Genomic DNA, 56,378 nt, shown 5'->3' with positions numbered 1-56,378 from the left:
GCTTGGTCAGGCGTCCGGCCAGGTCGTTCTCTGTCTCCCGATAGCGCAGGTAGAAGCGCGTTTCCAGGTTGGGATTGAAGCGATAGCCGACGTTGGCGGCAAACCCCTTGGCACTGCCACTGCTGTGTTCCTGATAGCCATCGTATTCGGCGTCGGTCAGGGCCACGTAGTAATCCAGATCGCCCAATACCTGCCCGGAGCTGATGTGGCGATGGGCGTATCCGCGACTGCCCACTTCGTAGCGCATTTGCAGCGGCGCGGCGTCGTAGCCGGTGTGGGTCACGTAATTGATCGCACCGCCTAGGGCCAATGCTCCTTGATCGAAGCCATTGGCTCCACGCAGCACTTCGGCACGGCTCAGCCACAGGGGTTCGAACAGCTCGTAGGGCGTGCCACCCGGGCCAGTCAACGGCAGGCCGTCGAACATTGTGTAGACACCAGAGCCATGGGCACCGGGCGCGCGATTGATGCCTGAGCCGCGGATCGACAGCTTGATGCCATCGTTGCCGGCCGACTGGGCGAAGACACCCGGTTGGTAGGCCAGCACGTCCTGGTTGCTGGCGACGCGCCCTTGCTCGGCATGTTGCATGTCGATGAGGTTGGTGGCCCCAGGGACCTCCCTTAGGCGCTGCGCGGCGGCCTCCAGCTCACTCTGTTCCTGGCCTTCGATCACGACCTGGTCCAACTCCAAAGGCGTAGCGGCCATTGCCGGGTTGCCGGCGGCAACGACCCACAGGCCGACAGCGCAAGGGATAGGTGAAACGGGACGCATCGTGCAACTCCAGGCAGTAGGTCGGGCAACAGGTGTCAGACGCACGCCAAATCCTTCAGAGCACTTCCCATTTCTTTCAAAAACGCGCTTCGGCACATGTAGGACGTTTTATGTAGGACGCCGTTCTACAACCCAGAGCGCTGGAGTGAAGGGGTCATGGATTCGTAAGGTGCAAGCACATCAAATGTGAATGCCTTTGGGCTCTTATGACCGTAGGGAGTGTGTCCCATGAACCTTCAACGCCGCCTGGCGCCTGACGTCGACGTCGATCAGTCCATCCACCTTACCCCCAGGGAACGGGAAGTGCTGCTGTGGTGTGCCTACGGCAAGACCTCCTGGGAAATCGGCCAGATCGTGGGCTGCAAGGAGTCAACGGTCAATTTCCACGTCAGCAATATCTTGCGAAAGTTCGCGGTGAACACCCGGGTAGCGGCGGTGATCAAGGCGATACGTTACGGCATGCTGAACAACCAGTGAGTGGGGATCGATCTGTGAATCGAGATTCGAGTGCCTCACCTGATCGCCCGCATAACCGTTATCTGGTCTATCACGACCCGTTCTGGCCACGCATAGCACTTGGGCGGTTGCGTGAGCGTCTGGGGTTGTCATCGGGTATCAGCGATACCCAACTGGAGGTGGCCGCCAGGGCCTCGATGGAGCTGGCGGCGCGAGAGTTCGCCGATTGGCGCCGCTGCCTGCGCGCACATGGCTATCGACGGTTGAGCGATATCGATGGTCATGAGCAGGGGCGGGCACTTTCGATTTGCTATATGCGCCTGGTGGAGGCCCAGACCCGCTGGAGCCTGGCTCAACAGGTCAGGGAAACGACAGTGAGTGGGGACGGCCGCGAAGCGCGGAAGGGTCATTGGCTGGCTGGGCAATGGGTCAATTCTTCGAGGCGGCGCTCCAGCTGAGAAATGCGCAACTTGTCCTGAACGCTTGCGCGGATGGCTTGAAGGTCGAGCGCCGACAGCGCCCGCAACTGCTCGAGCAGGTCCGCCTCCCAAGCCTGTTGATGCTCGTGAGAGAGGGGGGCAGAAGATGTTCGGTTCTGTTGTCCGTCACCGAGGAGCAGCCAATCGAGGGACAGACCGTGTTCCTGCGCAAATTCCATGCACAACGCATATGGAATGCTCTCGCGTATCTTCCAACTGCTCAAGGTCTGCGGGCTTATCCCCAATGCTTTGGAAAGTTCGGCATCGGTTGTGGCACCGGTGAGGGACTTCATTCGATGCAATATCGCGGAGAGGGAAGGTGTACTCATTATGAATGCCAAGAAAGAAGCCTGTATGAGTTTTGTAGGCAAAAATATGCGATAAGAATATATTGAGAGCATCACACTCAGCGGCAACGGTATAAATGATGATCGCAGCGAAAATGCCTACATTTTGTCAGCTATATACGCACAGCAACAATCAATCAAGATTATGGACAAATCTCAGGCAAAAGATAGTCAGGCAGGACGCTTGGTTCGGCTATCGCAACACGGAGAAAGTACTCAATACGAGTAAACATTTCTGTAAGCCCATGAGCCGTACTCATCTGGATGGATGGGTGAAGCTCCACTCAGCGTCGGATGGTAAGTGATATGAATCAATCGAGAAGTCTTATATCTGTGCGGGCGGACACTGACCGCGATCGTCACAGTGTCTTACACGCCTCGCGGGTGCCCCATAGGAGGTGCCTGTGAGCAGCTACAAGTTGGTCTGCCCTCATTGCACCGGCAAGATGCGAATTCGCACCAGTGAAGGGCGTCATATCTTCCTTCGGATCGCCTACCTGCAATGCGTCAACGAGGCCTGCGGTTGGTCGGTACGTGCCCAGTTCGAGATGACCCATGAACTTTCCCCGAGCGGGATGCCGAATCCAGACGTCCACCTGCCAAGCGCCTATGGTGAGCTGCGGCGTGCGGCGCACAACCCGGGCCGTTCACGAAAGCCGGCGCGCAGTGACAAAAGCGCACCCGGCGCAGCATGAGTCCATCACGTCCAGCCTGGGCACAAAACAAAACACCCCGCATGAGCGGGGTGTTTTGTTTTTGCGGGCGGATCAGCCGATCAGTTGCAGGCCGGCTTGCTGGACCAGCTCCAGCAGAGGCTGCGGGTACACGCCCAGGACGAAGGCGAGGATAGCGATGGCCAGCAGCATGACGCCGCCAGTGCGCTGTTCCCACTTCAGCGGGGCGTCGTGACGACGCAGGTTAGGCTCGACCAGATACAGGGTGACCATGACGCGCAGGTAGTAGTACACGCCGATGGCGCTACCGATCACCAGCGCACCGACCAGCCACCACAGGTGCGACTCGACGCCAGTGGCGATGATGTAGAACTTGCCGATGAAGCCGGCGGTCAGTGGGATACCGGCTAACGACAGCATCATCACGGTCAGTACCGCAGTCAGGTACGGACGGCGCCAGAACAGGCCGCGGTACTCGTACAGGGCATCGGCGTCACGACCGGCATAAGGCGAGGACATCAGGGTGATCACACCGAAGGCACCCAGGCTGGTGATCACGTAGGTCACCAGGTACACGCCCATGGCTTCCAGGGCCAGGCCCTTGCTGGCGACCAAGGCGATGACCAGGTAGCCGAAGTGGGCGATGGACGAGTAACCGAGCAGACGCTTGAGGTTGCTCTGGGTCAGCGCCAGCAGGTTGCCGATCAGGATCGAGGCGACGGCGATCACGGCCAGTACGGTGCTCAGCACGCCGCTGCTGGCGGCAGGGGAGAGCATGAACAGGCGCACGACCACGGCGAACACCGCAACCTTGCTGGCGGTGGCCAGGAAGGCGGCGACCGGGGCTGGAGCACCTTCGTACACGTCTGGGGTCCACAGGTGGAACGGTACCAGCGACAGCTTGAAGGCCAGGCCTACCAGCATCATGCCCAGACCCAGTTGGGCCAGCAGGCTCGGCATGCTGGTGGCGGCCAGCGCCTTGCCGATCTGGTCGAAGGTCAGGCTGCCGGCGTCGGCGTACAGCAGGGCCATGCCGAACAGCAGGAAGGCCGAACCTGCAGCCGAAAGCACCATGTACTTGATACCGGCTTCCAGCGAACGCTTGTTGAAGAACGCGTACGCCACCAGGCCGTAGACCGGTACCGACAGCAGCTCCAGGCCAATGAACAGGCCAGCCAGATGGTTGGCGCTGACCAGCACCAGGCCGCCCAGAGCGGACATCAGCAGCAGCAAGTACAGTTCTTCACGGTTGCCCGGATAGCCCTTGGACCCTTCGCCCAGGTAGGCATGGGCGAGGGTGACGCAGGCCAGCGTCGCCACCAGGATGATCGCCATGTACAGGCAGGCGAACTTGTCGATGGTCACCAGCGAGGTGACCGCCAGCGGCGCGACCTTCAGGGCCGGCAGGATCGACAGCAGGGCCAGGTTCAGGCCCACGGTGGACAGCAGGAAGGTCTGCGAGTGATTGCGCTTCCAGGCGATCGCGAGCATCACCACCACCGTCGTGACGGTGGTGATGAGCATCGGCGCCAATGCGATGAAGTGTTGAGTGGTGAATTCCATAGCGCTCTTACCGGGCCGAAGCGAGTTGAGTGAAAGCGGAACCGATCCACTGCTGCACACCGCTCATGGTGGCGGCAGAGGTGTCCAGGAACGGCTGCGGGTACACGCCGAGCAGGATCAGCAGGCCGGCCAGGCCCAGGACCATGATCAGCTCGCGACCGTCCATACCGGCCAGCACGGTGTCGGACTTGGCCGGACCGAAGTAGGCGCGATGGATCATGATCAGCGAGTAGACCGAGCCGAAGACCAGGCCAGTGGTGGCGATCACGGTGATCCATGGAACATGGACGAAGCTGCCGATCAGGATCAGGAACTCGCCGACGAAGTTGCCGGTACCTGGCAGGCCCAGGGAGGCGGCGGCGAAGAACAGGCTGATGGCTGGCAGGTAGGCGATGCGGTGCCACAGGCCGCCCATCTCGCGCATGTCACGGGTGTGCATGCGCTCGTACAGCTGGCCGGCCAGGATGAACAGCGCCGCAGCCGACAGGCCGTGGGCCAGCATCTGGATTACCGCGCCCTGCAGGGCTTGCTGGCTGCCGGAGTAAATGCCGATCAGCACGAAGCCCATGTGCGAGACGCTGGAGAAGGCCACCAGGCGCTTGATGTCGGTCTGTGCGAAGGCCAGGAAGGCGCCGTAGAAGATGCCGATCAGGCCCAGGGTCATGGCGATCGGCGCGAACTCGGCCGAGGCATTCGGGAACAGCGGCAGGGCGAAACGCAGCAGGCCGTAGGCCGCAGTCTTCAGCAAGATACCGGCCAGGTCCACGGAACCTGCGGTCGGCGCCTGGGCGTGAGCATCAGGCAGCCAGGAGTGGAACGGCACCACCGGCAGCTTCACCGCGAAGGCAATGAAGAAGCCCAGCATCAGCAGGTACTCGGTACCGGCTGGCAGCTCGGCCTTGAGCAGGTCGCTGTAGTTGAAGGTGATGACACCGGTGCTGTTGTAGTTCACCAGCACCAGGCCCAGGATCGCCACCAGCATGATCAGGCCGCTGGCCTGGGTGAAGATGAAGAACTTGGTGGCGGCGTAGATCCGGGTCTTCTTGCCATCGGAGGAGCTGTGACCCCAGAGCGCGATGAGGAAGTACATCGGCACCAGCATCATTTCCCAGAAGAAGAAGAACAGGAACAGGTCCAGCGCCAGGAATACACCGACCACGCCGCCCAGGATCCACATCAGGTTGAGGTGGAAGAAGCCGACGTGGCGCTGGATCTCTTTCCAGGAGCACAGGACCGAAAGCACACCCAACAGACCGGTGAGCAGGATCATCAGCAGCGACAGGCCGTCGAGGGCCAGGTGGATGCTGATGCCGAAGCGCTTGATCCACTCGACTTTGTATTCAAGGGTCCAGGCAGGTTCCGCGCCCGGGGCAGGGGCCAGGGTGTAGTCGCCGTTAGCCCACAGCCACAGGCCGATGCCGAGCAGCAGGGACATGGTCAGCAGCGCGATCCAGCGGGGCAGGGTGGCGCCGAAGCGCTCACCCAGCCAGCACAGGAGGCCGCCGATGAAGGGGATCAGGATCAGCCAAGGCAGAATCATGACGGGTTCGTTTCCTTTCGCAAAGTCGCAAGGTTCATAGTCATACCGCGGCCACTACCACGGCGCCGAGCACCAGAACGGCACCCACGGCGATCGAGGCGGTGTACCAGCGCAGCTGGCCGGTTTCGGTCTTGCTCATGGCGACGTGACCGCCGCGAGCCATCCGAGGAATCAGGCCGATGCTGCGGTCAACCGGATCCTTGCGCAGGATGTGGCTGATCAGCAGATAAGGTTTGACGAACAGCTTGTCGTAGATCCAGTCGAAGCCCCAGGCGGCGAACCACCAGGCCGACAGGACGCGACCGATGCCGCTGTTGGCGATTGCACTGACCAGGGTGCGTTTACCCAGGAACAGCACCGCTGCCAGCAGGATACCGGCGATGGCGATGGCGCCCGAGACGATTTCCAGCGAGTGCTGGGCTTCGCCGCCGGCGTGGCCGACGCTCTGTGGCAGAACACCAGCCAGAGGCGGGTGGATCCAGGCGCCGACGAAGGTCGACAGCACGATCAGCACGCCCAGTGGCAGCCAGTGGGAAATGCCATGGCCGGCGTGGGCTTCGGTCTTCGCTTCGCCGTGGAAGGCGATGAAGATCAGGCGGAAGGTGTACAGCGAGGTCATGAACGCACCGACCAGGCCCGCATACAGCAGGCCGGTGTGGCCGCTGGCGAAGGCTTCCCAGAGGATCTCGTCCTTGGAGTAGAAGCCGGCGGTCAGGATCGGCAGGGCAGCCAGGGCGGCACCACCGACCACGAAGCTGGCGTAGGCCAGTGGCAGTTTCTTCCACAGGCCGCCCATCTTGAAGATGTTCTGCTCGTGGTGGCAGGCAACGATCACCGCACCGGAGGCAAGGAACAGCAGGGCCTTGAAGAAGGCGTGGGTCATCAGGTGGAAGATCGCGCCTTCCCAAGCGCCGACGCCCAGGGCCAGGAACATGTAGCCGATCTGGCTCATGGTCGAGTAGGCGAGGATACGCTTGATGTCGGTCTGGACCAGCGCGGCGAAGCCGGCCAGGACCAGGGTCACGCCACCGACGATACCCACCAGGTGCAGGATGTCCGGCGCCAGCAGGAACAGGCCGTGGGTACGGGCGATCAGGTACACGCCCGCGGTCACCATGGTTGCGGCGTGGATCAGCGCGGAGACCGGCGTCGGGCCGGCCATCGCGTCGGCAAGCCAGGTCTGCAGCGGCAGCTGGGCCGATTTACCGACGGCACCGCCGAGCAGCATCAGGGTCGCCAGTACCATCCAGGTATCACCTGCCTGGAACTTCTGCGGTGCCAGCACCAGCAGTTCCTGGACGTTCAGGGTACCCAGCTGGGCGAACAGGATGAACAGGCCGATGGCCATGAACACGTCGCCGATACGGGTGACGATGAAGGCCTTCAGTGCGGCGTTACCGTTGTTGCGGTTGCTGTAGTAGAAACCGATCAACAGGTACGAGCACAGGCCCACGCCTTCCCAGCCGAAGTAGATGAACAGCAGGTTGTCGCCCAGCACCAGGAACAGCATGCTGGCGATGAACAGGTTGGTGTACGAGAAGAAGCGCGAGTAACCGGCTTCGCCACGCATGTACCAGGACGCGAACAGGTGGATCAGGAAGCCCACGCCGGTGACCACGCCGAGCATGGTGATCGACAGACCATCCACGTACAGGGTGAAGTTCGGCGCGAAGCCGTCCACCGACATCCACTGCCACAGCAGCTGGCTGTACGCACCGCCTTCAGGCGGCGCGACATTGAATTGCCAGATCACGTAGGCGGCCACGGCGGCCGACAGGCCGACGGAGCCGACGCCGATCAGCGCGGACAGGTTCTCCGAGAACCGCCCGCGCGAGAACGACAGCAGCAGGAAGCCGATCAGGGGGAAGACGAAAGTCAGGAAGATAAGGTTCATCCGCGCATCTCACTGGCAGCATCGATGTCGAGAGTGTGGAAGCGGCGATACAGCTGCAGCAGGATCGCCAGGCCAATGCTGGCCTCGGCGGCTGCCAGGCTGATCACCAGAATGAACATCACCTGACCGTCGGGTTGGACCCAACGGGCACCGGCGACGATGAACGCCAGGGCAGCGGCGTTCATCATGACTTCCAGGCTCATGAGCACGAAGAGGATGTTGCGGCGGACCATCAGGCCAACCAGACCTAAGCAGAACAGGATGCCGGCGACCGCCAGACCATGCTCGAGAGGGATAGCACCCATGATTTACTCCTTCGCCTCGTTGCGGCCCAGGTGGAAGGCGGTGACGGCCGCGGCCAGCAGCAGCATCGAGGCCAGTTCGACCACCAGCAGGTAAGGACCGAACAGGCTGATACCCACGGCCTTGGCGTCCACGGTGGTACCGCTGATGGCCGCGCCGCTAGGCTCGGCGAACAGCACATACAGCAGCTCCAGCAGCAGCAGGGCGGCCAGGAACACGGGCCCGGCCCAGATACCTGGCTTGAGCCAACCACGCTCCTGGGCGACCGAGGCCGGCCCAAGGTTGAGCATCATCACCACGAAGACGAACAGCACCATGATGGCGCCGGCATAGGCGATCACTTCCAGGGCGCCAGCGAACGGCGCACCCAGGGAGAAGAAGATCATCGCCACGGAGATCAGGGAAATGATCAGGTAGAGCAGGGCGTGCACGGGGTTGGTGCCGGTCACCACCCGAAGGGTGGAGACCACGGCGATCCCGGATGCGAAGTAGAAAGCGAATTCCATCTTTCTGTCCTTATGGGAGCAAGCTCTTCACGTTGATCGGCTCGGCTTCGTTCTGTGCAGAGCCCTTCGGCTTGCCAGCGATTGCCATACCCGCAACACGGTAGAAGTTGTAGTCAGGGTTCTTGCCGGGGCCGGAGATCAGGAGGTCTTCCTTCTCGTACACCAGGTCCTGACGCTTGAACTCGGCCATTTCGAAATCCGGAGTCAGCTGGATCGCGGTGGTCGGGCACGCTTCCTCGCACAGGCCACAGAAGATGCAGCGCGAGAAGTTGATGCGGAAGAACTCCGGATACCAGCGGCCGTCCTCGGTCTCGGCCTTCTGCAGCGAGATGCAGCCAACCGGGCAGGCCACCGCGCAGAGGTTGCACGCCACGCAGCGCTCCTCGCCATCGGGGTCACGGGTCAGGACGATGCGACCGCGGTAGCGCGGTGGCAGGTACACGGGCTCTTCGGGGTATTGCAGGGTGTCGCGCTTGCGGAACCCGTGGGAGAACACCATCACCAGGCTGCGCAGCTGGGTGCCGGTGCCTTTAACGATGTCGCCGATATATTTGAACATGGGTCAAATCCTCACTGGGCCGCGACGGCTGGCGTGTTGTAGAGCACGATCGCAGCGGTCACCAGCAAATTGATCAAGGTCAGCGGCAGGCAGAACTTCCAGCTGAAGTCCATCACCTGGTCATAACGTGGGCGCGGAATCGACGCGCGCAGCAGGATGAACAGCATGATGAAGAACGCGGTCTTCAGGGCGAACCACAGGAACGGAACCTGTGGCAGCAGGCCGAACGGGCCGTGCCAGCCGCCGAAGAACAGGGTCACCAGCAGCGCCGAGATCAGGATGATGCCGATGTATTCACCCACGAAGAACATGCCCCATTTCATGCCGGCATATTCAATGTGGTAACCGTCGGCCAGTTCCTGTTCCGCTTCCGGCTGGTCGAACGGGTGACGGTGAGTCACGGCGACGCCAGCGATGAAGAAGGTGCAGAAGCCAAAGAACTGCGGAATGATGAACCACAGGTTCTGTGCCTGATAGTCGACGATGTCGCGCATGTTGAACGAACCGACCTGAACTACCACGCCCATCAGCGCCAGGCCCAGGAACACTTCGTACGACACGGTCTGGGCCGAAGCACGCAGGCTGCCGAGCAGGGCGTACTTGTTGTTCGACGACCAGCCGGCGAACAGCACCGCATACACCGACAGACCGGCCATGGCGAAGAAGAACAGCAGACCGATGTTCAGGTCAGCCACGCCCCAGACCGGGGTGATCGGGATGACCACGAAGGCGATCAGCAAGGCGCTCATGGCCACGACCGGGGCCAGGGTGAAGATCATGCGATCGACGAAGGGCGGGTTCCAGTCTTCCTTGAAGAACATCTTCAGCATGTCGGCTGCGATCTGGAACATACCGAACGGGCCGACACGGTTCGGACCGTAACGGTCCTGCCACCAGCCCAGCAGGCGACGCTCGACGAAGCTGAGCAGCGCGCCGCAGACCACCACCGCCAGCAGGACCACGATGGCCCGGACGACCGTGAGGATCACATCGATCACTTCGGGGGTGAACCAGCTCATTGTGCTGCCTCCTGCAGACCTTCGACGGATGCACCGAAGATGGCAGGCGGAATGCCGGCCAGGCCTTTCGGCAACGCGACCAGGCCAGCGCCCAGCTCTTCATTGACACGCAGCGGCAGGCGCAGAGAGACACCCGCCACGTTCAGGCTCAGCAGGGCACCGTCGTTGACGCCCAGGCGGTCGGCCTCGGACTTGGCCAGGGCCACGTAGGCGGCCGGGATGCGCTCCTGCACTGGTGCGGCGCGGGAAGAGGACTCTTCGCTGCCGAACAGGTGGTAGAACGGCACGGCAGTCCAGGTGCCACGGGCCGGGTTGAAGGCACCCGGGATGACAGTGAACCAGTGCAGGCGATCGCCTTGCGACTCGATCAGGCGCACGCCTGGATCGCCAGCGCGCAGGTGGCCACCGACTTCGTCCTGGAATTTGTTCCAGGCCTGCGGGGAGTTCCATCCCGGCGACCAGGCGAACGGCACCTGCTGGCGCGGTTCGGCCGAGCCCGAGTAGCCTTCCATGGAGAAGGCGAACGCGGTGTCTTTGTCTTGCGGGGTACGCGGCTCGTGCACGCTGATGTTGGCGCGCATGGCGGTGCGGCCGGAGTAGCGCAGCGGCTCACGGGCCAGCTTCATGCCCTTGATTCGGAACGCGGCGGAAGGCGCTGCGTTGACGATGCCGGCCAGTTGCGGGGCGGCTTCGGCGCAGGCGCTGGTGACGTGATCCAACTGGGTCCAGTCGACCGGCTTGTTCAGCAGGGTCGCACGCAGGGCGTGCATCCAGCGCCAGCCTTCGTGAACCAGGATGCTGCTGTCCAGGTATTGCGGGTCGAACACCTGGAAGAAGCGCTGGGCACGGCCTTCCTGGCTGACCAGGGTACCGTCGCCTTCGGCGAAGGTGGCCGCCGGCAGCACCAGGTGGGCGCGGTCGGTGGTCGGGGTCTTGGAGTGGTCGGCGACGATCACAACCTTGGCCGCGGCCAGGGCGGCGTCGACCTTGGCGGCCGGTACGCGGGCGTACAGGTCGTTCTCCAGCACCACGATGGCGTCGGCCTTGCCGCTGATGACGGCGTCCAGCGCGGCGTCGACGGACTCACCGCCCATCATGGCCATGCCGAGGCTGTTGGCTTCAGGCACCACCAGGCTCAGCGAGCCATTCTTCTCACGCAGCTTCAGGGCCTTGGCGATGTTGGCGGCGGCTTCGATCAGTGCGGCGTCGGCCAGGGAGGTACCGGCGACCACCAGCGGACGCTGGGCGGCGACCAGGGCATCGGCGATGCGCTGGGCCAGTGCCTTGGCGTCGGCGTCCAGGCCTTCGACGGCCGGTGCGCTCGGGTCGATGGCGTGGGCCACGGCGAAGCCCAGGCGAGCCAGGTCCGCTGGCGCTGCGTGGACGCACTCTTCGGCGACGTCGTCGAGCTTGGTTTCAGCCAGCGAGGCGATGAACAGTGGGTACAGCGCGTGCTGGCCGATGTTCTTGACCGCCGCGTCGAGCCACGGCTGTACGCGCATGGCGTCGGCCATGGCTTCGGCCTTGCCCTTGGTGGCCTGGCGCACGGCCAGGGCGACACGGGCTGCGGTCTGGGTCAGGTCTTCGCCGAGGACGAACACGGCGTCGTGGTCTTCGATGTCGCGCAGGGTCGGCACCGGCAGTGGGCTGTTGTTCAGCACCTCGAGGGCCAGGCGCACGCGTGCCAGCTCACCGGCCTCCATGCCCGAGTAGAAGTAGTCGGCGCCGACCAGCTCGCGCAGGCCGTAGTTGCTTTCGAGGCTGGCGCGTGGCGAGCCGATACCGACGATGGTGCGACCGCGCAGCAGGTCCGCAGCTTTGTCCAGGGCAGCATCCAGGCCCAGCTTGGTGCCGTCGGCCAGGTGGGGCTGGCGTGGGCGGTCGCTGCGGTTGACGTAGCCATAGCCGAAGCGGCCACGGTCGCACAGGAAGTACTGGTTGACCGAACCGTTGAAGCGGTTCTCGATACGGCGCAGTTCACCGTAGCGCTCACCGGGGCTGATGTTGCAGCCGCTGGAGCAGCCGTGGCAGATGCTCGGGGCGAACTGCATGTCCCACTTGCGGTTGTAGCGCTCGGAGTGGGTCTTGTCGGTGAACACGCCGGTCGGGCAGACCTCGGTCAGGTTGCCGGAGAACTCGCTCTCCAGTACGCCGTCCTCGACGCGACCGAAGTACACGTTATCGTGGGCGCCGTAGACACCCAGGTCGGTGCCGCCTGCGTAGTCCTTGTAGTAGCGCACGCAACGGTAGCAGGCGATGCAGCGGTTCATCTCATGGGCGATGAACGGGCCGAGGTCCTGGTTCTGGTGGGTACGCTTGGTGAAACGGTAGCGGCGCTCATTGTGGCCGGTCATTACCGTCATGTCCTGCAGGTGGCAGTGACCGCCTTCCTCGCACACCGGGCAGTCGTGCGGGTGGTTGGTCATCAGCCATTCGACGACGCTGGCGCGGAACGCCTTGGATTCTTCATCGTCGATGGAGATCCAGGTGCCGTCGGAGGCAGGAGTCATGCAGGACATGACGATACGACCGCGGGTGTCGTTCTCGTCGGTGTACTGCTTGACCGCGCACTGCCGGCAGGCGCCGACGCTACCGAGCGCCGGGTGCCAGCAGAAATAGGGGATGTCGAGGCCGAGCGACAGACAGGCCTGTAACAGGTTGTCCGCACCATTGACTTCGAGCGCTTTGCCGTCTACGTGGATAGTGGCCATGGTTCAAAGTTCTTCGTTGGCCCGCGTGAGCGGGCGTGGCTAATGGAAATCGGTGAGCCTGCGGCCAGCCACGAATCGTTCGGGCCGGCCTGCAGGCTGGCGGATGGCACGGACCATCCGCGATTCATCTTGTTATGCGCCGACCACGACCGGCCCGGTCGGGATCGGTTTGGCCAGGTTCGGGCGCAGGGCGTCGCCAGCGTTGGCTGGGGCGACACCGGCCTCGAACTCGGACCGGAAATACTTGATGGCGCTGCCCAAAGGCTCGACGGCACCCGGTGCGTGAGCACAGAAGGTACGGCCTGGGCCGAGGAAGTTGACCAGCCCCAGCAGCGTCTCGATGTCCTCGGCGCGGCCTTGGCCTTTCTCCAGGGCGCGCAGCATCTTCACGCTCCATGGCAGGCCGTCACGGCACGGGGTACACCAGCCGCACGACTCACGGGCGAAGAACTCTTCCATGTTGCGCAGCAGCGAGACCATGTTGATGCTGTCGTCGACCGCCATGGCCAGGCCTGTCCCCATACGGGTGCCGACCTTGGCGATGCCACCGGCGTACATCTGAGCGTCGAGGTGCTCGGGCAGCAGGAAGCCGGTACCGGCGCCGCCAGGCTGCCAGCACTTGAGCTTGTAGCCGTCGCGCATGCCGCCGGCATAGTCCTCGAACAGCTCGCGGGCGGTCACGCCGAAGGGCAGTTCCCACAGGCCAGGGTTCTTCACCTTGCCGGAGAAGCCCATCAGCTTGGTGCCATGGTCTTCGCTGCCTTCGCGTGCCAGCGACTTGTACCAGTCGTTGCCGTTGGCGACGATGGCCGGGACGTTGCACAGGGTCTCGACGTTGTTCACGCAGGTCGGCTTGCCCCACACGCCAACGGCGGCAGGGAAGGGCGGCTTGGAGCGTGGGTTGGCGCGGCGGCCTTCCAGGGAGTTGATCAGTGCGGTTTCTTCACCGCAGATGTAGCGGCCGGCACCGGTGTGCACGAACAGCTCGAAGTCAAAACCGCTGCCGAGGATGTTCTTGCCCAGAAGGCCTGCGGCCTTGGCTTCCTCGATGGCGCGGTTGAGGTTCTTCGCCGCGGTGGTGTACTCGCCGCGCAGGAAGATGTAGCCACGGTAGGCCTTCAGGGCGCGGGCGCTGATCAGCATGCCCTCGACCAGCAGATGGGGCTGTTGCTCCATCAGCATGCGGTCCTTCCAGGTGTTGGGCTCCATTTCGTCCGCGTTGCACAGCAGGTAGCGGATGTTCATGGATTCGTCTTTGGGCATCAGGCCCCACTTCACGCCAGTGGGGAAGCCTGCGCCGCCACGGCCTTTGAGGCCGGAGTCCTTGACGCTCTGGACGATGTCGTCCGCGGACATCTGCGCCAGCGCCTTGCGGGCGGCGGCGTAGCCGTTCTTGGCCTGGTACTCTTCGAGCCAGATCGGCTCGCCGTCGTCGCGCAGGCGCCAGGTCAGCGGGTGGGTTTCAGCCGAACGCGCAATGCGGTTGGCCGGGCCGAAGGAAGTGATGGTCATACGTAACCCTCCAGCAGTTTGGCAACGCCGGCAGGTTGCACGTCGCCAAAGGTGTCGTCGTCGATCATCAGCGCCGGGGCCTTGTCGCAGTTGCCCAGGCAGCAGACCGGCAGCAGGGTGAAGCGACCGTCCGCGGTGGTCTGGCCCAGGCCGATGCCCAGCTCGCTCTGGATCTGGCTGACCACCGATTCATGGCCACCGATGTAGCAGACCATGCTGTCGCAGACGCGAATGATGTGGCGACCGACCGGCTGGCGGAAGATCTGGCTGTAGAAGGTGGCCACGCCCTCGACGTCACTGGCCGGAATGCCCAGTACTTCGCCGATGGCATAGATGGCGCCGTCCGGCACCCAGCCGCGTTCTTTCTGGACGATCTTCAGGGCTTCGATGGACGCCGCGCGCGGGTCCTCGTAGTGGTGCATCTCATGCTCGATGGCCGAGCGCTCGGTTTCACTCAGGGCGAAACGGTCGGTTTGGATAAGCGTGCTGTTCATGCTTAGCGGTCCACGTCAGCCATAACGAAGTCGATACTGCCCAGGTACGCGATGAGGTCCGCGACCATGCTGCCTTTGATCACCGATGGGATCTGCTGCAGATGCGGGTAGCTCGGGGTACGGATCCGGGTGCGGTAGCTCATGGTGCCGCCATCGCTCGTCAGGTAGTAACTGTTGATGCCCTTGGTCGCCTCGATCATCTGGAACGACTCGTTGGCCGGCATGACCGGGCCCCACGAGACTTGCAGGAAGTGGGTGATCAGGGTCTCGATGTGCTGCAGGGTGCGCTCTTTCGGCGGCGGCGTGGTCAGCGGGTGATCCGCCTTGTACGGGCCTTCCGGCATGTTGCGCAGGCACTGGTCGATGATGCGGATACTCTGGCGCATCTCCTCGACACGGACCATGCAGCGATCGTAGGCATCGCCGTTGTGGGCCAGCGGTACTTCGAACTCGAAGTTCTCGTAGCCGGAGTACGGGCGCGCTTTACGCAGGTCGAAGTCGCAACCGGTGGCACGCAGGCCGGCACCGGTGGTACCCCACGACAGCGCTTCCTGGGTGTTGTACGCGGCGACGCCGATGGTACGACCCTTGAGAATGCTGTTCTTGAGGGCGGCTTTTTCGTATTCGTCCAGGCGCTTGGGTAGCCACTCGACGAAGTCCTTGACCAGCTTGTCCCAGCCGCGCGGCAGGTCGTGCGCGACGCCACCGATGCGGTACCAGGCCGGGTGCAGGCGGAAACCGGTGATCGCTTCGATCACGGTGTAGGCGCGCTGACGGTCGGTGAAGGTGAAGAATACCGGGGTCATGGCACCGACGTCCTGGATGTAGGTACCCAGGAACAGCAGGTGGCTGGTGATCCGGAAGAACTCGGCCAGCATGACGCGGATGGTGTCGACCTTCTGCGGCACCTTGATGCCGGCCAGCTTCTCGACCGCCAGTACGTACGGCAGGTTGTTCATCACACCACCGAGGTAGTCGATACGGTCGGTGTAGGGGATGAAGCTGTGCCAGGACTGGCGCTCAGCCATCTTCTCGGCACCGCGGTGGTGGTAGCCGATGTCTGGCACGCAGTCGACGATCTCTTCGCCGTCCAGCTGCAGGACAATACGGAAGGCACCGTGGGCCGAAGGGTGGTTGGGGCCCAGGTTGAGGAACATGTAGTCCTCGTTGGCGCCATGACGCTTCATGCCCCAGGCTTCGGGGTTGAAGCGCGCCGATTCCTCTTCAAGCTGTTGCTTGGCCAGGTTCAGGCTGTACGGATCGAATTCGGTAGCGCGCGCCGGGAAGTCCTTGCGCAGCGGGTGGCCTTCCCAGGTCGGCGGCATCAGGATGCGCGACAGGTGCGGGTGGCCGGCGAAGTCGATGCCGAACATGTCCCAGACTTCACGCTCGTACCAGTTGGCGTTGGGCCAGATGCCGGTGACTGACGGCAGGTTCAGGTCGCCTTCGCTCAAGGCCACCTTGATCATCACGTCGCTGTTACGCTCGACCGACAGCAGGTGGTAGAACACGCTGAAGTCAGCGGCTGGCAGGCCACGGCGCTGGGTGCGCAGGCGCTCGTCGACGCCGTGCAGGTCGTACAGCATGCTGTACGGCTTGGCGACGTTGCGCAGGAAGGAGAGGACGTCTTTGAGTTGGGCGCGGTTCACCCACAGGACCGGCATGCCGGTGCGGGTTTCCTGGGCGACGAATGCGTCTGCGCCAAAACGGTTGTGCAGTTCGACGACCACATCCTGGTCGTCAGCCTTGTAAGGCGGAATATAAATAGCGGTGTCCGCTGTCATGGTCTCGGTCGCTTTGAGTCAACGTAGAGAATGAAGCCAGGCCGCCGGCTCCTTCCGGAGCGGGCGGCATGTCGCTGGATCAGACTTCGTCGGGGCTGCGCAGGTTGGTGACCTGGATGCGCTGTTCACGACGCAGGTCTTTCTGGGCGGGCATCTCGGCACGGTAAATGCCTTGATCACCGACGACCCAGGAAAGCGGGCGTCGCTCCTGGCCGATCGACTCCTGCAGCAGCATCAGGCCCTGCAGGAAGGCTTCGGGGCGAGGCGGGCAGCCAGGCACGTAGACATCCACGGGGAGGAACTTGTCGACCCCCTGAACGACCGAGTAAATGTCGTACATACCACCGGAGTTGGCGCACGAACCCATGGAGATCACCCACTTGGGTTCGAGCATCTGCTCGTACAGGCGCTGAATGATCGGCGCCATCTTGATGAAGCAGGTGCCGGCGACGACCATGAAGTCGGCCTGACGGGGCGAGGCCCGGATGACTTCGGCGCCGAAACGGGCGATGTCGTGGGGCGCCGTGAAGGCCGTGGTCATTTCCACGTAGCAGCAGGACAGGCCGAAGTTGTACGGCCAGAGGGAGTTCTTGCGACCCCAGTTGACCGCGCCACGCAGCACATCTTCAAGCTTGCCCATGAAGATGTTCTTGTGGACCTGGTCCTCTAGCAGTTGATCGGTGACGGTTTCCCGTTCACCGACCGGGTACTGCTCGTTGGGCGCATCCGGATCGATTCTGGTGAGATTGTATTGCATGCCAAAGCCTCATTGTTTCAGCTTCGCTTGCCGCTTGCGGCGACCTTCGGGAGCCCAATCGAGTGCCCCGACGCGCCATAGGTAGACAAGACCAGCCAACAGAATTGCAATGAAAACGAGTGCTTCGACGAATCCGGTCCAGCCGCTTTCGCGGACGGACACAGACCATGCATACAGGAATAGGGCTTCGATATCGAAGATCACGAACAGCATCGCGACCAGATAGAATTTTGCGGACAGGCGAAGGCGGGCGCTGCCGACGGGCAGCATGCCGGATTCGAAGGGTTCGTTCTTGGCGCGACCCCAAGCCTTGCTACCGAGCAGGCTGGAGAGGCCGAGCATGAAGGCACACAGGCCGACGACACCCAGGAGGAAGATGGCAAAGCCCCAGTTGTGGGCGATGAGTCCTACCGAATCGGACATGCTAGAAATCCTTATACAGAGACCCAGCTCTGCAGTCTGAAATAAGTAGAGCGGCGACGCGTGTCGCGGTTGCAGTGACCAAATGTCGCAGCTGAATCAATCGGGCTGATTTTATGGGTAAACCCGGAGCAAGTAAAATTTCTGTGGCAAATTTATTCGTAGGATTAAGAACAAAAATCTCTCGTAAATGGCTGAAACCCTTGAGTTTCGGGCATTGCGCACGCTTTTGTTAATTATGTTTCTTGCAGGGTGTAACGACCTTCTGCATATGTAATGATAATTACTATCATTTGAGTTGGTGTGATGTTTTAAACCTGGCCTGACGCTTGCTAAGTTCAATTTACACCTGGGGCATCTTGCAAATAAGAAATCCTCTCGTTCTAACAGCTGGGCTCGCGCCTTGTACCGCTCTGCATCAATACTTTATCGATTGAGCTGCCGCGATGGACTGATGCCGCGATCGCCCACTGGCCCAGCCAATAGGTGAGGATGACCAGAAATTGTGCGGCGTCGAAGGGGCTGACGAAGCGATCGATGCCGATCAGGCTGTCGGAGAACACGAACAGGCTGGCCCCGATTGCGGTCAGTCCGCCACAGGCGAACGCGCGCCATAGCATTGCACCGATCGCCAGGGCGTAGAGTGCCACGGGAATCAGCAAGGGCCCCAGGCCATGGCTCGCGAGTAGCCCGAACAGTGCGCCGGTGAGCAAAACGCACAGCGCCAGCGCAACCGGGGCGGGGCGCCGGGTGATGCGGCAATAGGCATGCAGGTAGGCCAGGTGGGCGCAGAAGAATGCTGCCAGGCCGAAGACGAACCAGTCGCGCGGAATCGCCAGGATAATATCGCCCAGCACCGAAAAGCCCAGGCCGATGCTGATCCAGCGGTTATAGGGTGTGGCGGGCGCGCTGCACAGCCAGGCGATCAAGGCCAGCACCGGCAACGGCTTGGTGAGCAAGGCGAGCAGCGTGTTGTCGCTGGCCAGTGCGTATAAATAGAAAGCGGCCGCCGAAATGGCGATGACGATCAGGTGGCTTGGACGGGGCATGGGCAGTCCTTGCTGCTGGGTAGCCACAAGCATAGACCCAGGTTGTCGGCGGTGCTGCAGAGCATTGCAGACTTAGCTGCCTCCTACATGTTGATCGGAAATACGCGTAGGAACAGCTTGCCTACCATCACGCTCGACACGCCCTTAATAAAGAAGAAAGGCCCGACACCTTTGCAGGGTCGGGCCTCGCTTGAGGGTAGGTCACACTCAGTGGAACTGCTCTTCCTCAGTGGAGCCGGTCAGGGCGGTCACCGACGAAGCGCCACCTTGGATCACGGTGGTCATGTCGTCGAAGTAGCCGGTGCCGACTTCCTGCTGGTGCGCCACGAAGGTATAGCCTTTGTTGGCGTCAGCGAACTCCTGCTCCTGCAGCTTGACGTAAGCGGTCATGTCATTACGGGCGTAGTCGTGCGCCAGGTTGAACATGCCGTGCCACATGTTGTGGATGCCCGCCAGGGTGATGAACTGGTGCTTGTAGCCCATGGCCGACAGTTCGCGCTGGAACTTGGCGATGGTGGCGTCGTCCAGGTTCTTCTTCCAGTTGAAGGACGGCGAGCAGTTGTACGACAGGATCTGGTCCGGGTATTCCTTCTTGATCGCCTCGGCGAAGCGGCGGGCCTCTTCCAGGTCCGGCTTGGCAGTTTCGCACCAGATCAGGTCGGCGTACGGCGCATAGGCCAGACCGCGGGCGATGGCCTGGTCGAGACCGGCGCGGACTTTGTAGAAGCCTTCGCGGGTACGCTCGCCGATCACGAACGGCTGGTCGTACGGGTCGCAGTCGCTGGTCAGCAGGTCAGCGGCGTTGGCATCGGTACGGGCCAGGATGATGGTCGGTACGCCAGCGACATCCGCTGCCAGGCGGGCAGCAACGAGTTTCTGCACGGCTTCCTGGGTTGGGACCAGTACCTTGCCGCCCATGTGGCCGCACTTTTTCACCGAGGCCAGCTGGTCTTCGAAGTGAACGCCAGCAGCGCCTGCCTCGATCATGTTCTTCATCAGTTCGTAGGCGTTCAGCACGCCGCCGAAACCGGCTTCGGCGTCCGCCACGATCGGTGCGAAGTAGTCGATGTAGCCGTCGTCGCCTGGGTTCTTGCCCGCTTTCCACTGGATCTGGTCGGCACGGCGGAAGGCGTTGTTGATGCGCTTGACCACGGTCGGAACCGAGTCGACCGGGTACAGCGACTGGTCAGGGTACATGGACTCGGCCGAGTTGTTGTCGGCGGCCACCTGCCAGCCAGACAGGTAGATGGCCTGGATGCCGGCCTTGACCTGCTGGACTGCCTGGCCACCGGTCAGGGCGCCCATGCAGTTGACGAAATCTTTTTCAGGGCGGAAGGACGGGTGGGCACCTTCGGTGACCAGCTTCCACAGTTTCTCTGCACCCTGGCGGGCGAAGGTGTGCTCCGGCTGCAGGGAACCACGCAGGCGGACGACATCGGCGGCGGTATAGGTACGGGTCACGCCTTTCCAGCGCGGGTTCTCGGCCCAGTCTTTCTCAAGGGCTGCAATTTGCTGTTCGCGTGTCAGTGCCATGGAAATAAAACCTCGTCGCATCAGTCTTTGAAGTAGGTGCTTGTGCTCTGCGGCTCAGAAGCCTGGCGGCTGTCTTGTCCGGCGGAAGGTGATTGCAGGCGAGAAGGCTCGAAGGGGAAGGGGGCAGGGCCGGGCGAGGTGTGGCGGCAGGTCGGCTCGTGGATGCCTTGCTGCGGTGCGACAGGACTGCCAGGTACTGCGGTGATGCGCTTCCGTCCCTCGGGACAACTTCTTCGTTGCAGTCACTATCCCGTCGAACCGCCTTGTGGGCCGTATAGACACGAGACGCCTCCAAGGGTAGGGAGGAGCGCGTCTCGAAGGCCCTTGCCAGGGCCTCTGATTAGCGGGAGCGAGGCCATCATGCCCTTGGGAAAAAGTACCTGTCAAATGTTTTGTAGTGCTTTTTTTCGCTTACTACATCTTTGGTCTAATGAGACTCCTCGGTCAGTTTCAAGGCCTTTGGTCGAGGCCTTGAATTGCCTGGGATCAGTCAAGAAGGTCGACTTTGACGCGCAATGTCATGTTTTCACCCCGTTGGGTGCTGTAGGTGTAGCTCGATGCACTGCGATCGGATTGGCTCTGCTGATTGAAACCGGCCAGGGTGATCCACTCGCCAAGCTTGCCGGTGACGGTCGTGTCGGTGCTTTGAACTTTTACTACATCCTGACGTTCAAGACTCATTCGATCATTATTGGTGCTTATTTGCAGACGAACCGTGTCGCCGCTGAGGCTTGGCGTGACATAGAAACCCTGGGTGACATTGCGGTATTCGGTGTCGCTCTGGATACGCCCGTAGCCATCGGTGCTGGTACTGGTGACGGGGATGCTCTGGCCGACCTGGATCAACGCCGGCTGGCCCTCGCTGGCCTGGATCTGCTGCATCCCACCGTCACGATTGCTGGTGCCGTAATGGATGATGCGGGCATTGCCACGGTTGTCCTGGAAGTTGCTGTCGTCATTGTCGACGCTGATCAACAGGCGCTTGGGCGCGGTGTCGAGCTGTTGCAGCAAGGCGCGCAGGTCATCGATGCGCTCGGGGCTGGCGTTGACGATCAGCTTGTTCTCGAAGGCGCTGACGGTGCCGTCCTTGCCCAGGAAGGACTGAGCGGTCGGGAGCAGTTCGGCGCTGGTGCGATGCTGCAGCGGCAGCACCTCGGTGGCGGCCTGGGCGGTGAGGCTGGCGGCCAGCAAGAGGGAGGCGATGAAGGGGCGTAGCGGCATGTCCATGATCTCCGCAGGTGGAATGATCATGATGGCAAATTTGTCGCGCATCTGCAGGGTCTGGATCACAGGCTGGACACCTGTTGTGTGTTTGGGGCGGCGAATGCGCTGAGGTGCCAGGCGGTGGTCGCTACCGGACAAATCTCGTAACATCGCGCCCCTCGATTTTCAGCCCGGTTCGCCTCTGGATCCGGACACGACACAGGACCCTCATGAAACCCGCCCGCCTTCGCGCCGATCTGCTCGCCGGCCTGACCACCTCTTTCGCCCTGGTGCCCGAGTGCATCGCCTTCGCTCTGGTTGCCCACCTCAACCCGCTCATGGGCCTGTACGGCGCCTTCATCATCTGTACCCTGACCGCACTGTTCGGCGGACGCCCCGGGATGATCTCCGGCGCCGCAGGCTCCATGGCCGTGGTGATCGTGGCCCTGGTGGTGCAGCACGGTGCCCAGTACCTGTTGGCCACGGTGCTGCTCGGCGGGGTGGTGATGATCCTGTTCGGCGTACTGCGCCTGGGCAAGCTGGTGCGCCTGGTGCCGTATCCGGTGATGCTCGGGTTCGTCAACGGCCTGGCGATCGTCATTGCCCTGGCCCAGTTGGAGCACTTCAAGGACGGCGAGCACTGGCTCAGCGGCGCGCCGCTCTACCTGATGGTCGGCCTGGTAGCGCTGACCATGCTGGTGGTCTACGTGCTGCCGCGCCTGACCCGTGCTGTACCCCCGGCCTTGGTCGCCATCCTCGGCGTCGGTCTGCTGGTCTACCTGCTCGGCCTGCCAACCCGCACCTTGGGCGACATGGCGCACATTGCCGGCGGCCTGCCGCGGCTGGCCCTGCCAGAGGTGCCATGGAACCTCGAGACGCTGAAGATCATCGCGCCCTATGCCGTGTTGATGGCGATGGTGGGTCTGCTGGAAACCCTGCTGACCTTGAACCTGACCGACGAGATCACCGAAAGCCGCGGCTATCCTGATCGCGAGTGCGTGGCCCTGGGGGCGGCGAACATGGTCTCGGGCCTGTGTGGTGGCATGGGGGGCTGCGCGATGATCGGCCAGACCGTGATCAACCTCAGCTCCAATGGTCGTGGCCGGCTGTCAGGCGTGGTGGCGGGCGGGATGATCCTGCTGTTCGTGCTGTTCCTGTCGCCGTTGATCGAGCGTATCCCGTTGGCGGCATTGGTCGGCGTGATGTTCGTGGTCGCCCAGCAGACCTTCGCCTGGGCTTCGCTGCGGGTGCTGCGCAAGGTGCCGATCAGTGACGTGCTGGCGATCATCGCGGTGACGGTGGTGACGGTATTCACCGACCTTGCGACTGCCGTGCTGTTCGGCATCGTCATCGCCGCGATCAACTTTGCCTGGCAGCACGCGCGCGAACTCTATGCCGACAGCCATCTGGACGAGGAGGGCGGCAAGGTCTATCAGGTGCATGGCACGCTGTTCTTCGCCTCGGCCACGCCCTTTCTCGATCAGTTCGACCCGGCGCAGGATCCGGCCAGCGTGACCCTGGACTGCAAGCACCTGAGCTTTGTCGACTACTCGGCGATAGCGGCGTTGAAGACCTTGCGTGAGCGTTATGCCAAGGCCGGCAAGCACCTGCGCGTGGTGCACCTGTCGGAGCGCTGCAAGAAGCTGCTCAAGCGGGCGGGTGAGTAGCATTGAGCGGCTTTGGCGCCTGAGCGGGCTCTTTCGCGGGTAAACCCGCACAGGTTCTCCGGTGCTCTCGAGAGCACCGCCTTGGCCGCGAAGCCGTCGGACAGACACCCAGGAGGCGGGGTTATTCCCCCTTGTTCTTCTTGACGATGCTGTCGGCGATGCTCGCCGGCGCCTCGGCGTACTTGGTGAACTCCATCGAGTAACTGGCCCGGCCCTGGGTCATCGAGCGCATGTCGGTGGAGTAGCCGAACATCTCGCCCAATGGCACCTCGGCGCGGATCACTTTGCCTGCGGGGCTGTCCTCCGAGCCCTGGATCATGCCGCGCCGACGGCTCAGGTCGCCCATGATGTCGCCCAGGTATTCCTCGGGCGTGACCACTTCGACCTTCATCACCGGCTCCAGTAGCACGGCACCGCCTTTCTGGGCCAATTGCTTGGTGGCCATGGATGCGGCGATCTTGTAGGCCATTTCGTTGGAGTCCACGTCGTGGTACGAGCCGTCGTACACCGCGGCCTTGAGGCTGATCAGCGGATAGCCGGCCAGCACGCCGTTCTGCATTTGCTCCTCGATGCCTTTCTGGATCGCCGGGATGTACTCGCGCGGCACCACGCCGCCGACGATCTCATTGATGAACTCCAGGCCTTCCTTGCCGTCGTCGCCGGGTGCAAAGCGGATCCAGCAGTGGCCATACTGTCCGCGGCCCCCGGATTGGCGGATGAAGCGACCCTCGATTTCACAGGTGTTGCGGATCTTCTCGCGGTAGGCCACTTGGGGCTTGCCAATGTTGGCCTCGACGTTGAACTCGCGGCGCATGCGATCGACGATGATGTCCAGGTGCAGTTCACCCATGCCGGAGATGATCGTCTGACCGGTCTCCTCGTCGGTCTTGACCCGGAACGAGGGGTCCTCCTGGGCCAACTTGCCCAGGGCGATGCCCATTTTTTCCTGGTCGGCTTTGGTCTTGGGCTCAACGGCCACGGAAATCACTGGGTCGGGGAAGTCCATGCGCTCGAGGATGATCGGTTTGTTCATGTCGCACAGGGTGTCGCCGGTGGTGACATCCTTCATGCCGATCAGTGCAGCGATGTCGCCGGCACAGACGTTCTTGATCTCGGCGCGCTGGTTGGCGTGCATCTGCACCATGCGCCCGACGCGTTCCTTCTTGCCCTTGACCGAATTGAGCACCGCGTCACCGGAGCTGAGCACGCCTGAGTACACCCGGGCGAAGGTCAGGGTGCCGACGAATGGGGCGGTGGCGATCTTGAAGGCCAAGGCCGAGAACGGCTCGTTGTCGTCGGCGTGGCGTTCCAGGTGTTTTTCTTCGTTGTCCGGGTCGGTGCCGTTGATCGCTGGTATCTCGCTAGGGGCGGGCAGGTAGTCGATCACCGCATCGAGCATCAGCGGTACGCCTTTGTTCTTGAAGGACGACCCGAGGATGGTCGGCACGATCTCATTGGCCAGGGTGCGCTGGCGCAGGCCTGCCTTGATCTCGTCAATGCTCAGCGCTTCACCCTCGAGAAACTTCATGGTCAGTTCGTCGTTGGCCTCGGCGGCAGCTTCGACCATGTGCGCGCGCCACTCATCGGCCAGGGCGCGCAATTCAGCTGGAATCTCTTCTTCGCGATAGCTGGTGCCCTGGTCGGCGTCGTTCCAGTAGATGGCTTTCATCTTCACCAGGTCGATCTGCCCCTCGAAGTGCTCCTCGCTGCCGATCGCCAGCTGGATCGGCACTGGGTGGTGTCCCAGGCGCTGGTCGATCTGCTTGACCACCCGCAGGAAGTCCGCGCCCTGGCGGTCCATCTTGTTGATATAGGCCAGGCGTGGCACGTGGTATTTGTTGGCCTGGCGCCAGACCGTCTCGGACTGCGGCTCGACGCCGTCGGCGCCGCTGAACACCACCACCGCCCCGTCGAGTACGCGCAGCGAGCGTTCCACCTCGATGGTGAAGTCGACGTGACCGGGGGTGTCGATGATGTTGAAGCGGTACTTGTCGGCAAATTGCTTGGTCGAGCCCTGCCAGAACGCCGTGGTCGCCGCAGAGGTGATGGTGATGCCACGCTCCTGTTCCTGGGCCATCCAGTCCATGGTGGCGGCTCCGTCATGAACCTCACCCATCTTGTGGTTGACCCCGGTGTAGAACAGGATGCGTTCGGTGGTAGTGGTCTTGCCGGCGTCCACGTGGGCGACGATGCCGATATTGCGGTACAGCTCGATGGGAGTCGTGCGGGCCATGGTCATTCACCTGTGGGTGAGCGGGTTCTCCCAAGGTAGCAGACGATGGCGCCTGTGATGAGGCCAGGGGTAAGTATCCGACGGTTGCCAAGGGGCGCTGATGTGCCGCCTAATCCAGGCTTTGCCTACTGTTTCGCCTGGAGTCGCCCATGGCCCTCGAAGTACCGCTGCAGACTTGGTGCCAGCAGCACCCGCTGATCGCCGACCTGGTGCGCCACGCCCCGGTCACTTGGTTCAATCCTGGTATCGCGCCCTCCGCCCAGGCCCTGGGCGACGTACCGCTAGGGGCGGGCGATATTGCCGAGGCCAGCGCCCGGTTGACGCGTTTCGCACCGTTCATCGCCTCTGCCTTCCCGCAGACCCAGGCGGCCGGGGGGCTGATCGAATCGCCGTTGTTGCCTTTGCCCAGCCTGCAGGCCGCCTTGTGCGATGAACTCGATATCGCGCCCGTCGGCTCGCTTTGGCTCAAGGCCGATAACCTGCTGCCGATCTCGGGCTCGATCAAGGCCCGTGGCGGCATCTATGAAGTGCTCAAGCATGCCGAGGACCTGGCCCTGGCCGGCGGGCTGCTCAAACCGGGGGACGATTACGCCGTGCTCGACAGCGACGCGGCGCGGGCCTTCTTCGGCCAATACAGCATCGCTGTGGGTTCGACCGGCAACCTGGGGTTGTCCATCGGCGTCATGGGCGCGCGTCTGGGGTTCCGGACGACGGTGCACATGTCCGCCGATGCCCGTCAGTGGAAGAAGGATCGCTTGCGGGCCTGTGGTGTCGAGGTGCGCGAGTACGATGCCGACTACGGGGTCGCGGTCGAGCAGGGGCGGCGCGAAGCCGATGCCGATCCCAACTGCCACTTCGTCGATGACGAGAACTCCACCGACCTGTTCCTGGGCTATGCGGTGGCCGCCGAGCGCTTGCGCGGGCAGTTGCAGGCGGCGGGCATCGTCGTCGATGCCGAGCATCCGCTGTTCGTCTATCTGCCCTGCGGCGTGGGCGGCGGTCCGGGAGGCGTGGCCTTTGGCTTGAAGCAGGCATTTGGCGATGCGGTGCATTGTCTGTTCGCCGAGCCCAGCCATTCGCCGTGCATGCTGTTGGGGGTGTACACCGGGTTGCATGAGCGGGTGTCGGTCTATGACTTCGGCCTGGACAACCACACTGCCGCCGACGGGTTGGCGGTCGGAAGGCCCTCAGGGTTCGTCGGGCGGGCCATGCAGCGCCTGATCGACGGCTACTACACCGTCAGCGATGCCGAACTGTTCCGCCTATTGGCACTGATGGAGAAACGCGAAGGGCTGGCGTTGGAGCCGTCGGCGCTGGCGGGCGTCCCGGGCATGGGTCGCGTGTTGCGGGAAAGCCAGGGTTATCGTCAACGCCTGGGGCTGGATGAACAGCGCATGGCCAATGCCACGCACCTGGTCTGGGCGACGGGTGGCAGCATGGTGCCGCGTGAGGAAATGGACGCTTACCTGGAAAAAGGCCGCGCCATCGTGCATGGCCGCCAAGGGCAGTGACCCGGCGGCCAGGCGCCCAGATCAGTCGGCCAGGGCTTGCAGTTGCCACTGGCCGTCGGTTTCGCGGGCCAGGCCGCTGGCTGGCAGCAGGGCGAGCAGGCGCTCGTGCAGGGCGGCGTCGGTGAACGTCTTGACGGTGGTCAGGTCCAGCGCGCCAGTCAGTGGCAGATCGTTCTTGGTGTAGGACAGCCAGGCTTTCTTCAGCACCAGCAGAACATCGCTGCCCGCGGTGTTGGCGAAGCGTCGGTGCAGGGTACGGCCTTCGAGATCGAAGGTGTGCTGATGGCTGTAGCCGCTTTCGTCGCCGCCCCGTTCCAGGCAGCGGTGGCAACGGCAGGCGCCTTCGCCGAAGGCATTGCGCAGGTAGGCGTTGAAGTCCACGACGGGCTTGAGGCTCAGGCGTTTGTCGACTTCGAACAGGTCGGCGATCAGGGGTTCTTCGGCGCTCACTCGGGATCCTCGTGTGGTGGGGCGTGCATCGGCGGGCACCCTAACAGATTTCGGCCCCGCGGTCTCTGGACGAGCAGATGTCCGGGAACGAGCGGTTCGGCCCGGCAAATGCAAGCGCGGTACTCGCGCGCGGGCATCGCCTGCCGTAACCTACACAGCCTTGGCGCCCAATGCGCCGTCCCTTATTCCTGCGAGGCACCCCGATTGAGCAAGTACCCCTACATCGCCACCGTAACCGTCAGCGCCGAAGACCGTGGGGGTGACGCCGAAGCCATGGAAAACCCCAACATGCGTGTGGGCCTGGAAGCGGTTACCGAAACCCTCAAGAAGGTGCACTTCGTCGGTACCCTGGCCGCGCCGGAAAAATCCGCCACGCACATCTGCGTGACGCTGGAGAACGGCCTCACCTACTACGGCCCGATCGTCAACGGCCACGCCGAACTCGAAGGCGGCTGGATTGCCTTCGAGTCCGACATGCTCACCCCCGAAGAGCTGGGCCTCTAGGGTTCAGCCCAGCGCCGCCAGACACTCCTCGAGGATATCCAGGCCTTCTTCGAGCACCTGTGGCTCGATCGTCAGCGGCGCCAGCAGGCGAATGATGTGCCGCGCCTTGCCACTGGGCATCAGCAGCAGGCCTTTGGCGCGGGCCGACTCGAGTACCTTGGCCAGTTGAGCCGGCGCGGGGCTGCCGTCGGCGTTGACCAACTCCAGCCCGCGCATCGCGCCGGTGCCGGTCAGGCGGCCTAGCGCCGACGTCAGCCCGGTGGCCTTCCACCGTGTGTAGCGGCCAACGATGGCCTGTTCCTGACGTTCTCCCCAGGTCGCGAGATGCTCGTCGGTCATCTGCTCCAGGCTGGCCAAGGCCGCCGCGCAGGCGATCGGGTTGCCTGAATAAGTGCCGCCCAGGCCGCCCTTGGGCAGCGAGTCCATGATCGCCTTGCGACCGACCACCGCGCCCAGCGGCATGCCCCCGGCGATGCTCTTGGCCAACAGCAGCAGGTCAGGCTCGATGCCCAGGCGAGGAAAGGCGAAGCGCTGACCGGTACGGCCGAAGCCAGACTGGATCTCGTCGATGATGATCAGGATGCCGTGATCGTCGCAAAAGCGGCGCAATGCCTGGGCGAAGCTGGGGTCCAGCGCCAGGAAGCCGCCTTCGCCTTGGACGGGCTCGAAGATAAACGCTGCGACGTCCTCCACCGCCAGTTCCACGCTGAACAAGCGCTCCATGGCCTTGAGCGCCTGCTCGCAGGTGACGCCGGTGTCGGCGCTGGGGTAGGGCAGGTGATAGACCGGCCCGGGCAGTTCACCCACCCGTTGCTTGTACGGTGCGACCTTGCCGTTGAGGTTGAGGGTGGCCAAGGTACGACCATGGAAGCCGCCGTCGAAGGCGACGATGGCGCGCTTGCCAGTGGCCCCGCGCGCCACTTTCAGCGCGTTTTCCGCCGCTTCCGCGCCGCTGTTGGTGAGCATGCCTGCCAGTGGGTAGCTCACCGGCACGAAATGCTGCAAACGCTCCATCAGCGCTAGATACGGGCCGTGGGGGGCCGCATTGAAGGCGTAGTGGGTCAGGTGCGTGGCCTGGGTCTGGATGGCCTGGACCACGGCCGGGTTGCAATGGCCCAGGTTCAGGACGCCGATACCACCGACAAAGTCGATATAACGGGTGCCGTCGGTGTCCCAGACTTCGGCATTGCGGCCATGGGAAAGTGTGATCGGATGAACAATTGCAATGGACTGGCTGATACTTTCCTGATTCATGTGCACGCAAACCTTGGTTTGATTTTCTTATTATCCAAGCGCGGCGAAGTGTTGCTTCGCAAACGAATTATTCGATTGCGGTCATTCCAAAAACTATTGCATAGCTCACCTGCGCGGTGACCCCTTCAATCGCCCTGGGCCACCCGCTCCAGGATCCACTGCACGAACGCCCGCACCTTCGGTACCTCCGCCGCATGCTCGGCGTGGGCGATGAAGTGCTTGCCATTGCTGGGCACCGGATGGTCCCAGGCTACCACCAGCTTGCCTTCGGCCAGTTCCTCGGCCACCAGATAACGGGGGATCAGGGCAATGCCGCAGCCTGCGATGGCGGCGCGGATGCACAGGTAGAAGGTGTCGAAACGGGGGCCGTGGTAGCTGTTTTCACTGTGCAGCCCAAGGCCCAGGAGCCACTCGTGCCAGGCCTCCGGCCGCGAAGCGCATTGCAGCAGGCGGTGCTCGGTCAATGCCGCGGCGCTGTCGAAGCGGTGCTGGGCGCGTAGCGATGGCGCACACACCGGCACCACCTCCTCGCTGAACAGCTCAAGGCAAGTGGCCCCAGGCCAGGTGCCCTGGCCGAAGAAGAACGCGATGTCGGCCCTGGACTGCACCAGGTCGAATGGCTCCAGCTCGTTGCGGATATCCAAGTGGATGCGCGGGTGACGATCACCGAAGCCCTTGAGTTTGGGCACCAGCCAGCGGGCACCGAACGTCGGCTGGGTGGCGATACGCAGCACTTCGGTTTCATCGCCATAGCTGAGGATGTAACGGCTGGAGATGTCGATCTGGGTGAGGATCTTGTTCACCTCGGTCAGGTACAGCGCGCCGGCCGGCGTCAGTTGCAGGCGCCTGCGGATGCGCTGGAACAGCGGGTGCGCAAGCATGTCTTCCAGTTGTGCCACTTGCTTGCTCACGGCGCTCTGGGTCAAGTGCAGCTCCTGCGCCGCCCGTGTGAAGCTCAGGTGGCGAGCGGCCGCTTCGAAGCACTGCAAGGCGGTGGAGGAAGGCATCAGGCGTTTTGACATGAGCGATGAGTACCGAGTGAATTTGGAAGGATTTCATTCCGTCATGGAATCATGTGCTTCGAAAAGGTCGTTTGTTGGCCTCGTCTTATTAGATTAATACTGACCTGCATCAACGATGACAACCCGCTGTTGAAACAGGAGAAGAACAATGACTGTCGACGCGTTCGAACGTCTCGGCGTGCCTGAATGTTTATTTGCCCTCGGCCAATACCAGCGTCCGATAGCATGGCATCGATAAGGGCCTGCGCCTGATCTGACCGAAAACAACAAGAACAAGAAAGCAACGCTATTTTGCCTTCTGCTCCCTTTTCAGCCGCCGCTAGCGGCGGTCGACCCATTCGAGGGTTCCCCCATGGCATCGCCACATCCAAAGAAACAGCGCTCACTGCAACATGGCCTGACCTCGCGCCAGGTCTCGATGATTTCCATCGCCGGCATCATCGGGGCCGGTCTGTTCATCGGCTCTTCCAACGCCATCGCCACCGCGGGTCCCGCGATCCTGATCTCCTACGCCATGACGGGTCTGCTGGTTTTGCTGGTGATGCGCATGCTGGGCGAAATGGCCATTGCCAACCCCAACAGCGGTTCATTCTCCACCTATGCCGCCGAGGCCATCGGGCCGTGGGCGGGTTTCACCATTGGCTGGCTGTATTGGTGGTTCTGGGTGCTGATCATTCCGGTCGAAGCCATTGCCGGCGCGGACATCCTCCATGCGTACTTCCCCGGCGTGCCGTCCTGGTTGTTCGCGTTCCTGATCATGGTCATGCTGTCGGCCACCAACCTGATCAGCGTGAAGAATTTCGGTGAATTCGAGTACTGGTTCGCGCTGGTCAAAGTGATCGCCATCCTTGCCTTCATCGGCGTCTGTAGCATGGCGGTGTTCGGCGTCTGGCCGCTGGCCGAGGTCTCCGGTGTCAGCCACCTGTGGGCCAGTGGTGGTTTCATGCCCAACGGCTTTGGCACGGTGCTCGGCGGCGTCTTGATCACTATCTTCTCGTTCTTCGGCGCCGAGATCGTCACCATCGCCGCCGACGAAACCTCCAACCCGAAAGACAAGATTCGCCGCGCCACCAACCTGGTGGTGTATCGCATCGCGATCTTCTACCTGGCCTCGATCTTCCTGGTGGTGTCGCTGGTGGCCTGGAACGACCCGGGCCTGAAGGCGGTGGGGTCCTTCCAGCGCGTACTCGAGGTCTTGAACGTGCCAGGCGCCAAGCTGATGGTTGACCTGGTGGTGCTGGTGGCAGTCACCAGTTGCATGAACTCCGGTCTCTATACCGCCTCGCGCATGCTCTATTCGCTGGGCGCGCGCGGCGAGGCGCCGCGGATGATCAAGCGTATCTCCGGCAATGGCGTGCCGACCGTGGCAGTGGTGCTGTCGACCTTGGCGGGCTTCGTCGGCTGCTTCGTCAACTACGTGTTGCCTGGCAAGGTGTTCGGTTTCCTGTTGTCCACCACCGGCGCTATTGCCTTGTTGGTGTACCTGGTGATCGCCGTGTCGCAGCTGCGCATGCGTGCCCGTGCCGAGCGCGAAGGCACGGAGCTGGCCCTGAAGATGTGGTTGTTCCCTTGGCTCACCTGGCTGGTGATCGGGCTGATCGTCATGGTGCTGGGCTACATGTTGTTCAGCGATGCCTACCGCTACGAGACCTTGATGACGGCGGGGGTGACCTGCTTCATCCTGCTGATCGCCCTGACCCGTCGGCGTGGGATGTCGGTGCTGGCTCCGACTCATTGATCGACAGTGCAAACGGGGCTGCCAGCGCAGCCTCGTCATTGGCGGGGAAGGGGCAGGGCGCTACCATCGGTGGCGTCTTCTTCGCCTAACAACAAGCACAGGATGCGTATGAACGAACACGTACTTTCCCTGCAGGAGCTGGCCGCCCCGGAGGGTACCTGCTATGGCTGTGGTTGCTCGCACCCCAGCGGCCTGCACATCAAGAGCCATTGGGATGAGGATGGCACTCACCTGATCTGTCGCCACTCGCCTGACAGCGGCTTCATCGGCTGGCCGGGGCTGGTCTACGGTGGATTCTTGGCCATGCTGGTGGATTGCCACTCCAACTGGACGGCCATGGCCTATCACTACCGGGCCGAGGGGCGCGAAGCAGGGAGTCTGCCGCGTATCGATTGCGTCACCGGCACGCTCAGCCTGACGTACCTCAAGCCCACCCCGATGGGCGTGGAGCTGGTGCTCAAGGCGCGCGTGGAGGGTGAGGTCGGGCGCAAGACCCGGGTCATTTGTGAAGTCTGGGCGGGCGATGTACTGACCGTGACGGCTGATTCAGTGTTCGTGCGCGTAGATACCGAGAAGCTCAAACTCAAGGCCCATGGTTTGTCTTAAGCACTGCTACCGGCAGGCGGTGCTGAGCCGTCTGTCGAGTGTTGGATACCTCAATTCGTTGAAAAGCCTTACAGGCTTGTCAGTTGAGTCCGATGTGGCTCGTCCAGGGTTGCGAATAGGCTGGTCTGGTTTTCACAACCGACGGTCTAGGATGTTCGTTTAATCCCACATCAAGCTCCCATTCTCGCCTTCTCAATACAGGCGAGTTTCTCCAGAGCATCCGCGACTTTTCCAATCCCCTGATGCAAACGCGTGCGTGATCGCGGCGGGAGCTCCGTGCCCATGCGTCCAGCACCGAGGAGTTGTTTTCATGCGTGCCAGATTCATCCGCAACCTTTTGCCCCTGGGCGGTCTGTTACTGGCCCTGGGCGGTTGCGCCAGCGTTGTCGTGCCGACCGAACAGATCGAGCTGACCCGTCATGCAGTCAATCGTGCCGTGGCCGCCGATGCGACCCAATATGCGCCCGTCGAAATGCGTGCGGCCCAGGACAAACTCAACGCCATGGAGCGGGCCTTGGGCCAGCAGGACCTGGCTCAGGTCCGCACCCTCGCCGAACAAGCCGAGGCCGACGCCAGCTTCGCCGAGCGCAAGGCTCAGGCGAGCAAGGCCCAGGCGCAACTCAGCGCCGCCCGCGAAGGCATCGAGGTGCTCAAGCGGGAAATGCTCGAAGCCCCCGACACCCTGCCTGCCGTGACTGCCGAATAAGGAGCTGACCATGTCGAAATCGTATCTGTTGCCTTGCGCATCGGTGCTCGCACTGGCGCTGGCCGGTTGTAGTGCGACGCCAGAAAACCCAAACCTGCTGGAGGCCCGCGAGGCGTATTCGGTCCTGCAAGGCAAACCGGATGCCAGCCGGCTTGCCGCCCTGGAAACCCAGGAAGCCTACCGCGCCCTGGGCAAAGCCGAACTGGCCTCGCTCAAGGACCGCAAAGGGGCGCAGGTCGGGCAGCTCGCCTACCTAGCCAACCGCAAGATCGAGACGGCCGAGCAGACCATCGTACTGCGCCAGGCCGAAGCCGGCCTGCAGCGTATCGAGGCCCAGCGCACCGAGGCACGCCTTCAGGTGCGTACCGCTCAGCTCAAGGCGTTGCAATCGCTCAAGTCCAAGCAGACCGAACGCGGTACCGTCGTGACGTTCGGCGATGTGCTGTTTGACACCGGTCGCGCGCAACTGCGCCCCAGCAGCGATCGCGATATCCAGAAGCTGGCCGCATTCCTGAACGACAACCCTGAACGCAAGGTGCTGGTCGAAGGCTTCACCGATGCCACTGGCAGCGATGCCTTCAACCAGACACTGTCCGAACAGCGCGCCGCCTCCGTGGCGATGGCGTTGCGCCGTCACGGTATCGAACCCGGCCGGATCACTACCGGCGGTTATGGCAAGGAATATCCGGTTGCCTCCAATGCCGATGCGCAAGCCCGGCAGCTCAATCGCCGTGTGGAGGTGATCATCTCCCGAGGCGCCGAGCGCGTTCCGGCGCGGTACTGATGTGACGGATGGCGCACCTGCGGGCGTGCCATCCGAAACACTGCACAGTCCTTGTGGGAGCGGGTTCGCCAGCGAATGCGGTAGTGGATTCACCAACGTATTCACGGGTAAACCCGTTCCCACAGATGGCGGCGAAAGCCCTAGTAACAACCGATGGCCAAACCATCGGGTTACCCCTACAGTGGTCATTTCCTTGTCTTCAGGAAGTGCCCATGACCGATCTCAGCGCTTTTCCCATCACCCGCAAATGGCCGGCGCGCCATCCCGAGCGCCTGCAGTTGTATTCCTTGCCCACGCCCAACGGCGTCAAGGTCTCGATCATGCTCGAGGAGATCGGTCTGCCCTACGAGGTGCACAAGATCAGCTTCGACAACGATGACCAAATGAGCCCTGAATTCATCTCGTTGAGCGCCAACAACAAGATCCCTGCCATCCTCGACCCCAACGGCCCGAACGGCCAGCCGCTGCCATTGTTCGAGTCCGGCGCGATCCTGCAGTACCTGGCGGAGAAGACCGGCCAGTTGCTCAGCCAGGATCCGGCCACCCGCTACCAGACCCTCCAGTGGCTGATGTTCCAGATGGGAGGGATCGGGCCGATGTTCGGCCAGGTCGGGTTCTTCCATTTCTTCGCTGGCAAGGATTACGAGGACAAGCGTCCGCGGGACCGTTATGTCAATGAATCGCGACGCCTGCTGGGCGTGCTCGACCGGCACCTGGCCGGGCGCGAATGGATGGTGGACACGTACAGCATCGCCGACATCGCCATCTTCCCGTGGGTGCGCAACCTGGTGGAACGCTACAACGCACGGGAGCTGGTGCGGTTCGATGAGTTCAAGCAGGTGCAGCGAGTGCTTGAGGCCTTCCTGGCCCGACCTGCGGTGCAGCGGGGCCTGAAGATTCCAGCGTGAGCCTGCACGCGTTCAGGGTCGTGGTGCGGCCCTGAACTTTCAGAATACCTGGCACAGCAGCCAGTACAGGCATCCGGCCAGGAGCATGGCCGCCGGCAAGGTCAATACCCAGGCCATCAACAGATTGAACAGTGTCCGCCGCTGGATACCCGATCCGTTCGCCACCATGGTGCCCGCGACGCCCGACGACAGCACATGGGTGGTCGATACCGGCAGGCCGAACAGGTCCGCCGCGCCAATGGTGCACATGGCCACCACCTCCGCCGAGGCACCTTGGGCATAGCTCAGGTGGGTCTTGCCGATCTTTTCGCCCACGGTGACCACGATGCGTCGCCAGCCCACCATGGTGCCCAGGCCCAGTGCAATGGCGACCACGACCTTGACCCACAGCGGGATGTAGCGGGTGGCATCGTCCAATTGCTGTTTGAACGCGCTGACCTGGCGATGGGTTTGGGCGTCGAAGCGTGCCAACTGCTGCTTGTCGATAATGCGGATGGTTTCGCTCGCCAGGTACATGTCGTCGCGCACGTTGGCCATGGCTTCGGCCGGCACTCGGTTGAGGGAGCCATAGCCTTTGACCTGCTCGCCGATCATCCCGCTGAGTGCGGCCAATGCGGGGACTAGTTGCGGGCTCGCCTTGGGCTCGGCAATGAAGGCGATCAGCGCCTGGCGTGGGTCGGCCGGGGCGGCTTGAGGCGCACTGCGCACCAACGCTTGACGGGTGCTTTGGGCAACGGCGGAGAACTGCTGTGCCTGCGCCGTGGGCATGGTCTTGTTCAGCGCGTACGCCATCGGCAGGGTGCCGACCAGAATCAGCATGATCAGCCCCATGCCTTTCTGGCCGTCGTTGGATCCATGGGCGAACGACACGCCGGTGCAGGTCAGGATCAACACGCCGCGGATCCACCAAGGGGGAGGCGTCTGCCCTTGCGGTGCCTCGTACAGCTCACGACGCTTGACCAGCAGACGCAGTGCCAGCAACAGCAAGGCGGCACAGGCGAAGCCAATCAGCGGCGAGAACAGCAAGGCGTAGCCCACCTTGCTCGCCTGGCTCCAGTCCACTCCGCTGGTGCCCGCGCGCCCATGCATCAGGGCGTTGGCCACACCGACGCCGATGATCGAGCCGATCAAGGTGTGTGAAGACGATGCAGGCAGGCCCAGCCACCAGGTGCCCAGGTTCCAGATGATCGCCGCCAGCAGCAGGGCGAACACCATGGCGAAGCCGGCCGTGGAGCCCACCTGCAGGATCAGCTCCACCGGCAGCAGCGCAATGATGGCGAATGCCACGGCGCCGCTGGACAGCAGCACCCCAAGGAAATTGCACAGGCCAGACCACACCACCGCCACCGGCGCCGGCAAGGAATGGGTATAGATCACCGTGGCGACTGCATTGGCCGTGTCATGGAAGCCATTGACGAACTCGAAACCCAGGGCGATCAGTAGCGCCAGGCCCAGCAGCAGGAAGGGGGTGAAGGTGGTGACGACGGTGCCGCTGGCGCTGACATCCTGTTTCAGGCTCCAGGCGGTGTAGGCCACTGCGGCCAGCAGCAGACCGATGAACAACGTGAGGGTAGCGCGGCCGGGTCTGTGTGACAGCTGCGGGCGGGCGTCGGGGTGGGCCAGGTCGGTCTGGTTGGCCAGTGACGAGGTTGCCATGGAGGGCTCCGGGTGGCGTCGGGCAAAGATGCCAGGCGGACAAAGCATAGAAGGCATTGCAGGGTCTGCACGTGACCTTGGTCAATGAAGGCCCTAGTCTGATAGGTAAGGCTTGTCACAGGAGAACGCCGTGATCCGCTGCAAACGTGTCTACGATCCCATTGAGGCCGAGGATGGTCAGCGGGTGCTGGTCGATCGTCTGTGGCCGCGAAACAAACGAAAGGACGACCTCCACGGACAATGGTTGCGAGAGGTGGCACCGTCCGATGAACTGCGTAAGGCGTTTCATCATGGCGAGGTGGATTTCGCCGGTTTCACCCAGCGCTACCAGCAGGAACTGGCGGCCCATCCCGAGCACTGGTACCCGCTGCTGGACCTCGCCGCCAAGGGCACCTTGACCTTGCTCTATGCTGGCAAGGACACCGAGCACAACAATGCCGTGGTGCTGGCCGGGTGGCTGGAGGACGAGCTTGAACGCCGCGGGCCGGGAAGCTCTCCGGTGTGCTATGCCCCGTAGATCGACTGCAGGATCCGCCCCCCATGCCTCTTGAATTGGTCCCGGCCACCGACGCCCACCGTACCTTCGCCCGCGATCTGACCCGGCGCGCCATGCTGCCGTACTACCGGGAGTTCGACCTGCTGTGGATCGAGGAAGCTTTCGATGAAGCCTGGGGCTGGCGCGAACAGTGGTTGGTGACAGAGCAGGGGCAGGTGCTGGGTTTCTGCAGCCTCAGCCAGGATCGCCAGGCGTTGTTCATCCGCGAGTTGCACCTGCTTCCCGAGCATAGAGGGCGGGGTGTCGGCGCCTGGGTACTGGAGACCCTGGCCCAATGGGCGGGGCAACGACGGCTGCCCTTGCTGCGGTTGATGGTGTTCAACAGCAACCCCGCGCGTCAGCTCTATGCGCGCCACGGCTTCGTGGAAATGGGCGAAGACGAATGCTTCGTGCGCATGCAGCGGGCGATTGGCGCCAAGTGCTGACCGGTGAGACAGATCGTGACCGATAGCGCAATGATGGCTTGCCAGGATTGGATCCCAATTGGCATAGTGCCATCCGGGTTGATGGCCACTCGCTTGAAGGTCGCCATTGCCGTGGTAATCATGGACAGCAAGGGAAGGGAGTCGAATGAGTGGATTTGGTCCGCGTCTGCGGGAAGAACGTGAACGCCTGGGCCTCACCCAGCGGGTGTTTGGCGACATCGGTGGTGTAGAGCCCAATGCCCAAGGCAAATATGAAAGCGGTGAGCGTACGCCGAGGGCCGATTACCTGGCCGCGCTGGCCAAGCGCGGCGTGGACGCGCTCTATGTGCTCAGCGGCGTGCATACCCCGGCGCCACTGGACAGCCTGACCGTCGACGAGGACCGCGTGCTGGCGCTTTTCCGCCGCTTGCCCGAGGCCGACAAGCGTGCCTTGCGCCATCTGTTGCAGCGCCTGGCGGGAGAGGCGAGCGAGCGGGACGTCGGCCAGGTGCATACGCTGGGTCGGCCTGTGATTTTCGATGATGCTTTGACCTAGTGAGCGCTGCGCGCGAGGAGGCGAAATAGCCACCCAGGTCACTAGGTCAGCAGTGAAAAATTTTGTTAAGGTGGCGGGATCCAATCGCCCCATTGACGAGGTGTCTGTTTGATTAGGGTCTTGGTGGTCGATGATCACGATCTGGTGCGTACCGGCATCACGCGCATGTTGGCCGATATCGATGGCCTGCAGGTGGTGGGGGAAGCGGATTCCGGCGAGTCGGCACTCAAGCTGGCCCGCGAGCTGAAGCCCGACGTCGTCCTCATGGACGTGAAAATGCCCGGCATCGGCGGCCTGGAGGCGACCCGCAAGTTGCTGCGCAGCCACCCGGACATCAAAGTGGTCGCGGTCACCGTCTGTGAGGACGACCCGTTCCCTACGCGCCTGATGCAGGCCGGGGCGGCCGGCTACCTGACCAAAGGTGCAGGGCTGGACGAAATGGTCCAGGCCATCCGCCTGGCCTTTGCCGGCCAGCGTTACATCAGCCCACAGATCGCTCAGCAGTTGGCGCTCAAGTCGTTCCAGCCCCAGGGCTCGCCGTTCGATGCGTTGTCGGAGCGGGAGATTCAGATCGCGCTGATGATCGTGGGTTGTCAGAAAGTGCAGATCATCTCCGACAAGTTGTGCCTGTCGCCCAAGACCGTCAATACTTACCGTTATCGGATCTTCGAAAAACTCTCGGTCACCAGCGACGTCGAATTGACGTTGCTGGCCGTTCGCCACGGTATGGTTGACGCAAGTCTGTAAGGCCCCATGTCCCAAATCTTCGATGCCAGCGCATTCCTGGCGACCTGCAGCGGTCGTCCAGGCGTCTACCGAATGTTCGACGCCGAGGCGCGATTGCTCTACGTGGGCAAGGCCAAGAATCTCAAGAAGCGCCTGGCCAGCTACTTTCGCAAGACGGGCCTGGCGCCCAAGACCGCTGCGCTGGTAGGGCGCATTGCCCAGATCGAGACCACCATCACCGGCAACGAGACCGAGGCGCTGCTGCTGGAGCAGACGCTGATCAAGGAATGGCGTCCGCCCTACAACATCCTGCTGCGTGACGATAAATCCTATCCCTATGTCTTTTTGTCTGACGGCGAGTTCCCACGGCTGGGGATTCACCGTGGTGCCAAGAAGGCCAAGGGGCGCTACTTCGGGCCATATCCCAGCGCTGGCGCCATTCGCGAGAGCCTGAGCCTGCTGCAAAAAGCCTTCTCGGTGCGCCAGTGCGAGGACAGCTACTACGCCAATCGCACCCGGCCATGCCTGCAATACCAGATCAAGCGCTGCAAAGGCCCGTGCGTCGGCCTGGTGTCGCCAGAGGAATATGCCGAGGACGTGCGCCATTCGATGATGTTCCTCGAAGGTCGCAGCCAGCAGTTGGGCAATGAGCTCAACGCCGAGATGGAAAAGGCCGCCATGGCTCTGAATTTCGAGCGGGCGGCAGAACTGCGCGACCAGATCGCCTTGCTGCGCCGCGTGCAGGACCAACAGTACATGGAGGGTGGCTCGGGCGATGTCGATGTGGTGGCGGCCTTCGTCAACCCGGGGGGCGCCTGCGTGCACTTGATCAGCGTGCGGGGCGGGCGGGTATTGGGCAGCAAGAACTTCTTCCCCCAGGTGGGCATCGAGGAGGAAGTGGCCGAGGTCATGGCCGCGTTCCTGTCCCAGTACTACCTGGGCAATGCCGAGCGCGAACTGCCGGGTGAGTTGATCGTCAACGTGACCCACGAAGACTTCGCCGCCATCAGCGAGGCGGTACAGACCCTGCGTGGCCGGGAGCTGGCCATCAGCCACCGGGTGCGTGGCACCCGGGCCCGCTGGCAGCAGTTGGCGGTCACCAATGCCGAGCAGGCCCTCAACGCCCGCCTGGCCAACCGCCAGCACATGGCCGCGCGCTTCGAGGCCCTGGCCCAGGTGCTGGGCCTGGACGAAGTGCCCCAGCGCCTGGAGTGCTACGACATCAGCCATTCGAGCGGTGAAGCCACCGTGGCCAGTTGCGTGGTGTTCGGCCCGGAAGGGCCGCTCAAGTCCGACTACCGACGCTTCAACATCGAAGGCGTGACCGCCGGCGACGACTACGCCGCCATGCACCAGGCCCTGACGCGACGCTTCGGTCGCATCAAGGACGGTGAGGGCAAGCTGCCCGATGTGCTGCTGGTGGACGGCGGCAAGGGCCAGTTGAACATGGCCCGCGACGTCATGCAGGAGCTGGCCCTGACCGACCTGACTCTGCTGGGCGTGGCCAAGGGCGTGACCCGCAAGGCCGGCTTCGAGACCTTGTACCTCAATGACGTGGCCCATGAGTTCACCCTCAAGGGCGACTCACCGGCCTTGCACCTGATCCAGCAGATCCGCGACGAAGCCCACCGTTTTGCCATCACCGGCCACCGTGCTCGGCGCGGCAAGGCCCGTCGCACCTCGAGCCTGGAGGATGTGGCCGGGGTCGGCCCCAAGCGCCGCCGCGACCTGCTGAAACATTTCGGCGGCCTGCAGGAGCTCAACCGCGCCAGCATCGATGAGATCGCCAAGGCCCCGGGCATCAGTAAAAAGCTTGCCGAGTCGATTTATGCCAGCCTGCATAGCGAGTAGAATGCCACCCTCAACCCGCAGCCAGTCGTACCGATGAATATTCCAAACCTGCTCACCGTTCTACGCGTCCTGCTCATCCCGATCTTCATCCTGCTGTTCTATGTGCCCTATCACTGGAGCTACATTGCCGCCAGCACGGTGTTCGCCATCGCCGCCGCCACTGACTGGCTGGACGGCTACCTGGCCCGTCGCCTGCAGCAGAGCACGCCCTTCGGAGCCTTCCTGGACCCGGTGGCGGACAAGCTGATGGTCGCGGTCGCCTTGGTATTGCTGGTACAGGTACATGCCAATTTCTGGCTGACCTTGCCGGCTGCGGTGATCATCGGTCGCGAGATCGTGGTTTCGGCGCTGCGGGAGTGGATGGCCGAGCTGGGGGCGAGGGCGCATGTAGCCGTGTCCAACCTCGGCAAGTGGAAAACCGCTGCGCAGATGCTGGCGCTGGTCATTCTGCTGGCCAATCCGCCGGTGCTGACCTTCTGGGTGGTGCTTGGCTACGCCTTGCTGCTGGTCGCCGCTGGCCTGACTTTGTTGTCGATGGTCCATTACCTGGTCGCCGCCTGGCCGCATCTGCGCGAAGGCTCCGAGCAGAAGTAAAAGTTTTTTTGAATCAAAGGGTTGACGTTGTTTTGCAGATCGCTACAATGGCACCCATCACGACGCGGGAATAGCTCAGTTGGTAGAGCACGACCTTGCCAAGGTCGGGGTCGCGAGTTCGAGTCTCGTTTCCCGCTCCAGTTATAGATCTACAGAGTTCCATGGAAGTCTGTAAGTCGTTGAAAAAAGGGCCGAAAGGCCCTTTTTTCGTTCCAGCGAAAACCACCGAAAACCGGTAGTAGCCGGGCATTTTAAGGCCAGATTTGAGGCCAGAATGGGATAGACCCCAATTCGGTTTTCCAGTGGAGCAGGATCGGTGACGAGATGAGCATTTGGCTTCCGGCAGGTTCAGGAGGTCACCATGGCTCTTTCGGAAATGACGATTCGGCATGCCCGAGTCACCGGTAAGGACTACACACTCGCCGACAATGATGGGCTGATTCTGCACGTCACTGCGCAGGGTGCAAAGCTCTGGCATTTTCGCTTCTACTGGGAGGGCAAGCAGAAGCGCATGTCCTTCGGAAGTTACCCGCAGGTAGGTCTGCGTGACGCACGGATACGCCGCGATGAAGCGCGTGTACTGCTTGCTCAAGGCACCAACCCCAGTGAGCAGCGCAAGCAGCAGCGACTCGCAGTCCGCCTTTCCACTGATCAGACCTTCGACGCGGTGTTCAATCAGTGGATCGCCTTCCGCAGGCTCAGCCTGAAAGAAGGGCGACAGAGCACGCTGTCGCAGATCCTGCGCATTTTTGCCAAAGACATTCGGCCCTACATCGGCGAGCAGTCGATCCATGACATCAACCGCCATGTGCTCATGGATCTACTCAGTCGAATCGAATGCAGAAAAGCCTTCACCACTGCTGAGAAGTGCCGGACCTGGCTCAATCAGTTGTTCCGCTACGCACTGGTACGCATAGCGGGCCTTGAGCACAATCCTGCCGCAGATCTCGATGTGGTGGCAGTGCCCAAGCCGCCGGTGGAGCATAATCCCTTCCTGCGCATGGAGGAGCTTCCGCACTTCCTGGGCAAGCTGCGAGCGTTTCGCGGCTCGCAACAGACGCAACTCGGTATACGTCTGTTGTTGCTGACCGGAGTCCGTACCGGTGAATTGCGTCTGGCGACGCCCGATCAGTTCGATCTGGAGCGCCGCCTTTGGATCATCCCGCCGGAAGTGGTCAAGCAGCTCCAGCTCAAGATGCGCAAAACGCGCCGTCAAACCGCCAAGGTGCCGCCTTATATCGTTCCGCTGTCTATCCAGGCGGCCGAAGTTGTGCGGTTGTTACTGGACCAGGTGGTTCCAGCTCAACGGCATCTACTCACTCATCGAAGCGATCTAAGCAAGCGCATCAGCGAAAACACGCTGAACAGTGCGTTGCGACGTATGGGCTTCGCTGACCGGCTTACGGGCCACGGTGTGAGGGCGACGATCTCAACGGCACTTAACGAGATCGGTTACCCGAAGATCTGGATCGATGCGCAACTTTCACATGCTGATCCGGACAAGGTAAGTTCAGCGTACAACCATGCCGAGTACGTCGAGCAACGCCGTACGATGATGCAGGACTGGGCCAATCGATTAGATCTCTGGGTGCAGGGACATGCTAAGGCGGCCAGCTCACCTTTAACTATTCGGTTGGAGGGAGCATCGCAACTGCCGCTCGGGCTGCAGAATTTACCTCTCGCTCCCGTACGCAGTGTCATGAAGCCAGAAATGAACTCAGTAGCGGTTGAAGACAGTAAGGCTTTAGCCGATCGATTCGGTGCATCCGAGTCGTCAGCTGTTGGGCTGGTTTCTGATATCCAAAGAGAGCGTGTGGAGATGGTTGAAATCTACGAAGCGGCGACCAATTTGCCTCTCCTGTCTTTTGCGCGCCTGGCTGGAAAATCGCGAGACCAAATCAACCGTGATATCAAGGCACGACGTCTGCTGTCACTTAGCTTGGGGAATCGCGGCCAGCGCATTCCTGATTGGCAGCTGGATCCGGTAAAGCACAAACTGGTACTCCAAATCTTCAAGGAGTTACCTCAGATGGAGGCATGGGAAATGTACCGCCTGCTCAGTGAGCCAAACGTAAAGTTTGAAGGAAAAACACCACTAGAAATTGTTGTCCCGGATAACTTTGACTTCGTCCTTTCCTCACTCATTCGGACTGAGTAAAGGTAACTCAACAATGCCAGAGAGATCTCAATTCGCTGGGCACAAATCCGGTCCAGCGCTTGAACGAGCGGCGCAAATTGGTGTTGTCGTTAAAACCCAGCATCTGCGCCACTTCGTCGTTGCCGTAGCCCTTGACCTGATACAGGTACAACGCCAGGTCGCGCCGGGCGCAGTCGAGCTGCTCCTGAAAATGCGTGCCCTGGCGCGCCAGGCGGCGCTTGAACGAGGCCGGGCTGGTGGCGAAGGCGCAGGCGACGCGCTCCAGGCTCAAGGGCTGGCGCAACTGGCCGAGCAGATGGTCGTGCAACTGGTCGAGAAAACTCGTTTGCCAACCCCAGGTGTTCAATTGCCCATCGCACGCCTGGCGTGCCACTTGCTGGGCGGTGGAGCCGGCGCCGGGCCAGGGGCGCAGCAGGTATTCACGGGGCACGCTCATCACCGTGCACGGGCAATCGAAGGCCAGCGCATCGCCCAGGTGCACCCAGTACTGCTCCACATACCCAGGCTCCGGGTGGGCGAACTGAAAGCGCCACGGCAAGTGTTCGTGCTGCTGGCGGCGGGCCAGGGCGACCACGGCGGTCATGCTGGCTTCGAGCAGGAACAAGGTCTGCTCGCCCATGGCGCAGCTTTCGCGCCAGTACAGGTGCAGGTACTGCTCCTCCAGGCGCAGCACCGGGGTCAGCAGCGGCGACAGCAGGGCGCGGTACTGGCTCAGGCGCTCCAGCGCCTGCAGCAGGTGGTCGGCCTGCTCCAGCAGCAGGCTGGCGGCGCCGTAGTGCCCGGGCCACAGGCGCTGGCCATAGAGAAAACTGCTGTCGGCGGCGTCCAGCAGGCGCTGGGCGTTGGCGATCAGGCGCAGGAACTGCTGCGGGCTGAGCTGCGCGGTGCCTGTGATGATGTCCTCGTAGAACAGCCCGCAACCGCGCAGCAGGTGGTGGGTGTCGATGTGCCGCGAACGCGCCAGGTCGATCAGCGCGGCGGGCAGGTGGTGGGCGGCAATGAAGCGGCTGTCGCTGTCGTAGCCGTTCATGCGCTGCGCGCCTGGCGTGGTTTGGCCCGGGCCAGGGCCTGGTTGAGGCGCTTGAGCAACTGCGCCTCGTCTTCGTCCACGGCCATCACGCAGGCGACGCTGGCAGCCAGTTGCAGGCGTTCGCCGTGGCGGTTGGTGTGGTGGGCCAGGTGGGCGATGCTTTGGCGCAGCGCCTCGGCCATGGCCTGGGCCTGGCGCTCGCCGGTGTTGGGCAGCACCGCGACGAAACGGTCGCCGGCCAGGCGGCAGAGCATGTCTTGTTGGCGCAGGTTGAGCAGCAGCAGCTGCGCCACTACTTGCAGCACCTGGTCGCCTTCGTCCTGGCCGTAGCGCTGGTTGACCTGGTTGAAGTCGTCCAGGTCGATGGCCACCAGCGACAGCGGCTGCTGTTCGGCGCTGGCCTGGGCGATGGCCTGTTGCAGGTGCTGGCGCAGGTACTGGGCGCCGGCCAGCGGGGTGAGCTTGTCGAACAGGCGGTGCTCGCGGAACAGCTGCTCGCGCTTGCGCATCTGCTCGCTGATGGCGCGTTGCTCCTGCTGCAGGTGGTACATGCCCAGGGTCAGCAGCAGCATGCCCACCGGCATGGGCGCGGTTTCCAGCCAGTTGTCCCAAATCGCCTCGGGGGGCAAGCGGATGAATTCGTCGAGGGTGTCCATCCACATGGAGAACGCGGTAAAGCACAGGCCCACGGACAGCAGCCGGGTGACCCTGCCGGCCGGGCGGCCACGCAGCAGCATGAACAGCCAGCCGCAGAGGATCAGGCAGGTGCCGCCTTCGCCGGCCACATCCATCCAGTTGATTTCGGCCCAGGGTTTGATGTTGCCTGCGGCAAGGTAGATGAGCAGGCCGGCGTTGAAGGCCAGCAGCAGGCCGGTGAGGGTCAGGCCATGGCGTTTGAGCAGCGGGGGCATGGGGCGTCCTTGGTGTTGTTGTGGCCTGGGCGGGCCCTATCGCCGGCAAGCCGGCTCCTACAGGGATGTGTGGCCCACCCGGCAGCATGCGGGGTGATTATCTCAATCCGATGACGCTCACTTGCCGCGTGCGGTGCAGGGCAGGCCGTCCGGGCCGCTGGTGCCGTCACAATAACGCTCGCTGGCCAGGGCCAGCTTGGGCTCGTGCAGGAATTTGCGGCCCTTGGCGTCGCGCTGGATGTCGAAGGCGTCGTACAGCTGGTCGTCGGCCGAATAGGCGCGCACCTGCAGGCGGTCCTTTTCTACCCGCACGGTCTGGTACAGCTGGGTGTCCTCGGCGCTGCGGTCGGGCTGGCGGCGGGCGCGGTCGTTCAGGCCGTACATCTTCGAACCGGTCACCGAGACCATGTACACCGGGCCAATGGCCTGCCTGGCGCGCTGCGCGGCGGCAGTGGCCTGACGCCCGGCGGCGTGGGTCAGGCGGCTGTAGCAGTGGTCGTGGCCCTGCAGCACCAAATCGACCTTGTAGCGCTCCAGCAAGGGTTGCCAGGCGGCCTTCAGCGGCTCGGTGTCTTCGGGGCGGGCGCAGGTGTAGACCGGCTGGTGCATGACCACGATGTTCCACTGCGCCTTGCTGCTGCGCAGGGTGTTCTCAAGCCACGCGGTTTGCGCCGGCAGGGTGCCCAGGTCCAGGGCCGAGGTGCCGTCCAGCACCACGAAGCGCACGTTCTGGTAGTCGCTGTAGTAGCTGGTGTCGGCCACCCCTTCGGCGCCGTTGCGCGGCAGGGCGAACTGGGCCGGTACGTGGGGGCTCAGGCTGCGGCTTTCGCTGCCGTCGGCGTTCAACTGCTCGAGGTACTCGTGGTTGCCGAAGGCGGTCAGCTGCGGGATGGCTGCATATGACCAGCCGCCGGCCTGGTTCCATTCGCCCCATTCGTCGTCGTGGGCCAGGTCGTCGCGCGAGGCCACCAGGTCGCCGGCGTGCACCACCAGGGCCGGCTGCGCCACGCTGCGCAGGGCCTGGCGGATGGTGCGCGAGGCAATGGCGAGGATGTTGTTCTGGGTGTCGCCCAGGTACACGAAGCGGAACGGCGCGAACTGGCCTTTGGCGGTGCGGAACTGGTGCCACTCGCTCCAGCCGGCGCTGCCCTTGACCCGGTACACGTAGGCGGTGTCGGGTTGCAGGTGCTCCAGGCGCACCTGGTGGTAGTTGGCCGGGCCGTTGTCGCTGTCCAGGCGCTGGGTGCTGCCATTGAGCTGGCTGGCCTTGGCCTCCAGCGACGGGCCGGCCAGGGCCGGGCCCAGTTGCAGCACGGCGTCGGCCTGGGCCAGGTCGGTGCGGTAGCTGACCGCCATCTGGGTGGCGGCGTTCTGCCCCGGGGTGAGCACGATGCGGTCGGCGAGGGTGCCGGCAGCGTAGGGCTGGCCGGGTGAGCGCGGGATGGGGTTGGTGTCGTTGGCCTGGGCCATGGCGGCGCAGAGCAGGGTGGCGGCGAACAGCAGGGGGCGGTGCATAGGGTTTCCTCGAAAGGCCCGGATGGCGTGATGGGGGGCAAAGGAAACAAAGGCGAATGACGGTTCGGTTACCGGGTGGGGGTCGATTTGGCTCAGGTGAGCGAGTGTTCCAAAGCCGATTTTGGCGGCCATGCGCGCCCCTGTGGGAGCGGGTTTACCCGCGAAGCAGGCGGCGCGGTAGATGGCACCGGCTGCGCCGGTGTTCGCGGGTGAACCCGCTCCCACAGGGGGCTGCGAAGCGCTTGGGCGAGCATTTTCCAGCGCGGTAGCGCACCTTGCAGAGTTGGAGTATCGATGCTGTTGGCCAGGGGTCATTTGAGCTCAAAACGTCGGTAAAAACCGCCGAAAACCCGGTGCCACGGCGTTAGCTGCCGGGCTCTGTCATGCAAGTGTCACACAGCCTTTTTAGCGTTCGCAGCCATTCCCGGGTTCGCCGGGCCACTGCAAACGAGGGTTTCCAAGGTGGCAATGCCGTTACGTCACATCCGTTGCAACGGGTTTCGGGTCAGCCTGCTGGCTATCGCCATCGGCGCCGCACCTGCCTGGGCCGAGGAAGAGGCGGTGGAGCGGGTCGAGGTGATCGGCCAGGCTGCCAGCATCGACAAGGCCCTGCGCGAGCAGAAGAGCTCCGACAGCATCGAGAGCGTGGTGCACGCCGATGGCGTCGGCCAGTTGCCGGACGACAACGCCGCCGAAGCCCTGCAGCGGGTGCCGGGCCTGTCGGTGGAGCGCGACCAGGGCGAAGGCCGCTTCGTCAGCGTGCGCGGTATCGCCCCGGACCTGAACAGCGTGACCATCAACGGCACCCTGGTGCCGGCCCCCGAAGGCAGCCGCCGCGCCGTGGCCCTGGACGTGCTGCCGGCAGAACTGGTGCAGTCGCTGTCGGTGGTCAAGAGCCTGACCCCGGACATGGACGCCAACTCCCTGGGCGGCACCATCGAGGTGGAGAGCCTGTCGGCCTTCGACCACGACGGGCTGTTCTACACCTTCAGCAGCGAGGCCAGCCAGGACACCAACGTCGACAAGACCAGCCCGAAATTCTCCGGCGCCTTCAGCAACCGCTTCAGCCTGGGCGACGGCGTCGACAACTTTGGCGTGGCGGCGGCGTTCAGCTGGCAGAAGCGCAAGTTTGGCTCGGACAACGTCGAGACCGGCGGCAACTGGGACTTCAGCGGCGGCGATGCGCGCCTGGAAGAGGTGGAAGCCCGCGACTACCAGATCACCCGCGAGCGCACAGGCTTTGGCCTGAACTTCGACTACCAGCCCGACGACTACTCCAGCTACTACCTGCGCACCCTGTACAGCAAGTTCAAGGACACCGAGACGCGCAACGCCATGGGCCTGGAGTTCGCCGACCCGCAGGGCTCGGGCCAGCGTGGCGAGGCCGAGGGCTGGCGCGACCTGAAATCCCGCGAGGACACCCAGGAAATCCAGTCCTACGTGCTCGGCGGCGAACGCATGATCGGGCAGTGGACCCTCAACGCCCAGGCCGGCTACAGCCAGGCCACCGAGAAAGACCCGGGCGGCATCGCCGGGGCCAAGTTCGTCGGCGACTTCGACGGTGTGGGGTTTGGCGGCACCTCCAAGCCACGCCTGAGCGTGGGCAGCGATTTCTACAACCCCAACAACTTCACCTTGGATGAAGTGGAGTGGGAGAAGGTCAACGGCAAGGACCAGGAAAAGAACATCCGCCTGGACCTGGCCCGCGACTACGACCTGGCCGGCAACAGCGCCCAGGTGAAGTTTGGCGGCAAGGTCAGCCGGCGCGACAAGACCAGCGACACTGAAACTTGGGTGTACGATGATTTCACCGGGGTGAGCCTGGCCGACTACCAGAGCGGTAACGTCGACTACGCCCTGGGCCACTACGGCAACGGCATCAGCGCCGGCGCCATCAAGGGCCTGATCGGCGGCCTGGACAAGGCCGCGTTCTACGACGAAGAAGCCTCGCGCATCAACGACTTCGACATGAGTGAGGACATCAACGCCGCCTACCTGATGCACACCCTGGATGTAGGCGACTGGCGCCTGATTGCCGGCCTGCGCTACGAGGGTACCGAGTTCGACGCCAAGGGCACGGGCCTGCGTGATGGTGCCTACGAGAGCATCCACAGCAGCAACCGCTACGACCACTGGTTGCCCGGCCTGCATGCGCGCTACCAGCTGACGCCGGCCACTGCCTTGCGCGCGGCCTGGACCAACACCGTGGTGCGCCCGACTTTCGGCCAGTTGGCCCCGGGCTTTGCCATCGACGGTGCCGACGCCTCGTTCGGCAACCCTGAGCTGAAACCGCTGGAGTCGATGAACCTGGACTTCGGCATCGAGCACTACATGGGCCGTGCCGGGGTGGCCTCGGCGTTCCTGTTCTACAAGGACCTGGACAACTTCATCTACAGCACCGACCTTGCCGGCACCGGCGAGTGGCTGGGCTTCGACGAGGCGCTGACCTTCGAGAACGGCGGCGGCGCGCGGCTGTACGGCCTGGAACTGGCCTACTCGCAAAAATTCGACTGGCTGCCCGAGCCGTGGAACGGCCTGCTGGTGGGCGCCAACCTGACCCTGAGCAAGTCCGACGCCACCTACCAGGGCGCCACCGGTGCCAAGCGCCACATCGACCTGCCCAACCAGTCCGACACCGTGGGCAACTTCATGGTCGGCTGGGAGAACGACCGCCTCAACCTGCGCCTGGCCGCCAACTACAAGTCGGGTTACCTGCTGGAGCTGGGCGCCATCGACGACAAGGCCCACGACCAGTACGCCGATGACCAGCTGCACGTGGACTTCAAGGCCGGCTACTTCCTCACCCCCGAGCTGCAGCTGACCTTCGAGGCGCAGAACATCACCGACGAGTCCTACTACGTGTACAGCGGCCACCGCCGCTACAACGCGCAATACGAAGAATACGGCCCGACCTACAAGCTCGGCCTGACCCTGACCCACTTCTGACCCGGATACTGCCTGCCGATGCGTATGTTCAATCTGTCCATGCTGGGGCTGTGTATCGCCCTGGCCCAGGGCGCCGCCGTCGCGGCGCCAAGCCTGACTTTCAAGGGCCAAACCGTTGCCAGCGAATACAGCCAGTGGCTGGCGCCGCTGCCGTTCATGGCCCATGCCGAACGTCTGCAGGTGGCCGCCAAGGCCTTGCAGGTGGTCGATGCCCAGGGCCGTGTGCTCGGTGAGCTGGCCGGGCGTTTCGAAACCCTTGACCACCGCGCCGATGCCAATGGCCTGCTGGTGGCGACCCTCGACAAAAAGCGCCAGCAGGCCTTGCTGACCCGCCTGGGTGACGATGGCCAGTGGGCGGCGCTGCGGTACCTGCCCAAGACCCGCTATGCCATCGAAGGCTTGTGCCTGTACCGCGACAGCGCGCGCAACGACTTTTTGTTCCTGGTGGGCGAGGAGGGCGTTGGCGAGCAGTGGCTGGTCGGCCATGCCGGCGTGCCGCTGGCCGAAGCTCGCCAGGTGCGGGCCCTGAGCCTGCCGCCGCAAAGCGGCTTTTGCCAGGCCGACGACGCCAGCCACAGCCTGTACGTGAACGAAGAGAACGTCGGCCTGTGGCGCTACGAGGCGGCAGCCGAGGCGCCGCTGCTGCGCGAGCCGGTGGATTTGCGCGCACCGTTCGGCGGGCTGGCCAAGGCTGCCGCAGGCATGGCCGTGGTGCCGGGCGCGCTGTTGGCGCTGGACCCGGCGGCGGGCGCCTTGCACCTGTATCAGCAGGCTGCCGGGCACTGGGCCCCGGCAGGTGTGGTGCCACTGGCCACGCTCAAGGAGCCCGAACAGGTAAGCGCCCGCGCTGCCGCCAAGGGGCTGGAGCTGTTGCTGGTGGACGATAAAGGCACCCACCGCGCGCAGCTGGCCTGGGCACCGAAAGCGCTGCCACTGCCGGCCGCCCCGGCGCAGGTCACCGCGCTGGCGCAGACCGACGGGGTGCCCAGCCTGGGCGATGCGGCGGACGACCCGGCGATCTGGGTCAACCCGCAAAACCCTGCGCAAAGCCGCGTGCTCGGCACCGACAAGAAGGGCGGGCTGCTGGCCTACGACCTGGCGGGCAAGCAACTGCAGGATTTGCGGGTGGGGCGCCTGAACAACGTCGATGTACGCAGCGGTTTTCGCCTGGGCGAGCGCGAGGTGGACCTTGCCGTGGCCAGCAACCGCGACACCAATGGCCTGCACCTGTTCGCCATTGACCCGCGCAGCGGCCAGTTGAGCGATATCGGCCAGGTGTCCACGGGGCTGGCGGAGGTTTACGGCCTGTGCCTGTTCAAGGGCGCCGATGGCGCCATCGACGCCATCGTCAACGACAAGGACGGGCGCTTCGAGCAGTACCGCCTGGACGGCAGCAGCGGCAAGGCCGGCGGCCAGCGGGTGCGCAGCTTCAGCACCCCGACCCAGTCCGAGGGCTGCGTGGCCGATGACCGCCGCCAGCGCCTGTTCATCGGTGAGGAGGATGTGGCGGTGTGGGCGCTGGATGCCCGCAGCAGTGCCCCGGCAACGCTGCACAAGGTGATCGGCGTGGGTGGCCCGGTGCAGGACGACATCGAAGGCCTGGCGCTGTACCACGGTGCGCAGCGCGATTACCTGGTGATTTCGAGCCAGGGCAACGACCGCTACGTGGTGGTCGAGGCCGAGCCGCCGTACCGGCTGCGCGGCAGCTTCCAGGTGGGGCTGGATGCCGAGCGCGGCATCGACGGGGCTTCCGAGACCGATGGCCTGGAAGTGACTTCGGCGAACCTGGGCGGGCCCCTGAGCCAGGGCTTGCTGGTGGTGCAGGACGGGCGCAAGCGCATGCCCGAGGGTAACCAGAACTATAAGTACGTGGCCTGGGCTGAGGTGGCCCGGGCCCTGGGGTTGGAGTGAAGGCCATCGCGGGGCAAGCCCGCTCCCACGCGGATCGCAAGCCTCTGTGGGAGCGGGCTTGCCCCGCGATGGTTGTCATCCCCCCGCAACCTCTTTGCCATTGACTAGGAGCCAGCCGGCTCCCCAATTGAAAGGACACACGACATGCAAACCCCGACAACCCCGCTGCAACACACCACCGTCTGGGGCCTGGTCAGCGAGGCCAGCCTGGTGGTGCAGGCGGTGATGCTGTGCCTGGTGCTGGCCTCGCTGCTCAGTTGGTACCTGATCGTCTGGCGCGGCACCTTGCTGCGCCGCGCCGAAGGCCATGGCAAGGCGTTCCTCAAACAGTTCCGCGAGGGTGAACTCGGCGCGTTGTACCAGGACGCCCAGCGCAACGCACCGGGGGCGGATGCCGGCCTGCAGCAGATCTTCGTCGCCGGTTACCAGAGCTTCCAGCAGTTGCAACCCGGCCAGCAGCCCGATGCCGTGCTGGAAGGTGTCGAGCGCAGCCTGCTGGTGGCCATCGCCGAGCAGGAAGAGCGCCTGGAAAAGGGCCTGCCGTTTCTCGCCACGGTGGGTTCGGTCAGTCCCTACATCGGCCTGTTCGGTACCGTGTGGGGCATCATGAACTCGTTCCTCGGGCTGTCCCAGGTGCAGCAGGCGACGCTGTCCACGGTCGCCCCGGGCATTGCCGAGGCGCTGATCGCCACTGCCATCGGCCTGTTCGCGGCCATTCCTGCGGTGATGGCCTACAACCGCTTCTCGGCCCGTGCGCAAACCCTGATCGCCCGCTACTACGCCTTCGGCAACGAGCTGCAGGGTCGTCTGCAACGGCGCTTGCAGGCCGCCCCGGCGAACCTTGCCGCTGCCGCCTGAGGAGACTGAGCATGCTTGCCAAGCCTGTGCGCAAACATGGCCTGAAGGCCGAAATGAATGTGGTGCCCTACATCGACGTGATGCTGGTGCTGCTGGTGATTTTCATGGTCACCGCGCCCATGCTGGTGCAGGGCGTGCAGATCGAGCTGCCCAAGGTGGCCGCCGAAGCGCTGCCCACGCCGAACCAGCAGCGCATCGTCACCCTGTCGGTGAAGGCCGACGGCAGTTACTACTGGAACCTGGGTAGCGAGGTGGACACCACCGCGCAGACCGACAGCGCTGTAGACACTGCGCAGATGCGCGAGAAGATTGCCGCCATCGTCGCGCAAGACCCGCAGACCCAGGTGTACCTGCGTGCCGACCGCGACACCGACTACGCCAGCGTAGTGGCCGGCATCGCCGAGCTGCAGCGCGGTGGCGTCAGCCGCCTGGGCCTGATTACCGAGGCGCCGTGACCATGACCAGCCTGACCTTGCAGCAACCGATGTGGCCGGCCTTGCGCGAGCATGGCAGCGCGCTGGCCATTGCCGTGGCCCTGCATGCCGGCGCGGCCTGGTTGTTGTTCAGCCTGTCGCACACCCCCGAGTTGCCAGCGCCAGCGGCGCAGGTGATCCAGACCCAGCTGGTGCAACTGCCGGCACCGGAGCCTGTGGTAGCTGCGCCGACGGTGGTGGAGTCGGCACCAGTGGCGCCTGTGCCAAAACCGCAACCGACCGTGCAGGCGCCGCCGGTTGAAGACGCCGCGCTTGCGCTCAAGCGGGTACAGCAACAGGAGCGCCGCGAGCGCAAGCAGCGCGAGGAAAGCGAGCGCCGCGAGCAGTTGGCACGGGACGAAAAGGCCCGCGAGGCACGTGAGCAGGCGCAGCGCCTGGCTGCCGCACGCGATACCGAGGCCGCGCGCCAAGCGGCTACCGCCAAGGCCCGTGCCGAGGCCGACGCCGCCAGCCGGCAGTACCTGCCGATCGCGAAAGAAGCGCCGGACTACCCGCAGCGGGCGCTGGACCGGCATATCGAGGGGGAGTGCATGGTGGCCTACACCGTAGACCCTAGCGGTCGGGTCACCGACCCGCAAGTGGTCGGCAACTGCCACCCACTGTTCGTCAAGCCGTCGCTGGCGGCGGCCAAGCGCTTCCGTTACCAACCGAGGTTGATCAATGGCCAAGCTGTGTCAGTTCACAATGTAAGAAACAAATTCACTTACGAAATTCGTTGAAAAAAGCAAGTTAGATATCTTGGATGGATGAAGTCTAGCCAAGCTCGACCAGATTCTTGATTGTGGTGACCAACTCGACTGCCAGGAGATCGAAGAGTCGTACAACGAACCCGTGTAAAGGGAGAAGATATCCTGGCTACAAGGCAGGAAGCTCGTGCCGGTCGAACCCTCGTGAGGGTGAGTCGAATATTGAACTCAGGTTGTTTTCAATATTCCTGCGGGGCTCGCCGGTGCGGGTGCTGCGTTGGCTGCGTCTGAATCGCGATTGAAGATCTGTGCCGCTATCTCGTTCACGTCATTCAGTGATGCGCGAGTTATTTCTTTGGTGCCGCTTAGACAGGAGGTTCTGCCCGAGTTGCAAAAGCCTCGGGAGCGGCTTGCAGACGCTCTTGCAGCTTGGCAACATAAGCCTCTGCTTCACTCGTACTTGTAAACGAAACCGGATGCCCATCAATGATGACTTTGCAGCCGGTTCCGTTTTCGTCGTTCTGGATACCGATTTTCATGCCTGCCAGCTCCTTGGTGTTAAGTCGGCGGCAGGAGGATAGCGCGAATCCGCTATCAGGTAAATTGCTTCAGCTGCTCTAGAATACTGGTTTCAGCTTCCTGTGCAATTCAAGTAAATCGGTACGTGTCGCCAACCGTCGGACTAGGTTCTACTGGCTAAACGACGGCATTGCCTCTTTTCGGGACTATCCTAAGATGATATCCATCCAATATCAAAGTCGCGGAATGGAGGCTGATGTTTTTTGGAACTCGGCAGATCCGACATTTCACCGCCGGACACGGAAGGTGGGGGGCATGGAGCTGGTTTACATGTGTTGAGGCGCTGGATCCCGGTCAAGAAGCGAATTTGGATTCATGGAAAAGTCAAGCTAGAGGTAGTCTACAGGAAAAGTCGGCACCGGATCAGCAATTTGCGTTGGGCTGTTTCGCTGCGTAAAGCCGTGCGCATGGCTAATTCAAACCGGACCAAGACGACCTCGCTACGGACTAACAGCCCGCAATCGGATACCTTCCACTTCTACTTGCTCACCAATAGCGAATTCCTTTCGCGGAGATCGCACCACTTGCTCCTTGCCGGCGCTGTCGCGCACCGTGTATGCGTTACCCTCTAGACCGGTTGCCGACTGTACGCCAGATCCCACCAGCAGTCCAAAGCCTGCACCCAGCAAGGCGCCTACTGGGCCGCCGACCGCGCCACCCACCAGCAGTCCGGCGCCTGCACCAAATCCAGAACCGACCGTTGTGTCACTTTCCTGAGATATTACTTCATCCGCAATAGCAGTGCTTACTCCGAAAAAGCTCAAGGTAGCGCTCAAGACAAAAACATGTAGATGTTTCATGCTGCCTCCTAATGACAAGCATTGGCCCTTGTCATGCCGGTCCACTATGGGCGGTGCATTTGAGATTGTGGCCACCCAGCAAACAAGCTTAGCAGAGGGCAGCAGAAAACCCATGGATGGCGTGGGATGCGCAGGCTGCCTGTAATTCTGCCGAGGCTGACGTTTATCTGATTTGCTCAGGAGAAGAGAGCATGGCGTTATTTTTAGCATCTACTCGAAACGCTCGACTGGGTTATTGTTCTCTGGGAGGAAGAGCTCGTCGGAATTGCAGCACTCGCTATTCATCTTTGCGCATGCGGCATCTGCCAGCGCTTTCGTTGGATAGCTTGGCTTGAACCGCATTTTCTCCCAGTTGTCATAGATATCTAAGTCGCCCGATTCGGCGCTGGCCAAAAAGCGGGCGCCGTTTTTGAGCGTTTCTTGCTCGATAGGTACGATTGGAACGATAACGAATCTTGATTGCAGACAGCGGTTTGGCGGAGCGATGTTGAGCGTGTTGGTGATGACGTCAAGACTCTGTTCACTATCGAACTTATGTCGAGACCATTCGTCGACTGTGGGCACTTTTCGGTCCCCAGTGGACCAGTACGTGCTTCATCTGTGTATGGTGCGCCGGCAGTTACTGAGCGCTGCGGGAGAGGTGCGCCTGTAGCGCGCAAAAACCAAGGTAAAGCCTTGGTACTGAAACGTTTGACGGCTGAGAAGTCGGCCTCGCGTCGTCGAGACGTTAGTTGTTTCGGGTTTGGGGAGACTTGTTCGGAGTTTCCTTAGATGGTGTCGACAAAATCATGTCGTGAGTCGACGCGCGAGGAGGCGTGCTTCGGCCAGTCACACCCACGCCTCGCTCACGGTGAGCAACCGATCGTGGTGCATGATCAAGCGCCGAGCCCTCTCGATCCAGGCGTGCGTCTGCTCCATCAACCAGCGCCTGGGCATCACCACGAGGCCGGTCGGCGCAGGCGCTACAGTGAACAGATCGCCTTGCTCGGAGTGCCTTTGCCCTGTTCGTCTATTGTTGGGCCCGCGGATCACTTGAACGTCGACTGCGTGTGTCTGCTGCATGCGTTGAGCCCATTTCTGATCTTGCCCAGCAGCCGTGGACACGGGTTTAAGCACACATCCTGGCCTCGAAGGCCTCTGGGCTGATGTGCCCCAGCGTGCTGTGTCGCCGCTGGCGGTTGTAATCGGT

The 56,378-nt window shown here is 62.9% G+C and carries 52 protein-coding genes, 1 tRNA gene and 1 pseudogene (1 of these 54 running past the window's edge); 24 read left to right on the top strand and 30 right to left on the bottom strand.

Features of this window, described 5'->3' with window-relative positions; all coding sequences use genetic code 11:
* On the bottom strand, positions 1-772 hold the start of the coding sequence (locus ACNFCH_RS19680; protein WP_337159075.1) for a TonB-dependent receptor family protein. The gene continues 1,289 nt to the left of window position 1, outside the view; the window shows 772 of its 2,061 coding nt (coding positions 1-772); the start codon lies at positions 770-772; its stop codon lies off the left edge, out of view.
* Between the two features lie 228 nt (positions 773-1,000).
* On the opposite strand from ACNFCH_RS19680, the gene ACNFCH_RS19675 reads away from it, so the two are divergent.
* Both ACNFCH_RS19675 and ACNFCH_RS19670 read left to right on the top strand, forming a co-directional pair.
* Entirely contained in the window at positions 1,001-1,249 is a 249-nt protein-coding gene (locus ACNFCH_RS19675; RefSeq protein WP_337159074.1) for a helix-turn-helix domain-containing protein, read from the top strand.
* Between the two features lie 14 nt (positions 1,250-1,263).
* Positions 1,264-1,686: a head completion/stabilization protein gene (locus ACNFCH_RS19670; protein ID WP_337159073.1), complete on the top strand. Its 423-nt coding sequence runs from the start codon at positions 1,264-1,266 to the stop codon at positions 1,684-1,686.
* Here ACNFCH_RS19670 and ACNFCH_RS19665 read toward each other — a convergent pair.
* On the bottom strand, positions 1,635-2,036 hold the full coding sequence (locus ACNFCH_RS19665) for a helix-turn-helix domain-containing protein (RefSeq protein ID WP_337159072.1): 402 nt from the start codon (positions 2,034-2,036) through the stop codon (positions 1,635-1,637). The genes ACNFCH_RS19670 and ACNFCH_RS19665 overlap by 52 nt on opposite strands.
* Before the next feature lie 422 nt (positions 2,037-2,458).
* On the opposite strand from ACNFCH_RS19665, the gene ACNFCH_RS19660 reads away from it, so the two are divergent.
* Complete coding sequence (locus ACNFCH_RS19660) at positions 2,459-2,749, top strand: ogr/Delta-like zinc finger family protein (RefSeq protein WP_337159071.1); 291 nt, start codon at positions 2,459-2,461, stop codon at positions 2,747-2,749.
* A gap of 72 nt (positions 2,750-2,821) precedes the next feature.
* Here the strand turns inward: ACNFCH_RS19660 and nuoN are convergent, their stop codons facing one another.
* From nuoN to ACNFCH_RS19580, 16 genes are all read right to left on the bottom strand, one after another.
* Positions 2,822-4,291: an NADH-quinone oxidoreductase subunit NuoN gene (gene nuoN, locus ACNFCH_RS19655; protein WP_043209136.1), complete on the bottom strand. Its 1,470-nt coding sequence runs from the start codon at positions 4,289-4,291 to the stop codon at positions 2,822-2,824.
* Between the two features lie 7 nt (positions 4,292-4,298).
* Positions 4,299-5,831, bottom strand: coding sequence for an NADH-quinone oxidoreductase subunit M (gene nuoM / locus ACNFCH_RS19650; protein ID WP_070091881.1), 1,533 nt, complete (start codon positions 5,829-5,831; stop codon positions 4,299-4,301).
* Between the two features lie 40 nt (positions 5,832-5,871).
* Positions 5,872-7,725: an NADH-quinone oxidoreductase subunit L gene (gene nuoL / locus ACNFCH_RS19645; protein ID WP_070091880.1), complete on the bottom strand. Its 1,854-nt coding sequence runs from the start codon at positions 7,723-7,725 to the stop codon at positions 5,872-5,874.
* Positions 7,722-8,030, bottom strand: a complete 309-nt coding sequence (gene nuoK / locus ACNFCH_RS19640; protein ID WP_023631349.1) for an NADH-quinone oxidoreductase subunit NuoK — start codon at positions 8,028-8,030, stop codon at positions 7,722-7,724. The genes nuoL and nuoK overlap by 4 nt, the downstream gene beginning before the upstream one ends.
* Before the next feature lie 3 nt (positions 8,031-8,033).
* Positions 8,034-8,534, bottom strand: coding sequence for an NADH-quinone oxidoreductase subunit J (gene nuoJ / locus ACNFCH_RS19635; protein ID WP_043209139.1), 501 nt, complete (start codon positions 8,532-8,534; stop codon positions 8,034-8,036).
* 10 nt (positions 8,535-8,544) lie between these two features.
* Positions 8,545-9,093: an NADH-quinone oxidoreductase subunit NuoI gene (gene nuoI / locus ACNFCH_RS19630; RefSeq protein ID WP_011534620.1), complete on the bottom strand. Its 549-nt coding sequence runs from the start codon at positions 9,091-9,093 to the stop codon at positions 8,545-8,547.
* Positions 9,094-9,104: 11 nt separating this feature from the next.
* Positions 9,105-10,112: an NADH-quinone oxidoreductase subunit NuoH gene (gene nuoH / locus ACNFCH_RS19625; RefSeq protein WP_043209145.1), complete on the bottom strand. Its 1,008-nt coding sequence runs from the start codon at positions 10,110-10,112 to the stop codon at positions 9,105-9,107.
* Positions 10,109-12,823 (bottom strand): NADH-quinone oxidoreductase subunit NuoG, encoded by a 2,715-nt coding sequence (gene nuoG, locus ACNFCH_RS19620; RefSeq protein ID WP_337159070.1) that lies wholly within the window; start codon positions 12,821-12,823, stop codon positions 10,109-10,111. The genes nuoH and nuoG overlap by 4 nt, the downstream gene beginning before the upstream one ends.
* Positions 12,824-12,955: 132 nt before the next feature.
* Entirely contained in the window at positions 12,956-14,335 is a 1,380-nt protein-coding gene (nuoF, locus tag ACNFCH_RS19615; RefSeq protein WP_196165256.1) for an NADH-quinone oxidoreductase subunit NuoF, read from the bottom strand.
* Complete coding sequence (gene nuoE / locus ACNFCH_RS19610) at positions 14,332-14,829, bottom strand: NADH-quinone oxidoreductase subunit NuoE (RefSeq protein ID WP_070091876.1); 498 nt, start codon at positions 14,827-14,829, stop codon at positions 14,332-14,334. The genes nuoF and nuoE overlap by 4 nt, the downstream gene beginning before the upstream one ends.
* A 2-nt stretch (positions 14,830-14,831) precedes the next feature.
* Positions 14,832-16,613 (bottom strand): NADH-quinone oxidoreductase subunit C/D, encoded by a 1,782-nt coding sequence (gene nuoC / locus ACNFCH_RS19605; protein ID WP_070091875.1) that lies wholly within the window; start codon positions 16,611-16,613, stop codon positions 14,832-14,834.
* Positions 16,614-16,692: 79 nt separating this feature from the next.
* Positions 16,693-17,370: a NuoB/complex I 20 kDa subunit family protein gene (locus ACNFCH_RS19600; protein ID WP_043209157.1), complete on the bottom strand. Its 678-nt coding sequence runs from the start codon at positions 17,368-17,370 to the stop codon at positions 16,693-16,695.
* Between the two features lie 9 nt (positions 17,371-17,379).
* Complete coding sequence (locus tag ACNFCH_RS19595; RefSeq protein WP_043209159.1) at positions 17,380-17,793, bottom strand: NADH-quinone oxidoreductase subunit A; 414 nt, start codon at positions 17,791-17,793, stop codon at positions 17,380-17,382.
* Positions 17,794-18,173: 380 nt separating this feature from the next.
* Positions 18,174-18,839: a lysoplasmalogenase gene (locus ACNFCH_RS19590; RefSeq protein ID WP_416743376.1), complete on the bottom strand. Its 666-nt coding sequence runs from the start codon at positions 18,837-18,839 to the stop codon at positions 18,174-18,176.
* Positions 18,840-19,046: 207 nt separating this feature from the next.
* Positions 19,047-20,372: an isocitrate lyase gene (gene aceA / locus ACNFCH_RS19585; RefSeq protein ID WP_070091873.1), complete on the bottom strand. Its 1,326-nt coding sequence runs from the start codon at positions 20,370-20,372 to the stop codon at positions 19,047-19,049.
* 486 nt (positions 20,373-20,858) lie between these two features.
* Positions 20,859-21,593 (bottom strand): secretin N-terminal domain-containing protein, encoded by a 735-nt coding sequence (locus ACNFCH_RS19580; RefSeq protein ID WP_337159090.1) that lies wholly within the window; start codon positions 21,591-21,593, stop codon positions 20,859-20,861.
* Between the two features lie 212 nt (positions 21,594-21,805).
* Here ACNFCH_RS19580 and ACNFCH_RS19575 point away from each other — a divergent pair, with 212 nt between their 5' ends.
* Positions 21,806-23,242: a SulP family inorganic anion transporter gene (locus tag ACNFCH_RS19575; protein ID WP_416743373.1), complete on the top strand. Its 1,437-nt coding sequence runs from the start codon at positions 21,806-21,808 to the stop codon at positions 23,240-23,242.
* A gap of 121 nt (positions 23,243-23,363) precedes the next feature.
* Here the strand turns inward: ACNFCH_RS19575 and fusA are convergent, their stop codons facing one another.
* Positions 23,364-25,475, bottom strand: coding sequence for an elongation factor G (gene fusA / locus ACNFCH_RS19570; protein WP_416743371.1), 2,112 nt, complete (start codon positions 25,473-25,475; stop codon positions 23,364-23,366).
* A 149-nt stretch (positions 25,476-25,624) separates the two neighbouring features.
* Between fusA and dsdA the strand changes: the two genes are divergently transcribed.
* Positions 25,625-26,986, top strand: coding sequence for a D-serine ammonia-lyase (dsdA, locus tag ACNFCH_RS19565; protein ID WP_416743369.1), 1,362 nt, complete (start codon positions 25,625-25,627; stop codon positions 26,984-26,986).
* A 21-nt stretch (positions 26,987-27,007) separates the two neighbouring features.
* On the opposite strand, the gene ACNFCH_RS19560 is transcribed toward dsdA, so the two are convergent.
* A complete protein-coding gene (locus ACNFCH_RS19560; RefSeq protein ID WP_337159065.1) occupies positions 27,008-27,436 on the bottom strand; it encodes a hypothetical protein in 429 nt (142 codons plus the stop codon).
* Between the two features lie 204 nt (positions 27,437-27,640).
* Here ACNFCH_RS19560 and ACNFCH_RS19555 point away from each other — a divergent pair, with 204 nt between their 5' ends.
* Positions 27,641-27,940: a hypothetical protein gene (locus tag ACNFCH_RS19555; RefSeq protein ID WP_043209175.1), complete on the top strand. Its 300-nt coding sequence runs from the start codon at positions 27,641-27,643 to the stop codon at positions 27,938-27,940.
* A 3-nt stretch (positions 27,941-27,943) separates the two neighbouring features.
* On the opposite strand, the gene ACNFCH_RS19550 is transcribed toward ACNFCH_RS19555, so the two are convergent.
* The gene (locus ACNFCH_RS19550; protein WP_416743367.1) at positions 27,944-29,194 is read right to left on the bottom strand and encodes an aspartate aminotransferase family protein; all 1,251 of its coding nucleotides are present in this window, start codon (positions 29,192-29,194) and stop codon (positions 27,944-27,946) included.
* Positions 29,195-29,319: 125 nt separating this feature from the next.
* Complete coding sequence (gcvA, locus tag ACNFCH_RS19545) at positions 29,320-30,216, bottom strand: transcriptional regulator GcvA (protein ID WP_416743365.1); 897 nt, start codon at positions 30,214-30,216, stop codon at positions 29,320-29,322.
* Between the two features lie 352 nt (positions 30,217-30,568).
* Here gcvA and ACNFCH_RS19540 point away from each other — a divergent pair, with 352 nt between their 5' ends.
* The 5 genes from ACNFCH_RS19540 (at position 30,569) to ACNFCH_RS19520 (ending at position 34,958) form a co-directional block, all read left to right on the top strand.
* Positions 30,569-31,954: an amino acid permease gene (locus ACNFCH_RS19540; RefSeq protein ID WP_416743363.1), complete on the top strand. Its 1,386-nt coding sequence runs from the start codon at positions 30,569-30,571 to the stop codon at positions 31,952-31,954.
* A gap of 108 nt (positions 31,955-32,062) precedes the next feature.
* Positions 32,063-32,560, top strand: a complete 498-nt coding sequence (locus tag ACNFCH_RS19535) for a PaaI family thioesterase (protein WP_196165265.1) — start codon at positions 32,063-32,065, stop codon at positions 32,558-32,560.
* Positions 32,561-32,870: 310 nt separating this feature from the next.
* On the top strand, positions 32,871-33,266 hold the full coding sequence (locus ACNFCH_RS19530; RefSeq protein WP_337159061.1) for a DUF4398 domain-containing protein: 396 nt from the start codon (positions 32,871-32,873) through the stop codon (positions 33,264-33,266).
* Between the two features lie 10 nt (positions 33,267-33,276).
* Complete coding sequence (locus ACNFCH_RS19525) at positions 33,277-34,050, top strand: OmpA family protein (RefSeq protein ID WP_337159060.1); 774 nt, start codon at positions 33,277-33,279, stop codon at positions 34,048-34,050.
* Positions 34,051-34,262: 212 nt separating this feature from the next.
* Complete coding sequence (locus ACNFCH_RS19520) at positions 34,263-34,958, top strand: glutathione S-transferase N-terminal domain-containing protein (protein ID WP_337159059.1); 696 nt, start codon at positions 34,263-34,265, stop codon at positions 34,956-34,958.
* 39 nt (positions 34,959-34,997) lie between these two features.
* Here the strand turns inward: ACNFCH_RS19520 and ACNFCH_RS19515 are convergent, their stop codons facing one another.
* Complete coding sequence (locus ACNFCH_RS19515; RefSeq protein WP_416743360.1) at positions 34,998-36,614, bottom strand: inorganic phosphate transporter; 1,617 nt, start codon at positions 36,612-36,614, stop codon at positions 34,998-35,000.
* Between the two features lie 130 nt (positions 36,615-36,744).
* Between ACNFCH_RS19515 and ACNFCH_RS19510 the strand changes: the two genes are divergently transcribed.
* From ACNFCH_RS19510 to ACNFCH_RS19475, 8 genes are all read left to right on the top strand, one after another.
* Complete coding sequence (locus ACNFCH_RS19510) at positions 36,745-37,131, top strand: DUF488 domain-containing protein (RefSeq protein ID WP_337159057.1); 387 nt, start codon at positions 36,745-36,747, stop codon at positions 37,129-37,131.
* A gap of 23 nt (positions 37,132-37,154) precedes the next feature.
* Entirely contained in the window at positions 37,155-37,595 is a 441-nt protein-coding gene (locus ACNFCH_RS19505; RefSeq protein WP_337159056.1) for a GNAT family N-acetyltransferase, read from the top strand.
* Between the two features lie 145 nt (positions 37,596-37,740).
* Positions 37,741-38,130, top strand: coding sequence for a helix-turn-helix domain-containing protein (locus tag ACNFCH_RS19500; RefSeq protein WP_337159055.1), 390 nt, complete (start codon positions 37,741-37,743; stop codon positions 38,128-38,130).
* A gap of 108 nt (positions 38,131-38,238) precedes the next feature.
* Positions 38,239-38,877, top strand: a complete 639-nt coding sequence (gene uvrY / locus ACNFCH_RS19495; RefSeq protein WP_043209199.1) for a UvrY/SirA/GacA family response regulator transcription factor — start codon at positions 38,239-38,241, stop codon at positions 38,875-38,877.
* Positions 38,878-38,883: 6 nt separating this feature from the next.
* On the top strand, positions 38,884-40,707 hold the full coding sequence (gene uvrC / locus ACNFCH_RS19490) for an excinuclease ABC subunit UvrC (RefSeq protein WP_337159054.1): 1,824 nt from the start codon (positions 38,884-38,886) through the stop codon (positions 40,705-40,707).
* A 33-nt stretch (positions 40,708-40,740) separates the two neighbouring features.
* Complete coding sequence (pgsA, locus tag ACNFCH_RS19485) at positions 40,741-41,301, top strand: CDP-diacylglycerol--glycerol-3-phosphate 3-phosphatidyltransferase (protein WP_043209203.1); 561 nt, start codon at positions 40,741-40,743, stop codon at positions 41,299-41,301.
* Positions 41,302-41,365: 64 nt separating this feature from the next.
* A tRNA-Gly gene (locus tag ACNFCH_RS19480) sits at positions 41,366-41,441 on the top strand.
* 221 nt (positions 41,442-41,662) lie between these two features.
* Positions 41,663-43,459 (top strand): tyrosine-type recombinase/integrase, encoded by a 1,797-nt coding sequence (locus tag ACNFCH_RS19475; RefSeq protein ID WP_416743356.1) that lies wholly within the window; start codon positions 41,663-41,665, stop codon positions 43,457-43,459.
* A 7-nt stretch (positions 43,460-43,466) separates the two neighbouring features.
* Here ACNFCH_RS19475 and ACNFCH_RS19470 read toward each other — a convergent pair whose 3' ends face one another.
* From ACNFCH_RS19470 to ACNFCH_RS19460, 3 genes are all read right to left on the bottom strand, one after another.
* Positions 43,467-44,489, bottom strand: coding sequence for an AraC family transcriptional regulator ligand-binding domain-containing protein (locus tag ACNFCH_RS19470; protein WP_416743354.1), 1,023 nt, complete (start codon positions 44,487-44,489; stop codon positions 43,467-43,469).
* On the bottom strand, positions 44,486-45,400 hold the full coding sequence (locus ACNFCH_RS19465) for a GGDEF domain-containing protein (RefSeq protein WP_416743352.1): 915 nt from the start codon (positions 45,398-45,400) through the stop codon (positions 44,486-44,488). The genes ACNFCH_RS19470 and ACNFCH_RS19465 overlap by 4 nt, the downstream gene beginning before the upstream one ends.
* 117 nt (positions 45,401-45,517) lie before the next feature.
* Positions 45,518-46,915, bottom strand: coding sequence for a fibronectin type III domain-containing protein (locus tag ACNFCH_RS19460; protein ID WP_416743350.1), 1,398 nt, complete (start codon positions 46,913-46,915; stop codon positions 45,518-45,520).
* 468 nt (positions 46,916-47,383) lie between these two features.
* Between ACNFCH_RS19460 and ACNFCH_RS19455 the strand changes: the two genes are divergently transcribed.
* From ACNFCH_RS19455 to ACNFCH_RS19435, 5 genes are all read left to right on the top strand, one after another.
* The gene (locus ACNFCH_RS19455) at positions 47,384-49,861 is read left to right on the top strand and encodes a TonB-dependent receptor (RefSeq protein ID WP_416743348.1); all 2,478 of its coding nucleotides are present in this window, start codon (positions 47,384-47,386) and stop codon (positions 49,859-49,861) included.
* Positions 49,862-49,879: 18 nt separating this feature from the next.
* Positions 49,880-51,772, top strand: a complete 1,893-nt coding sequence (locus tag ACNFCH_RS19450) for a phytase (protein ID WP_416743346.1) — start codon at positions 49,880-49,882, stop codon at positions 51,770-51,772.
* A 144-nt stretch (positions 51,773-51,916) separates the two neighbouring features.
* Positions 51,917-52,630, top strand: coding sequence for a protein TolQ (gene tolQ / locus ACNFCH_RS19445; protein ID WP_416743344.1), 714 nt, complete (start codon positions 51,917-51,919; stop codon positions 52,628-52,630).
* 11 nt (positions 52,631-52,641) lie between these two features.
* Positions 52,642-53,085 (top strand): protein TolR, encoded by a 444-nt coding sequence (gene tolR / locus ACNFCH_RS19440; protein ID WP_416743342.1) that lies wholly within the window; start codon positions 52,642-52,644, stop codon positions 53,083-53,085.
* 2 nt (positions 53,086-53,087) lie between these two features.
* The gene (locus ACNFCH_RS19435) at positions 53,088-53,843 is read left to right on the top strand and encodes a TonB family protein (protein ID WP_416743340.1); all 756 of its coding nucleotides are present in this window, start codon (positions 53,088-53,090) and stop codon (positions 53,841-53,843) included.
* A gap of 332 nt (positions 53,844-54,175) precedes the next feature.
* Here ACNFCH_RS19435 and ACNFCH_RS19430 read toward each other — a convergent pair whose 3' ends face one another.
* The 4 genes and pseudogenes from ACNFCH_RS19430 to ACNFCH_RS19415 all read right to left on the bottom strand — a co-directional run.
* Complete coding sequence (locus ACNFCH_RS19430) at positions 54,176-54,349, bottom strand: hypothetical protein (RefSeq protein WP_416743338.1); 174 nt, start codon at positions 54,347-54,349, stop codon at positions 54,176-54,178.
* 480 nt (positions 54,350-54,829) lie between these two features.
* Positions 54,830-55,189 (bottom strand): hypothetical protein, encoded by a 360-nt coding sequence (locus tag ACNFCH_RS19425; RefSeq protein ID WP_416743336.1) that lies wholly within the window; start codon positions 55,187-55,189, stop codon positions 54,830-54,832.
* A 210-nt stretch (positions 55,190-55,399) separates the two neighbouring features.
* Positions 55,400-55,753 (bottom strand): hypothetical protein, encoded by a 354-nt coding sequence (locus tag ACNFCH_RS19420; RefSeq protein WP_416743334.1) that lies wholly within the window; start codon positions 55,751-55,753, stop codon positions 55,400-55,402.
* A gap of 264 nt (positions 55,754-56,017) precedes the next feature.
* A pseudogene (locus ACNFCH_RS19415) lies at positions 56,018-56,266 on the bottom strand (IS5/IS1182 family transposase); the annotation flags it as partial.
* Positions 56,267-56,378: the final 112 nt, after the last annotated feature.

Origin of the sequence: Pseudomonas sp. NY15354, assembly GCF_048068075.1 — a bacterium.
GTDB classification, from domain to species: Bacteria; Pseudomonadota; Gammaproteobacteria; order Pseudomonadales; family Pseudomonadaceae; genus Aquipseudomonas; species Aquipseudomonas guariconensis_C.
Note: the sequence above shows the minus strand (reverse complement) of the source record. Positions and strands in the feature narration are given on the sequence as shown.

Bases quoted from the DNA above. Each gene is read 5' to 3' on its own strand.
- ACNFCH_RS19675 (WP_337159074.1), top strand. From the start codon at position 1,001: ATGAACCTTCAACGCCGCCTGGCGCCTGACGTCGACGTCGATCAGTCC.
- ACNFCH_RS19665 (WP_337159072.1), bottom strand. From the start codon at position 2,036: ATGAGTACACCTTCCCTCTCCGCGATATTGCATCGAATGAAGTCCCTC.
- nuoN (WP_043209136.1), bottom strand. From the start codon at position 4,291: ATGGAATTCACCACTCAACACTTCATCGCATTGGCGCCGATGCTCATC.
- nuoM (WP_070091881.1), bottom strand. From the start codon at position 5,831: ATGATTCTGCCTTGGCTGATCCTGATCCCCTTCATCGGCGGCCTCCTG.
- nuoL (WP_070091880.1), bottom strand. From the start codon at position 7,725: ATGAACCTTATCTTCCTGACTTTCGTCTTCCCCCTGATCGGCTTCCTG.
- nuoK (WP_023631349.1), bottom strand. From the start codon at position 8,030: ATGGGTGCTATCCCTCTCGAGCATGGTCTGGCGGTCGCCGGCATCCTG.
- nuoJ (WP_043209139.1), bottom strand. From the start codon at position 8,534: ATGGAATTCGCTTTCTACTTCGCATCCGGGATCGCCGTGGTCTCCACC.
- nuoI (WP_011534620.1), bottom strand. From the start codon at position 9,093: ATGTTCAAATATATCGGCGACATCGTTAAAGGCACCGGCACCCAGCTG.
- nuoH (WP_043209145.1), bottom strand. From the start codon at position 10,112: ATGAGCTGGTTCACCCCCGAAGTGATCGATGTGATCCTCACGGTCGTC.
- nuoG (WP_337159070.1), bottom strand. From the start codon at position 12,823: ATGGCCACTATCCACGTAGACGGCAAAGCGCTCGAAGTCAATGGTGCG.
- nuoF (WP_196165256.1), bottom strand. From the start codon at position 14,335: ATGACCATCACTTCCTTCGGCCCGGCCAACCGCATTGCGCGTTCGGCT.
- nuoE (WP_070091876.1), bottom strand. From the start codon at position 14,829: ATGAACAGCACGCTTATCCAAACCGACCGTTTCGCCCTGAGTGAAACC.
- nuoC (WP_070091875.1), bottom strand. From the start codon at position 16,613: ATGACAGCGGACACCGCTATTTATATTCCGCCTTACAAGGCTGACGAC.
- ACNFCH_RS19600 (WP_043209157.1), bottom strand. From the start codon at position 17,370: ATGCAATACAATCTCACCAGAATCGATCCGGATGCGCCCAACGAGCAG.
- ACNFCH_RS19595 (WP_043209159.1), bottom strand. From the start codon at position 17,793: ATGTCCGATTCGGTAGGACTCATCGCCCACAACTGGGGCTTTGCCATC.
- ACNFCH_RS19590 (WP_416743376.1), bottom strand. From the start codon at position 18,839: ATGCCCCGTCCAAGCCACCTGATCGTCATCGCCATTTCGGCGGCCGCT.
- aceA (WP_070091873.1), bottom strand. From the start codon at position 20,372: ATGGCACTGACACGCGAACAGCAAATTGCAGCCCTTGAGAAAGACTGG.
- ACNFCH_RS19580 (WP_337159090.1), bottom strand. From the start codon at position 21,593: ATGCCGCTACGCCCCTTCATCGCCTCCCTCTTGCTGGCCGCCAGCCTC.
- ACNFCH_RS19575 (WP_416743373.1), top strand. From the start codon at position 21,806: ATGAAACCCGCCCGCCTTCGCGCCGATCTGCTCGCCGGCCTGACCACC.
- fusA (WP_416743371.1), bottom strand. From the start codon at position 25,475: ATGGCCCGCACGACTCCCATCGAGCTGTACCGCAATATCGGCATCGTC.
- dsdA (WP_416743369.1), top strand. From the start codon at position 25,625: ATGGCCCTCGAAGTACCGCTGCAGACTTGGTGCCAGCAGCACCCGCTG.
- ACNFCH_RS19550 (WP_416743367.1), bottom strand. From the start codon at position 29,194: ATGAATCAGGAAAGTATCAGCCAGTCCATTGCAATTGTTCATCCGATC.
- gcvA (WP_416743365.1), bottom strand. From the start codon at position 30,216: ATGTCAAAACGCCTGATGCCTTCCTCCACCGCCTTGCAGTGCTTCGAA.
- ACNFCH_RS19540 (WP_416743363.1), top strand. From the start codon at position 30,569: ATGGCATCGCCACATCCAAAGAAACAGCGCTCACTGCAACATGGCCTG.
- ACNFCH_RS19535 (WP_196165265.1), top strand. From the start codon at position 32,063: ATGAACGAACACGTACTTTCCCTGCAGGAGCTGGCCGCCCCGGAGGGT.
- ACNFCH_RS19530 (WP_337159061.1), top strand. From the start codon at position 32,871: ATGCGTGCCAGATTCATCCGCAACCTTTTGCCCCTGGGCGGTCTGTTA.
- ACNFCH_RS19525 (WP_337159060.1), top strand. From the start codon at position 33,277: ATGTCGAAATCGTATCTGTTGCCTTGCGCATCGGTGCTCGCACTGGCG.
- ACNFCH_RS19520 (WP_337159059.1), top strand. From the start codon at position 34,263: ATGACCGATCTCAGCGCTTTTCCCATCACCCGCAAATGGCCGGCGCGC.
- ACNFCH_RS19515 (WP_416743360.1), bottom strand. From the start codon at position 36,614: ATGGCAACCTCGTCACTGGCCAACCAGACCGACCTGGCCCACCCCGAC.
- ACNFCH_RS19505 (WP_337159056.1), top strand. From the start codon at position 37,155: ATGCCTCTTGAATTGGTCCCGGCCACCGACGCCCACCGTACCTTCGCC.
- ACNFCH_RS19500 (WP_337159055.1), top strand. From the start codon at position 37,741: ATGAGTGGATTTGGTCCGCGTCTGCGGGAAGAACGTGAACGCCTGGGC.
- uvrC (WP_337159054.1), top strand. From the start codon at position 38,884: ATGTCCCAAATCTTCGATGCCAGCGCATTCCTGGCGACCTGCAGCGGT.
- pgsA (WP_043209203.1), top strand. From the start codon at position 40,741: ATGAATATTCCAAACCTGCTCACCGTTCTACGCGTCCTGCTCATCCCG.
- ACNFCH_RS19475 (WP_416743356.1), top strand. From the start codon at position 41,663: ATGGCTCTTTCGGAAATGACGATTCGGCATGCCCGAGTCACCGGTAAG.
- ACNFCH_RS19470 (WP_416743354.1), bottom strand. From the start codon at position 44,489: ATGAACGGCTACGACAGCGACAGCCGCTTCATTGCCGCCCACCACCTG.
- ACNFCH_RS19465 (WP_416743352.1), bottom strand. From the start codon at position 45,400: ATGCCCCCGCTGCTCAAACGCCATGGCCTGACCCTCACCGGCCTGCTG.
- ACNFCH_RS19460 (WP_416743350.1), bottom strand. From the start codon at position 46,915: ATGCACCGCCCCCTGCTGTTCGCCGCCACCCTGCTCTGCGCCGCCATG.
- ACNFCH_RS19455 (WP_416743348.1), top strand. From the start codon at position 47,384: ATGCCGTTACGTCACATCCGTTGCAACGGGTTTCGGGTCAGCCTGCTG.
- ACNFCH_RS19450 (WP_416743346.1), top strand. From the start codon at position 49,880: ATGCGTATGTTCAATCTGTCCATGCTGGGGCTGTGTATCGCCCTGGCC.
- tolQ (WP_416743344.1), top strand. From the start codon at position 51,917: ATGCAAACCCCGACAACCCCGCTGCAACACACCACCGTCTGGGGCCTG.
- tolR (WP_416743342.1), top strand. From the start codon at position 52,642: ATGCTTGCCAAGCCTGTGCGCAAACATGGCCTGAAGGCCGAAATGAAT.
- ACNFCH_RS19435 (WP_416743340.1), top strand. From the start codon at position 53,088: ATGACCAGCCTGACCTTGCAGCAACCGATGTGGCCGGCCTTGCGCGAG.
- ACNFCH_RS19430 (WP_416743338.1), bottom strand. From the start codon at position 54,349: ATGAAAATCGGTATCCAGAACGACGAAAACGGAACCGGCTGCAAAGTC.
- ACNFCH_RS19425 (WP_416743336.1), bottom strand. From the start codon at position 55,189: ATGAAACATCTACATGTTTTTGTCTTGAGCGCTACCTTGAGCTTTTTC.